The organism is Sporolactobacillus laevolacticus DSM 442, assembly GCF_000497245.1.
GTDB classification, from domain to species: Bacteria; Bacillota; Bacilli; order Bacillales; family Sporolactobacillaceae; genus Sporolactobacillus; species Sporolactobacillus laevolacticus.
In genome coordinates this window covers 1-57159 of sequence record NZ_AWTC01000011.1, presented here as the reverse complement: position 1 = coordinate 57159, position 57159 = coordinate 1, and the positions used below count along the sequence as shown (strand labels likewise).

General features: G+C 41.6%; 62 protein-coding genes (1 of these 62 only partly in view). 22 read left to right on the top strand and 40 right to left on the bottom strand.

What is annotated here, in order from left to right; genetic code table 11:
- The 4 genes from P343_RS30305 to P343_RS30290 form a co-directional block, all read left to right on the top strand.
- Nucleotides 1-969, top strand: partial view of an O-antigen ligase family protein gene (locus P343_RS30305; protein ID WP_023510613.1) — the 3' portion only. The gene continues 321 nt to the left of window position 1, outside the view; only the last 969 of its 1290 coding nucleotides appear in the window; the start codon falls outside the window, past its left edge; its stop codon occupies nucleotides 967-969.
- Between the two features lie 271 nt (nucleotides 970-1240).
- Nucleotides 1241-2062, top strand: a complete 822-nt coding sequence (gene proC, locus P343_RS30300) for a pyrroline-5-carboxylate reductase (protein WP_023510612.1) — start codon at nucleotides 1241-1243, stop codon at nucleotides 2060-2062.
- A 387-nt stretch (nucleotides 2063-2449) separates the two neighbouring features.
- Entirely contained in the window at nucleotides 2450-6106 is a 3657-nt protein-coding gene (locus P343_RS30295) for a GH92 family glycosyl hydrolase (protein WP_023510611.1), read from the top strand.
- Nucleotides 6107-6308: 202 nt separating this feature from the next.
- Entirely contained in the window at nucleotides 6309-6818 is a 510-nt protein-coding gene (locus P343_RS30290) for a GNAT family N-acetyltransferase (protein ID WP_031264045.1), read from the top strand.
- A gap of 160 nt (nucleotides 6819-6978) precedes the next feature.
- On the opposite strand, the gene murB is transcribed toward P343_RS30290, so the two are convergent.
- From murB to P343_RS30250, 8 genes are all read right to left on the bottom strand, one after another.
- Nucleotides 6979-7902, bottom strand: a complete 924-nt coding sequence (gene murB, locus P343_RS30285; protein ID WP_023510609.1) for a UDP-N-acetylmuramate dehydrogenase — start codon at nucleotides 7900-7902, stop codon at nucleotides 6979-6981.
- Nucleotides 7903-8145: 243 nt separating this feature from the next.
- A complete protein-coding gene (locus tag P343_RS30280) occupies nucleotides 8146-9069 on the bottom strand; it encodes a sensor domain-containing diguanylate cyclase (RefSeq protein WP_023510607.1) in 924 nt (307 codons plus the stop codon).
- 6 nt (nucleotides 9070-9075) lie between these two features.
- Nucleotides 9076-9705: a chemotaxis protein CheC gene (locus P343_RS30275; RefSeq protein WP_051384762.1), complete on the bottom strand. Its 630-nt coding sequence runs from the start codon at nucleotides 9703-9705 to the stop codon at nucleotides 9076-9078.
- Nucleotides 9695-10072: a response regulator transcription factor gene (locus P343_RS30270; protein ID WP_023510605.1), complete on the bottom strand. Its 378-nt coding sequence runs from the start codon at nucleotides 10070-10072 to the stop codon at nucleotides 9695-9697. The genes P343_RS30275 and P343_RS30270 overlap by 11 nt, the downstream gene beginning before the upstream one ends.
- A 283-nt stretch (nucleotides 10073-10355) precedes the next feature.
- The gene (locus P343_RS30265) at nucleotides 10356-10712 is read right to left on the bottom strand and encodes an MmcQ/YjbR family DNA-binding protein (protein ID WP_023510604.1); all 357 of its coding nucleotides are present in this window, start codon (nucleotides 10710-10712) and stop codon (nucleotides 10356-10358) included.
- A gap of 49 nt (nucleotides 10713-10761) precedes the next feature.
- Entirely contained in the window at nucleotides 10762-11583 is an 822-nt protein-coding gene (locus P343_RS30260; RefSeq protein WP_023510603.1) for an HAD-IIB family hydrolase, read from the bottom strand.
- Nucleotides 11584-11698: 115 nt separating this feature from the next.
- Nucleotides 11699-12400, bottom strand: coding sequence for a DUF1287 domain-containing protein (locus P343_RS30255; RefSeq protein WP_023510602.1), 702 nt, complete (start codon nucleotides 12398-12400; stop codon nucleotides 11699-11701).
- Between the two features lie 68 nt (nucleotides 12401-12468).
- Nucleotides 12469-12675: a hypothetical protein gene (locus P343_RS30250; protein WP_023510601.1), complete on the bottom strand. Its 207-nt coding sequence runs from the start codon at nucleotides 12673-12675 to the stop codon at nucleotides 12469-12471.
- A 263-nt stretch (nucleotides 12676-12938) separates the two neighbouring features.
- Between P343_RS30250 and P343_RS37200 the strand changes: the two genes are divergently transcribed.
- The 4 genes from P343_RS37200 to P343_RS30235 all read left to right on the top strand — a co-directional run bounded on the left by P343_RS37200 (nucleotide 12939) and on the right by P343_RS30235 (nucleotide 16737).
- A complete protein-coding gene (locus tag P343_RS37200; protein WP_023510600.1) occupies nucleotides 12939-13109 on the top strand; it encodes a hypothetical protein in 171 nt (56 codons plus the stop codon).
- A complete protein-coding gene (locus tag P343_RS30245) occupies nucleotides 13106-14059 on the top strand; it encodes a polyprenyl synthetase family protein (RefSeq protein WP_168371032.1) in 954 nt (317 codons plus the stop codon). Before P343_RS37200 ends, P343_RS30245 begins: the two co-directional genes overlap by 4 nt.
- Nucleotides 14060-14195: 136 nt before the next feature.
- Nucleotides 14196-16145 carry an ATP-binding protein gene (locus tag P343_RS30240; protein ID WP_236620355.1) on the top strand — a complete coding sequence of 650 codons (1950 nt, stop codon included), beginning with the start codon at nucleotides 14196-14198 and terminating at the stop codon, nucleotides 16143-16145.
- A complete protein-coding gene (locus P343_RS30235) occupies nucleotides 16135-16737 on the top strand; it encodes a response regulator transcription factor (protein WP_023510597.1) in 603 nt (200 codons plus the stop codon). Before P343_RS30240 ends, P343_RS30235 begins: the two co-directional genes overlap by 11 nt.
- Nucleotides 16738-16768: 31 nt before the next feature.
- On the opposite strand, the gene P343_RS30230 is transcribed toward P343_RS30235, so the two are convergent.
- The 6 genes from P343_RS30230 to P343_RS30205 form a co-directional block, all read right to left on the bottom strand.
- Nucleotides 16769-17500: an AAA family ATPase gene (locus tag P343_RS30230; RefSeq protein WP_023510596.1), complete on the bottom strand. Its 732-nt coding sequence runs from the start codon at nucleotides 17498-17500 to the stop codon at nucleotides 16769-16771.
- 114 nt (nucleotides 17501-17614) lie between these two features.
- Nucleotides 17615-18493: an N-carbamoylputrescine amidase gene (aguB, locus tag P343_RS30225; RefSeq protein ID WP_023510595.1), complete on the bottom strand. Its 879-nt coding sequence runs from the start codon at nucleotides 18491-18493 to the stop codon at nucleotides 17615-17617.
- The gene (locus P343_RS30220) at nucleotides 18490-19545 is read right to left on the bottom strand and encodes an agmatine deiminase family protein (RefSeq protein WP_023510594.1); all 1056 of its coding nucleotides are present in this window, start codon (nucleotides 19543-19545) and stop codon (nucleotides 18490-18492) included. The genes aguB and P343_RS30220 overlap by 4 nt, the downstream gene beginning before the upstream one ends.
- Before the next feature lie 355 nt (nucleotides 19546-19900).
- The gene (locus tag P343_RS30215; RefSeq protein WP_023510593.1) at nucleotides 19901-20089 is read right to left on the bottom strand and encodes a hypothetical protein; all 189 of its coding nucleotides are present in this window, start codon (nucleotides 20087-20089) and stop codon (nucleotides 19901-19903) included.
- 107 nt (nucleotides 20090-20196) lie between these two features.
- Nucleotides 20197-21381, bottom strand: coding sequence for a GGDEF domain-containing protein (locus tag P343_RS30210; protein WP_023510592.1), 1185 nt, complete (start codon nucleotides 21379-21381; stop codon nucleotides 20197-20199).
- A gap of 429 nt (nucleotides 21382-21810) precedes the next feature.
- Nucleotides 21811-24114, bottom strand: a complete 2304-nt coding sequence (locus tag P343_RS30205) for a tetratricopeptide repeat protein (RefSeq protein WP_023510591.1) — start codon at nucleotides 24112-24114, stop codon at nucleotides 21811-21813.
- Between the two features lie 407 nt (nucleotides 24115-24521).
- Here P343_RS30205 and P343_RS30200 point away from each other — a divergent pair, with 407 nt between their 5' ends.
- Nucleotides 24522-25454 carry a VanW family protein gene (locus P343_RS30200; protein WP_023510590.1) on the top strand — a complete coding sequence of 311 codons (933 nt, stop codon included), beginning with the start codon at nucleotides 24522-24524 and terminating at the stop codon, nucleotides 25452-25454.
- An 18-nt stretch (nucleotides 25455-25472) separates the two neighbouring features.
- On the opposite strand, the gene P343_RS30195 is transcribed toward P343_RS30200, so the two are convergent.
- From P343_RS30195 to P343_RS30175, 5 genes are all read right to left on the bottom strand, one after another.
- Nucleotides 25473-26222 carry a hypothetical protein gene (locus P343_RS30195; RefSeq protein ID WP_201767683.1) on the bottom strand — a complete coding sequence of 250 codons (750 nt, stop codon included), beginning with the start codon at nucleotides 26220-26222 and terminating at the stop codon, nucleotides 25473-25475.
- Between the two features lie 50 nt (nucleotides 26223-26272).
- Nucleotides 26273-26743, bottom strand: coding sequence for a MarR family winged helix-turn-helix transcriptional regulator (locus tag P343_RS30190; protein WP_023510589.1), 471 nt, complete (start codon nucleotides 26741-26743; stop codon nucleotides 26273-26275).
- Nucleotides 26744-26836: 93 nt separating this feature from the next.
- Entirely contained in the window at nucleotides 26837-27919 is a 1083-nt protein-coding gene (locus P343_RS30185; protein ID WP_023510588.1) for a serine hydrolase domain-containing protein, read from the bottom strand.
- Nucleotides 27920-28353: 434 nt separating this feature from the next.
- A complete protein-coding gene (locus P343_RS37805; RefSeq protein WP_370646115.1) occupies nucleotides 28354-28431 on the bottom strand; it encodes a putative holin-like toxin in 78 nt (25 codons plus the stop codon).
- A gap of 120 nt (nucleotides 28432-28551) precedes the next feature.
- The gene (locus P343_RS30175; RefSeq protein ID WP_023510586.1) at nucleotides 28552-29214 is read right to left on the bottom strand and encodes a DUF3885 domain-containing protein; all 663 of its coding nucleotides are present in this window, start codon (nucleotides 29212-29214) and stop codon (nucleotides 28552-28554) included.
- 161 nt (nucleotides 29215-29375) lie between these two features.
- On the opposite strand from P343_RS30175, the gene P343_RS30170 reads away from it, so the two are divergent.
- Nucleotides 29376-29687 carry a hypothetical protein gene (locus P343_RS30170; protein WP_023510585.1) on the top strand — a complete coding sequence of 104 codons (312 nt, stop codon included), beginning with the start codon at nucleotides 29376-29378 and terminating at the stop codon, nucleotides 29685-29687.
- 94 nt (nucleotides 29688-29781) lie between these two features.
- Here P343_RS30170 and P343_RS37625 read toward each other — a convergent pair whose 3' ends face one another.
- Nucleotides 29782-29916, bottom strand: a complete 135-nt coding sequence (locus P343_RS37625; RefSeq protein WP_269077911.1) for a hypothetical protein — start codon at nucleotides 29914-29916, stop codon at nucleotides 29782-29784.
- Between the two features lie 286 nt (nucleotides 29917-30202).
- On the opposite strand from P343_RS37625, the gene P343_RS30165 reads away from it, so the two are divergent.
- A complete protein-coding gene (locus P343_RS30165; RefSeq protein ID WP_023510584.1) occupies nucleotides 30203-31339 on the top strand; it encodes a low temperature requirement protein A in 1137 nt (378 codons plus the stop codon).
- A 219-nt stretch (nucleotides 31340-31558) separates the two neighbouring features.
- On the top strand, nucleotides 31559-33316 hold the full coding sequence (locus P343_RS30160; protein ID WP_023510583.1) for a GGDEF domain-containing protein: 1758 nt from the start codon (nucleotides 31559-31561) through the stop codon (nucleotides 33314-33316).
- A gap of 15 nt (nucleotides 33317-33331) precedes the next feature.
- On the opposite strand, the gene P343_RS30155 is transcribed toward P343_RS30160, so the two are convergent.
- On the bottom strand, nucleotides 33332-34144 hold the full coding sequence (locus tag P343_RS30155) for an alpha/beta fold hydrolase (protein ID WP_023510582.1): 813 nt from the start codon (nucleotides 34142-34144) through the stop codon (nucleotides 33332-33334).
- Nucleotides 34145-34266: 122 nt separating this feature from the next.
- On the bottom strand, nucleotides 34267-34449 hold the full coding sequence (locus tag P343_RS36960; protein ID WP_152525290.1) for a hypothetical protein: 183 nt from the start codon (nucleotides 34447-34449) through the stop codon (nucleotides 34267-34269).
- A 115-nt stretch (nucleotides 34450-34564) separates the two neighbouring features.
- On the opposite strand from P343_RS36960, the gene P343_RS30150 reads away from it, so the two are divergent.
- Nucleotides 34565-35500 carry an aldo/keto reductase gene (locus tag P343_RS30150; RefSeq protein ID WP_023510581.1) on the top strand — a complete coding sequence of 312 codons (936 nt, stop codon included), beginning with the start codon at nucleotides 34565-34567 and terminating at the stop codon, nucleotides 35498-35500.
- Between the two features lie 69 nt (nucleotides 35501-35569).
- On the opposite strand, the gene P343_RS30145 is transcribed toward P343_RS30150, so the two are convergent.
- From P343_RS30145 to P343_RS30135, 3 genes are all read right to left on the bottom strand, one after another.
- Nucleotides 35570-36859 carry a DedA family protein gene (locus P343_RS30145; protein ID WP_023510580.1) on the bottom strand — a complete coding sequence of 430 codons (1290 nt, stop codon included), beginning with the start codon at nucleotides 36857-36859 and terminating at the stop codon, nucleotides 35570-35572.
- 345 nt (nucleotides 36860-37204) lie between these two features.
- Nucleotides 37205-37630, bottom strand: coding sequence for an SRPBCC domain-containing protein (locus tag P343_RS30140; RefSeq protein ID WP_023510579.1), 426 nt, complete (start codon nucleotides 37628-37630; stop codon nucleotides 37205-37207).
- A 78-nt stretch (nucleotides 37631-37708) separates the two neighbouring features.
- A complete protein-coding gene (locus tag P343_RS30135) occupies nucleotides 37709-38608 on the bottom strand; it encodes a DMT family transporter (protein WP_023510578.1) in 900 nt (299 codons plus the stop codon).
- 91 nt (nucleotides 38609-38699) lie between these two features.
- Here P343_RS30135 and P343_RS30130 point away from each other — a divergent pair, with 91 nt between their 5' ends.
- From P343_RS30130 to P343_RS30120, 3 genes are all read left to right on the top strand, one after another.
- Entirely contained in the window at nucleotides 38700-39575 is an 876-nt protein-coding gene (locus tag P343_RS30130) for a LysR family transcriptional regulator (RefSeq protein ID WP_023510577.1), read from the top strand.
- Nucleotides 39576-39599: 24 nt separating this feature from the next.
- The gene (locus tag P343_RS30125; RefSeq protein ID WP_023510576.1) at nucleotides 39600-40595 is read left to right on the top strand and encodes a polyprenyl synthetase family protein; all 996 of its coding nucleotides are present in this window, start codon (nucleotides 39600-39602) and stop codon (nucleotides 40593-40595) included.
- Between the two features lie 61 nt (nucleotides 40596-40656).
- The gene (locus P343_RS30120) at nucleotides 40657-41169 is read left to right on the top strand and encodes an O-acetyl-ADP-ribose deacetylase (RefSeq protein ID WP_023510575.1); all 513 of its coding nucleotides are present in this window, start codon (nucleotides 40657-40659) and stop codon (nucleotides 41167-41169) included.
- A 578-nt stretch (nucleotides 41170-41747) separates the two neighbouring features.
- Here the strand turns inward: P343_RS30120 and P343_RS30115 are convergent.
- Nucleotides 41748-42368, bottom strand: coding sequence for an HD domain-containing protein (locus P343_RS30115; RefSeq protein ID WP_023510574.1), 621 nt, complete (start codon nucleotides 42366-42368; stop codon nucleotides 41748-41750).
- A gap of 185 nt (nucleotides 42369-42553) precedes the next feature.
- On the opposite strand from P343_RS30115, the gene P343_RS30110 reads away from it, so the two are divergent.
- Complete coding sequence (locus tag P343_RS30110; protein ID WP_023510573.1) at nucleotides 42554-42970, top strand: hypothetical protein; 417 nt, start codon at nucleotides 42554-42556, stop codon at nucleotides 42968-42970.
- A gap of 55 nt (nucleotides 42971-43025) precedes the next feature.
- Here the strand turns inward: P343_RS30110 and P343_RS30105 are convergent, their stop codons facing one another.
- Both P343_RS30105 and P343_RS30100 read right to left on the bottom strand, forming a co-directional pair.
- Entirely contained in the window at nucleotides 43026-43493 is a 468-nt protein-coding gene (locus tag P343_RS30105; protein WP_023510572.1) for a GNAT family N-acetyltransferase, read from the bottom strand.
- Nucleotides 43494-43514: 21 nt separating this feature from the next.
- Nucleotides 43515-44729 carry an MFS transporter gene (locus tag P343_RS30100; protein ID WP_023510571.1) on the bottom strand — a complete coding sequence of 405 codons (1215 nt, stop codon included), beginning with the start codon at nucleotides 44727-44729 and terminating at the stop codon, nucleotides 43515-43517.
- A gap of 135 nt (nucleotides 44730-44864) precedes the next feature.
- Here P343_RS30100 and P343_RS30095 point away from each other — a divergent pair, with 135 nt between their 5' ends.
- Complete coding sequence (locus P343_RS30095; RefSeq protein WP_023510570.1) at nucleotides 44865-45746, top strand: AraC family transcriptional regulator; 882 nt, start codon at nucleotides 44865-44867, stop codon at nucleotides 45744-45746.
- A 7-nt stretch (nucleotides 45747-45753) separates the two neighbouring features.
- On the opposite strand, the gene P343_RS30090 is transcribed toward P343_RS30095, so the two are convergent.
- The 4 genes from P343_RS30090 to P343_RS30075 form a co-directional block, all read right to left on the bottom strand.
- Complete coding sequence (locus P343_RS30090; protein WP_023510569.1) at nucleotides 45754-46257, bottom strand: YbhB/YbcL family Raf kinase inhibitor-like protein; 504 nt, start codon at nucleotides 46255-46257, stop codon at nucleotides 45754-45756.
- A 115-nt stretch (nucleotides 46258-46372) separates the two neighbouring features.
- Nucleotides 46373-46735, bottom strand: a complete 363-nt coding sequence (locus tag P343_RS30085) for a winged helix-turn-helix transcriptional regulator (protein ID WP_023510568.1) — start codon at nucleotides 46733-46735, stop codon at nucleotides 46373-46375.
- Nucleotides 46736-46931: 196 nt separating this feature from the next.
- On the bottom strand, nucleotides 46932-47699 hold the full coding sequence (locus P343_RS30080; RefSeq protein ID WP_023510566.1) for a Cof-type HAD-IIB family hydrolase: 768 nt from the start codon (nucleotides 47697-47699) through the stop codon (nucleotides 46932-46934).
- A 26-nt stretch (nucleotides 47700-47725) separates the two neighbouring features.
- Nucleotides 47726-48328, bottom strand: coding sequence for a GNAT family N-acetyltransferase (locus tag P343_RS30075; protein WP_023510565.1), 603 nt, complete (start codon nucleotides 48326-48328; stop codon nucleotides 47726-47728).
- 237 nt (nucleotides 48329-48565) lie between these two features.
- Here P343_RS30075 and P343_RS30070 point away from each other — a divergent pair, with 237 nt between their 5' ends.
- On the top strand, nucleotides 48566-49348 hold the full coding sequence (locus P343_RS30070) for a phosphotransferase family protein (protein WP_023510564.1): 783 nt from the start codon (nucleotides 48566-48568) through the stop codon (nucleotides 49346-49348).
- A 30-nt stretch (nucleotides 49349-49378) separates the two neighbouring features.
- Here the strand turns inward: P343_RS30070 and P343_RS30065 are convergent, their stop codons facing one another.
- Nucleotides 49379-50641, bottom strand: a complete 1263-nt coding sequence (locus P343_RS30065; RefSeq protein ID WP_031264033.1) for an APC family permease — start codon at nucleotides 50639-50641, stop codon at nucleotides 49379-49381.
- A 143-nt stretch (nucleotides 50642-50784) separates the two neighbouring features.
- On the opposite strand from P343_RS30065, the gene P343_RS30060 reads away from it, so the two are divergent.
- The gene (locus tag P343_RS30060) at nucleotides 50785-51225 is read left to right on the top strand and encodes an Lrp/AsnC family transcriptional regulator (RefSeq protein WP_023510562.1); all 441 of its coding nucleotides are present in this window, start codon (nucleotides 50785-50787) and stop codon (nucleotides 51223-51225) included.
- A gap of 28 nt (nucleotides 51226-51253) precedes the next feature.
- Here the strand turns inward: P343_RS30060 and P343_RS30055 are convergent, their stop codons facing one another.
- The 5 genes from P343_RS30055 to P343_RS36435 all read right to left on the bottom strand — a co-directional run bounded on the left by P343_RS30055 (nucleotide 51254) and on the right by P343_RS36435 (nucleotide 53581).
- Entirely contained in the window at nucleotides 51254-52165 is a 912-nt protein-coding gene (locus P343_RS30055; RefSeq protein WP_317134709.1) for a phosphotransferase family protein, read from the bottom strand.
- Between the two features lie 45 nt (nucleotides 52166-52210).
- Complete coding sequence (locus P343_RS30050; protein WP_023510560.1) at nucleotides 52211-52717, bottom strand: GNAT family N-acetyltransferase; 507 nt, start codon at nucleotides 52715-52717, stop codon at nucleotides 52211-52213.
- Nucleotides 52718-52861: 144 nt separating this feature from the next.
- Nucleotides 52862-53137 carry a GNAT family N-acetyltransferase gene (locus tag P343_RS30045; protein WP_023510559.1) on the bottom strand — a complete coding sequence of 92 codons (276 nt, stop codon included), beginning with the start codon at nucleotides 53135-53137 and terminating at the stop codon, nucleotides 52862-52864.
- A gap of 32 nt (nucleotides 53138-53169) precedes the next feature.
- Entirely contained in the window at nucleotides 53170-53313 is a 144-nt protein-coding gene (locus P343_RS37800) for a CDGSH iron-sulfur domain-containing protein (protein ID WP_422784814.1), read from the bottom strand.
- The gene (locus P343_RS36435; RefSeq protein ID WP_084297792.1) at nucleotides 53276-53581 is read right to left on the bottom strand and encodes a (4Fe-4S)-binding protein; all 306 of its coding nucleotides are present in this window, start codon (nucleotides 53579-53581) and stop codon (nucleotides 53276-53278) included. Before P343_RS36435 ends, P343_RS37800 begins: the two co-directional genes overlap by 38 nt.
- Nucleotides 53582-53830: 249 nt before the next feature.
- On the opposite strand from P343_RS36435, the gene P343_RS30035 reads away from it, so the two are divergent.
- Entirely contained in the window at nucleotides 53831-54922 is a 1092-nt protein-coding gene (locus P343_RS30035; RefSeq protein ID WP_023510558.1) for a low temperature requirement protein A, read from the top strand.
- Nucleotides 54923-55186: 264 nt separating this feature from the next.
- The gene (locus tag P343_RS30030; protein WP_023510557.1) at nucleotides 55187-56080 is read left to right on the top strand and encodes an AraC family transcriptional regulator; all 894 of its coding nucleotides are present in this window, start codon (nucleotides 55187-55189) and stop codon (nucleotides 56078-56080) included.
- A 233-nt stretch (nucleotides 56081-56313) separates the two neighbouring features.
- Here P343_RS30030 and P343_RS30025 read toward each other — a convergent pair whose 3' ends face one another.
- Nucleotides 56314-56565: a hypothetical protein gene (locus P343_RS30025; protein ID WP_023510556.1), complete on the bottom strand. Its 252-nt coding sequence runs from the start codon at nucleotides 56563-56565 to the stop codon at nucleotides 56314-56316.
- 225 nt (nucleotides 56566-56790) lie between these two features.
- On the bottom strand, nucleotides 56791-56958 hold the full coding sequence (tnpB, locus tag P343_RS37795; protein WP_084297791.1) for an IS66 family insertion sequence element accessory protein TnpB: 168 nt from the start codon (nucleotides 56956-56958) through the stop codon (nucleotides 56791-56793).
- Between the last annotated feature and the right edge of the window lie 201 nt (nucleotides 56959-57159).

The following is a 57159-nucleotide window of genomic DNA, read 5'->3' as shown; positions in this document are numbered from 1 at the left end:
TGGATTACGATTTGGGGCGGCGTCTATATCTATTTCTCTGAAAAACTGCTTAGCATGATTCCTAAAGAGTCAATTGTCGGTCAAGCAGCTTCTTTTCTGACCGGGCACGTCTTATTTGGTTATAACGGAAAACCACGCTTGTACGGCTCAACATTTAACCCAAACTATGGGTGTTATCTTTTGATTCTCGCGCTCGCTTTCCTTTCTGTGGAATTACTGCGAGCGATTCATATGAAAAATACTCGGCTTATCGCCCTGTCGCTGTTGATCATTCCGGTGCTTGATCTTGGCATTTACGAGACCGGGTCAAGAGCCGGTTTTGTGATTATGCTCCTGCTGCACCTGTTATTTCTTTATAAGCTTAGCTTACGCGTTTTCATTCCGATCGCCGCGATCGTATTGGTAAGTGCTCCCTTCCTTTACCATTGGATGCCCCGCTCAAACGGAACGGAATCCTCGATGGCAAAAAGGCTTGAAATCTGGGGGAATAGTTGGCACATTTTTACGGAAAATCCTTTTTTCGGTGCAACTACATTAGGTTTTCGAAGAGATTATGCAGCACTTAATGGCGAATTGATCCCGCACGCGCATGATTTATTTCTTGCCATCTTCTCGTCATCAGGTGTATTTTGCGGATTGTTCTTTCTCTTTGTTCTTGGCATTAGTGGTTATTCTTTAATCAAAGCACAAAGATTAAGTACGAAAACAAATTACCAGACCTCACTCTTTCTGTTCGCATTACCAACGATTATCGCATACGGCATCATGGATTTTACCTTATCCTCGCCGCAAGTAATGATCATGGTTCTGATCCTGCTTTCCTATTGGACCAGGTATGCCGCACGCATGAATCAATTTATGCGCCTGCAGAAAACATTAAGACGATTTCTAAATGGAAAAGTCCAAATGACAAAAAAAAGCAGCAAGCCGGCAATGCTTCAGACTTCTAAAGGACTCTCTGGAAAGTGAGTCCTTTTTTTTACTATAAAAAAAGTATAAAATTATAAGGATATTAGTAGGATCTTAGCTAAGGATTCGCCTATGACACAGGACTGGCGAAGCCACGTTTTCTAACACAAATAAGAAAGTATAAAGATTTAGAGGAATTTAGTGTAAGTGCAACTAAGGCTTCGCCTATGCCACAGGCTTGACGAAGCCAAGTTTTCTAATGTTAGAATAGCGATATTTACAACGGACATGCCCATATTGGGCATTTGAGATGAGAGGATGAACGTTACTTATGGTAGAAAAATTAGCATTCATTGGTTCCGGCGAACTTGCGGAATCTTTACTAAAAGGCTTTCTTGATAAAAAGTTTATTTCAGCTGATCATGTATGGATGAACAATCGTTCAAATACTGAACGACTAACACATTTAGAAAATGAATTTCACGTGCATACCACACATGATAAGAAAATCGCTTTGCAGGATGCCGACATTGTCATCTTCGCCTTCAGACCCGCTGACACTCAAGCTGCTATTGATGAAATGAAAGCATTTTTGCGTCCTAATCAATTAATCATCTCATTGATGGTCGGCGTACCAACTGCATTCATTCAATCAGCCTCAGGCATCGATCTGTCGGTAGTTCGAGCGATGCCGAACACTTCTGCATCGATTGGCTTGTCAGCGACAGGTATTGCAGCCGGTGCTGCCGTTTCAGATGCGCAGCTTGAACTGGCGAAGCAATTATTCGAAACAGTCGGCACTGTAACTATCGTCAAGGAAAGCGAAATTGACGTAATTGCCGGACTGTCCGGAAGCGGTCCAGCCTACTTATACTATCTCGCTCAGGCTATGCAGGAAGCAGGCGTGCGTGAAGGCATTCCGGAAGAGTCTGCCGCACAGCTTGTCCTTCAAACCTTGCTTGGCGCATCTCATCTTCTCAATCAATCCGGCAAGTCTGCTTCGGACTTATTGAAAGCCGTGGCAACTCCTGGAGGAACGACACAGGCCGGCATAGATACACTTAACAAACAGTCGGTCAATGACGCTGTCATCGATTGTGTACATCAAGCAATTGTCCGAGCTAAAGAAATGAGTGCTCCATTTTCAAAATAAACACTGTCAGATTTATCAACAATTATCTGTTTCTCAATGTTAAGCAACTGTATTGATAAAATAATATGTCAGATTATATGACACAAACTCTTGAACGTCAGCTAAAGGGTGCTATGATGTACCAGTAAGCTTTAACACACCTTCTGTTGCAGTTAACCTTAAGTTAAGATGTTTGATCTTGATTTAGGAAACCATCATTTACTCGTTTTGCGATGAGATGCTGACCGGCATTCTCGTCGCATATTTTTTTTGCGATAAATAACTGATTTTATACACTTCTTTATTGACAGTCTTTGTTCCGCTATAATGATTAAGGAGCAAGACCGAGCTCAAGGTACCATAGTCAAATCGCCGCGGCCGTTACACAAAATGAAGAGGGGCAACAACATGAAGTTCAAGATTTTCACGAAAATTGTCATCAGCTGTATTTGCCTGAGTCTGGCTGCCTCCTCCCTGCCCGGCCCATTCACAAGAAGCGCAGAAGCAAAAACCGGCAAGAGCTCGTTTTTCACATCATTTGAGAAAAACGATCCCGCACTTGCTTGGAAAAATAAAATAGAAACGTCTAAAAACGGCAAGAAGATGGCTAAAGGCATTAAGCCGTTAACCGGAAAAGGGAATACAATGACCACTTTGATCACCAAGGGACCTGGGCAGTTATACAACGCGCCTGCGAAGTCCGGTTGGACAGGCAGTCACGTACTCACTTATTCGGGAACAGTATCCGGAAATTCCGGCAGCTATGCCTATAATAAATTATATGACGTTTACATCCCGGTTTCGTCAGACACCGAATTATCTTATTTTGTCGCACCTGAATTTACAAAGAAAGACAAACGTGCGCATGCAGCAAGCTCTGTCTCTATTGATCTCGCTTTCTCTGACGGTAGTTACCTTCATCAGCTCAAAAGCGCCACAGACCAAGATGGGTTTCGCGCAACACCTGCTGAGCAAGGTAAGTCAGGAACACTGATTATGAATCAATGGAATCAAAAATTAATAGATTTGGGCAAAGTGGCTAAAGGAAAGATTATCACTCGTATTTTGATCGCTTATCAAGCACCGGTCTCAAATACTACCTTTCGAGGAGCGATCGATGACATCAGAATTGGTCCGTCCCTTTCCAAGACAGGCAATCAAACAACACCTGTAGATAAAGTAAATATTCTTCGAGGCACTGCATCAAGCGGTGCATTTCCGCGCGGCAACACGGTTCCTGCAATCGGTGTCCCGAACGGGTTTACCTACTGGGCACCGGCGATAGACAGCAGCGCGAAAGAATTGATTTATCCATACAATAAGAATAATGATCCTGACAATCTTCCGGAAATTCAATCCTTTTCGCTTAGCCAGTCCGCAAATGACCAAAACGGCATTCAGCAGTCTTTTCAGGTGATGCCATCTGGCTTTTCCGGCACTCCGAGCGCAAATCGACTTGGCCGCAGCAAAGCCTTCAAGCGCTCTGATGAAGTCGCAACTCCATATAACTATCAGGTTACGTTTACAGATGGTATGAAAACCGAGCTGGCAGCAACCAGTCATGCCGCAATTATGCGCTACTCATTCGTTGGAGCGAGCGGAAATTTGGTTTTCGATAATCTGGATCGTTTCGGAAGTTTGACGCTTCATCCGGAAACACAATCGCTTGAAGGCTATTCCGATATTAAGGACCAATCAACCGGCAATTCAAATCGGATGTATTTCTTTGCAGAAGTTAATCGGCCGGTCTCTGATTCAGGACATTTATCGGGACAGGGCCGCGATCAGGCAACCGCCTTCTTTAAGTTTGATACATCAAGCAAAAAAACAGTCACCCTGCGTATCGCCAGCTCTTTAATTAGTGTGCAGCAGGCAAAAAAGAATTTATACCAGGAGATTGGAACACATACGTCACTTGCAGATGTTGAAAAGAAGGCAAAAAAAGAATGGAACCAACGGTTAAGCAAAGTCACTCTCCAGAGTGGAGCAGCTCAGCAATCAACGTTCTATTCTAATCTGTATCGACTCTACCTATCGCCAAATGAAGGATTTGAAAATACAGGCACAAAACAAAAACCAAAATATCGGTATGCGGACTTGAGTGTACCTGCAGTATCTGCGAATACTGCTGAACATACCGGAGCACCAATAAAAAAGGGCCGAGTTTATGTTAACAGTGCCTTCTCTTACAGCTCGCAGACCGTGTGGCCAGCTTATGCATTTTTAGAACCGAAACTCACTGGAAGCTTGATCAACGGTTTTCTTACTGCGTACAAAAATGGCGGCAAATTTGATCCGGACGCGGGTCCCGCTTTCGCAGATGCCGTTATTAAAGGGGTTCCAGGCGTCAATACCCGCTTGCTGTATCAGGCAATGCTTGAGTCCAGATCAGTACCAGGAGATGGACAATACTATTCATTTGCAGGATTTGTTCCGTCCAATCAGAAGGATAGTGTAAACCAGACATTAACCCAGAGTATTAATGACTATGCCTTAGGCAGTCTTGGCGCTTATTTAGCTCAAAAGTATCCGAATATGCAGTCTTATGCAGATGACAGCGCCTATTACCTGAGGCAGTCTCAAAACTATCTTCATGTCTTTAATAAATCACTTGATTTCTTTAGTTCGCGAAATGAGGACGGAACATGGAAAACCAGTGACAGTCAAAGTAGTACACTTAACAATAATACGATGGAGAATTGGACATATGCCTTCAATGTTCCTCAGGATGGACAGGGCCTGGCGAATCTTTATGGAGGAAAAGCTGGGCTGACCAGAAAGCTTGATCAATTTTTCAGTACAGAACCTTCGGAGAAGGCCGTGAATAGTCAAGCAAAGGCGCAACTTGCGTCAATTGGTAATCTAGGGATGTTTACTCTAGACAGCCCTTCAGCGCCGTCTCTTGCCTACATGTACCTGTTTGCTTCTGCACCCTGGAAAACACAAAGCACTGTCCGCTCCATCATGAATCGCTTTTACACCGGAGGGGCGATCGGACAAGGTTATCTTGGCTCTGATACAGGATCTATGCTTTCAGGATATTATCTGTTTGGTGCTACTGGTCTTTACCCGCTTCAAAAGGGGTCCGATAATTACGCAATCAGTGCACCCTATTTCAAAAAGATGACCGTACATTTGGAAAACGGACGTACACTCATCATCAGCGCATCAAAGGCAAGTAATAAAAATAAATATGTCCAACGTGTAACCTTTAACGGACAAAATGTAAAAGCAACAACACTTTCAGCAAACCAGCTATCGGGAGGAGGGACTCTGGTCTTTGACATGGGATCTGAACCATCGAGTTGGGGAACCTCTGCAGATGATCTGCCTCATTCGCTCACTGCCCAGTCGACGGATGGCTCTGGCTTCTTCCCTAAGCCTTTAACGGATTTCACTCAACATGCGGCGAACATAGCTATCAGCAAGGCGGATGCACCAAAGAGCTTGACCGACAACAATTCAGAAACAGCGACCAGATTTGATGATGCTCGTCCGGCTATAACTTTCCAATTCGATTCAGAAAGCCGAAGAACGATCATGTACACCTTGACTTCTTCCGGAGGCAGAGATTCAAGTGATCCACAAAATTGGGCGCTCTGGGGATCTAATGACGGAAAGAACTGGGATATGGTCGACCGAAGAACAAATCAAAAATTTAAGTGGCGGTCGATGACTCGCGCATTTTCCATCAAAAATCCAAAGCCTTATTCCTACTACAAGCTGGCCGTCACGCAAAAGAGCAATCATTACCCGCTTGCGATCAGTGAACTGCAATTACTTGGCTACTCAGGAATACGTAACGGTTTTGATGAGATGCGGCGTGAAATCATTCATCAGTTTGAATTGAAGAATCTAACCGAGTCTGAAACAGCATCGTTGTCCAACACCTTGAATCAGGCTCAGATCGCATATTTGAACGGCAATCTTTCATCTTCCGTTTATTACATGCAATCCTATGTTCAGCTGATCAACTCATTCTTATATCAAGCGACTGCTCCCGAGAAAGTAAGAAACAGTCTCTCAGCAGATGCTCATGCCATTGTGAATCTGCTCACCGATTAAATGGATACGAATTTTTACAGTCTCTTCGAAAATGAGGACAAAAAGGACCAAGAAGGTCAAGGAAACGCAGCTTTGAGCACCGGAGCGTATGTTAAGAATACGTGAGGAGCAGAAAAGCAAGTTGACACAGAGATTCGCCGGTAATTTTTCCCGGACTTTTCGAACACCCTCTAAAAAAACATTGAAGGCGCAGGTGATTCTATTGCCAGATTCAATTAAAATTCGTGATGCTCATGAAGAAGACTTAGAAGCAATAGTAGCTATCTATAATTCAACCATCCAAAGCAGGATGGTAACAGCGGATATAGAGGCGGTAACCATTGATGAGCGCAGACCGTGGTTTGACGCACACCAATCGGATCCAAAACGGCCACTTTGGATTGCTGAGTATGAGGGGAAAATTTGCGGTTGGCTTAGCCTCAGTAGCTTCTACGGACGCCCAGCGTATCAAGCAACCACAGAGATCAGCATTTATCTTGATGAACGTTTTCGAGGAAAAGGAATCGGCACTTTTTTTGTCAACTATGCGATTGAACACTGCAATGAACTGGGCATAAAAACAATCCTGGCTTTTATTTTCGGGCATAACGCACCGAGTCTTCATCTATTTGAACGATTTGGATTTGAAAGATGGGGGACTTACCCAGGAATAGCGGAGTTGGACGGCATCGAGCGAGATCTGGTCATCATGGGACGCAGAGTGGCTGAATAAACGTTTTGATCTGTTCTCATTACAGATTAAAGTAAGGGAAAAATTAACCACAGGTTTCTAGTGATAGAGTTCATTCGGATTTTCTATTTTTATATTTTTCTATTCGATCACATCAAATTTTTAAAGCGGCCATTGCTTCATCAGCAATAGCCGCTTTTAATTATGATTCTGGTTCCTCGCCAATGATTCTGACTTCAGTCTCCAGATCTACATTAAATTTCTTTTTTACCGTTTTCTGAACATGCCTGATTAATTGGATATAGTCTGAGGCGGTTCCGTTATCTACATTCACCATGAATCCTGCATGTTTTGTTGACACTTCGACACCGCCTATTCGGGTTCCCTGCAGTCCACTATCCTGTATCAATTTACCTGCGAAATGACCCGGTGGCCGTTTGAAAACACTGCCGCATGACGGAAATTCCAGAGGCTGCTTGAGTTCACGGAGCTCCGTCAGCCGATCCATTTCTGCTTTTATTTTCTGAGGGTCACCCTCGCTTAACGTAAAAGTTCCTTCCAACGCAAGGTAGCCATTTTGCGAAATTGCACTATGGCGATACCCCATCTGAAGTGCATTCTTATCTAAATTTAAAACATTACCGAGTTTGTCAACGACAACCGCGCTGTACAATACATCTGCTGTTTCTCCGCCGTAGGCCCCTGCATTCATAAATAGTGCCCCACCAACAGATCCCGGAATGCCGCAGGCAAACTCAAGCCCGGTCAGGTGTTGGGCCAACGCGAAACGTGAAACATCAATAATTGATGCGCCACTTTGCGCGATAATCGTCTTTCCCTCACACCTGATTTCATTAAGAAGTTCACAGTTAACGACGATGCCTCTAATACCACCATCACGTACGATAAGATTTGATCCCTTACCTAAAATTGTTAATGGCAGATGATGTGTACCTGCATACGCGACAATCTGCCCCACTTCCTCATAGGTTTTCGGCAGAACAAATAAATCTGCCTTTCCTCCTGTTCGGGTGAACGTATATGTACTCAGTTTCTCATCTATTTTCACTTGTTCTTCGCTTGCTACCATCTTCAGCAAATCAAGATACACTTCATTTTTTTCCATGTTTCCTACTCATTCCTTCTGGGCCATTCTCACTCAATGATCTGTCAGCTTCCCGCTTTATTATTTATGCCATTGCTGAGCAGGTATGTCAACCGTATCCTTTGAAATAACAAAAAAAGAACAGGCAGAAAAAAGGACTTCAACAAAAAAAGAAACCTCAACGCTGCTCATTTTCTGTGAACAGCATTGAAGTCGCTTATCTTGCTGCGGAAGTTCTGTTTGATTGTTAATTTACGTGTTAACTTATAAATTTTTCTGCCTTATTTCGTGTTTGTTCACGTACATAAATTCATCTGCTTTAGCGATCAGTTCATCAATGGTTTGTCCGTCATCCGGAAAGAAGCTGATCCCCATGCTTAGAGACAACCAAATATCATAGCCATCCTGAACAATATGTCTTTTCTTATTTGCTTCAATCCGGTCTGCAATTGCCTGGTAATCTCTAAACGTCCGAATATCCGGAAGTAAAACCAGAAATTCATCACCGCCGTAACGGCAGACAATATCATTTTTTCTTGTAGATTCAGTCAGCAGGCTTGCTACCCGAGTCATGACTTTATCACCGGTATTGTGTCCATAAGTATCATTAATCAGCTTAAACTCATTAACATCGACAAACATAAGCCCGAGCATAGTCCCTCGCGCTTTGGCTATATTTAAATACTTATCGGCAAATTTGTCAAAAAGTGCTCGATTTGCAACACCGGTCAGCTTATCATAATAAGCCAGTTTTTCGATAACTTTCTCTTTCTGCTTCAGCTGACTGTTCAGATGAGAAAGTTGGCTGACATAGTCTCTCAACTGACTAATTCTTTGGAACTGATTGGTCACATCAATAAATTCCAACAAAAGTGAAACTTTGTCTTCGACAGTCACTCGATTTATCTTTAAGTTTACACGGTGATCTTGACTGACTAAATTGCGATGCATAGCGGCAGAGAAGAATACAGGATTCCCGCCATTGATAAGCCGCTGAACCGCATTGTGGAAAAACGGACGTTCTAGCGTCGGTAAAACCTTGTCCACGTTCTGTCCAAGAACAGCTTCACTCTTTTTACCCGACAGTTTTTCCATAAAAGGATTCCAGTAGGTAATTTCGAGATCTACTGAAATAATGACAAGTCCCTCATTTATGCAGTTTAGTACACCTGGCAGAATAGAATCCATATACACTCAGCTTCCGTTATACAGTCTGTCAATCGTATTCAGAATGTCATCCAGAGACTTCAAGGTCATATTGATGACAATAGCCCCGGCAATTTCCGTTTCTTCAATGTCAAAGGCCAAGAACATCATCAGCACAAGCCGATACTCCTCTGAGTCGACAAAATGGTCTGCGCTAGCATTATTCAGAACATCAACCTCAGGCAGTGTATACTCTACAGGAATGTTCACAGTGTTGCTAAGCTCTCCGATAATAGAATTGATCACAATGTTACCAATTTCTTTAATGGTATCAAAATCAATATCATTGAACTCCAGAGTATTCTCAGTTTCAACATGCGTTTCATGAAGACATAGATCTATAAAGTGATGCATTTTGTCCGCGGGAAAAAGCAGGCTGACCTTTCCTTCCAATTGACTATCAAAAGAAATTGAAGATACCATTACCGCTCCCTCGGCAACCTGCAACAGGTACTTATTCAACTCAACCTTGGCTTTAGCTGCATCAAGGATTTTCACTTCTGGAATGGTTAATCCGATTTGTTTATCGATAATATCGGACAGTGTGCTGGCTGCTTGTCCTACACCGATATTAAATAATTCGGTTAGGATATCTTCTCTGCTGATTTTATTGGCCACGAGCACCATTCCCTATGATGTCACATATCTTTTTCGCCTTCTTGTCATCAAGCGGCTTGTTGATAAAAGATAAAACACCCATTTTTTCGACAACCTCACGTACCCGATTCTGGACATCAGCAGATAAAACAATAACATTCGCTTCTCGATCAACTTGCTTTGCTTTTTCAATGAGATCTTGTCCGCGCAATTTTGGCATTAACAAATCGACAATCATATAATCAGGTCGATTCTCTGTAAATTTATTCAATCCTTCTTCACCGTCACTGGCGAATTCAAACTCTGCATCTTCTAAATATTGGTTTAAAAAGGAATATGTAATTTTCTGTGAAAACTTTGAATCATCAACGATGAGTACTTTGGTCACCAAATACCACCCTTTCTCATCAAATACTGGACACCGACCATCGTATCGGTATTCATCCATAGATGCAACCAGACGCTAGTTAACAAAAGAATATAGATACAAATTAACTAGGTCTTTGTACCCTGTAAAAGGACAAAAAGAAACCATGCTACTAATAACAATTATAAACTGAAGTAGAGAAAAGACAAGAGAAAATATTTGCATAGATCAGCATGATTTTCATTATATCTCTGTCTAATTATCGAGAAAAAGTAAAAAAAACGCCTCATGCCATTCTCAAATATTAACCGCTAATCTCTTGCTGAACTTTTTTACTCAGTGAATGAAGCACAAGCTCATAACCTTGATCTAACATTGCCATCAAGACCTTTTCAGATACAGCTGATTCAAGATACAGGGAATTCCAATGCAGCTTGTTCATATAGTACCCTGGAACAATTGCTTCATATTCTTCTCTCAAGCGAGCACCAAATTCAGGCAATAATTTTACCGTAATAATCGGCTTACTTTCTTTATCTCCGCCACGCATGGCGAACATTTTTCCTCGAATCATGTATCGATACGCCTGCCATTCTTCTTTATAATCCATTTCCGCCCCCTTCTTCGCTAAACAATAATCATCAATCCAATCGCACTCCATTGAAATTCCCTCCATTAACACTTATTTTTAACAATCTATAAAAAAATTCTTATGGCTTAAAATTAGCCAGCAACCATCTTGCAACACCGTCTTGATCATTTGAAGCAATGACTCCGGTCGCCTGCTTCTTCAATTCAAGAACAGCATTATCAACCGCATAAGCTTCATCTGAAATCTCAAACATTGGCAGGTCATTCAGACCGTCTCCAAAAGCAATCACTTTATCAAACCCAAGCAACTGTTTCAAGCGCACGATTGCTTCCGCTTTAGAAGCTTGTTGAGGCATTACTTCGAACCAGTACTCTTCTCGATTCAATTCTCTCTGAAGGATACATCGATAATTCTGGTCTATGCTGAACTGTTCATTTATCGATTCTAACTGGCTTCGTTCACCGATTGCTGTCAAATAAAAAATTTCACCTTCAAAAAGATCCATAACATGATTTACTGAGCGGAATCTCTTGTCACCGCTTCTTGAATTCATGTAATGCAGCATACCCGCATTCTCGGACCCTTTCAACCAAGTGACGCACTCTTTTCCATCAACAAAAGCGTAAACAAGCGGATATATCTGATTTTCTGTAAAAATTGAGGCAGCTTTTGCTGCTTCTTGTCCTGAAAACATAGTTGAGTTAAGAATCTTACATGTTCCTGGATCAATAATAAAAACACCATTGTAAATGATCACAGGCGTTGTTGTAGCAATACCGTTAGAAACGATGGAAGCTGAAGTCAGCGATCGGGCAGTTGCGTAGGAAAAGCTCATGCCACGTTTAACCAATTGATTTATGGCAACCTTGCTAAAGTCGGACACATGGGCATCTCGACTGAGCAGTGTACCGTCTAAATCAGATACATATAGAGTTTTCATGGTTCCCCCCTTATTCTAGTTAATTCCCTAAAAATAAAAGATCACACCAAAACCTATTGTGACCTTACATTTTTTATTTTCACTTGTTCTATTCATTTTTTCAACTCGTTCTACCCTATTGTTTCAGGAGTCTTGCGACATCTTTTGGCCGCCATTTTTTATGCTTGTGTTCTTGAACAAAAATAAGCTTGGGATGCGCCTCTACCTCATCATAAGTTCCATCGGAATGAACACCGACAACAAGAGTCGCATGATATCTGCTGTAGAAAACAATGTCCCCAACCTTTGGCGTTCCCGCTTTTCTGATCAGCATCTTGTTTGCCTTTGCATAATCATAGACATTACGGACTCGGCGATAGAAATAAGGGGTGGCAGGTGTATTGGTGCCCTTCTGAGTCTGATAATGATCCGGATGTCTCTCATAATCGTCTTTCATCAGCTGATCCAAATAAATCCCTGCATCAGCGTAAGCTATCCTCGGCACATCAATACAAACGATAAAACCCATTCGTCCGCCAATATTTCCATGCCCTCCTTTCAGAGGATCATAGAGCACGCCTGTTAAACGTTTGGCTCCGGACACAATGTCCTGCATATTTGATCTGCCATTATTATTTGCATCATGATCTTTTAAATTGGCAATTCCATCTCCATCTGCATCTGCGTCAAACTGATTGATCATACGATCATGATCTGCATCACCGGTAAATAATTGATTGTCGTGAAAGCCATGGAACAGATAAAGATAGATCATGCTAAGGGAAAAGACCAGAATGACTCCAAAACCAACAATGAGATACTTATATCTTTTTTTCAAAAAATTCTCCTCTCGCATCTATAAAAAAACGGCGGCTTTTGCGCCGCCGCAATACACTGATGCAATTATTAATGTAATTTTATTTTGCACTCCGTAAAAGGCCTAAATGCCCGTCGTTCTTCAAGGATAACGACGCCTTGTTTGCTAACCGCTTCAGCGATCAAATTCAATTCTTGTACCATAGCATTTGATAAGAATCCATTTTCAATGTTCTGTTTTATTGAATGATATAATCCAGTCAAATATGTTGCCGAATAATGTTCATATGCAGACATTGAGATCCCCCCGCTCATATTCAATAACCCGTGTGTTATTATCAATTCTTCTATTAGTGTTCACGACGTATCTGCTCTATTTTATTTACCGAATTCATTCATTATTACTCCCCTAATTGGTAATATACTCTACCCATTCATTTTTGAAATCCGTATTTTCCGCAAAGCGAAAATAAAAAATATTTCTTTTATTTTTTAAAAGGAATTTTGTCTGAATATGTTGAAATAGGTATATTGAATTAAAATTTGAAGGAGGGAAAGAAATGAATCAAAAGTTGTGGGAAATTGTCCAGGAATTTGCAGGCGGTATTCAAATTAATTCAACGGAATTGGCAGTTGCAGGAGCTGGTCTAGACTCGGATGTTTACTCAGTTCTTGAAGAAACGATTGGTAAAGAGAAAAAGGGGAACATTTCAGCTATCCAATGGGCATGACAAAACGTGATCTCGTCAGAGAAAAAATCAGACAATTTATTAAAGCATATTTACATCAGTGTGATCTCAACCATGAAACAATGAAACACATTTCTTCTCTTTTGATGCTAAAAGGGAAGATTTTTAATGATGACGCGGTATTCACATGGGCCGAATTCAACTATTATGTATCCTCGATTTTTGATGATGGATCTGACCGAGAAACTGCACGGATCGCTTGTTCTGCGGCAGTTGAAGGGCTGATTTTGGCGACAGATATTTTGGATGATTTAACGGATCAGGATCCTAATGGTGACATTCTGACAAAGTTATCTCAATCGCAGGCAGTCACTTTATCTAGTGTTCTATTGATGGAAAGCCTTCACTTAATCGACCAGTACAACAAACATGCACTTCCATCGGTAATGAATCAATTGCGTAGGGCCGCTCGTGGCCAAGTGCTGGATTTATCTTTTACGTTTCGTCCGGAACACATGCCAAATGAGGAAGACTATTTCAACCTGATCAGCCTAAAGTCAGTGTCACTGACCAGGCTTGTTTTTCAATTGAATCAACAGGAAGACTACCTCTTTTGGGATCAAGTCGCAACATTGATTGGTAATTCCGGTCAGATTAGAAATGACATAAATGACATTTTTAATGATACAAAGAATGATATAATCGAAAACAAAGCGACACTGCCACTGATTAAAGCGATGGAAGCCAGCCAATCGAAGGATGGGAACTGGCTACTTAATCAAATGAGATCTGTCCATTCAATCAAGGATCAAGGCAAACTCAAGATGATTCGAGAATACATCCAGAAATCAGGCGCAATCGATTACTGCACGATTCTCTCAAAAGTCTATTTAAATAAAGCGATCAAAATGTTAAAAGAGTATCAACAAACAAGCAAAAAGAAGACCGCCTTATTTAACTTGATCAATTTTCTTGGAGATGGTTATCATTAAACCCAGATATTCCACCGCTCTATTTTTTTTATTTTTTCTCTTAATAAATAGTTATTTTGTTTACGAATTTCTCAATCAATCAGATTTCAGCAGTTTTCCAGATCCGGTTCCAAAGCTGCATCAATATTTGATTATTATGGCGATCGGCTTTTGTTTTGTCGGCAACGGTATCTATTGCTATGTCATGCAACCGCGTTCCATCATCACTAGACGCTATTTCTATCTCATGTTTGTTACTGGGATGGCTATCAGCTCTGCCATCCCATCAGGTCTCAACAATGTGCTTGCACGGCCCATTGAAATCATTTCAGTGCTGATCACTCCGTTTTTCCTTTTTCACTTTTTTCTTTACTTTCCGTCAACGACCAAACCCAAGCTATTCCAACAACTTTATATTTATTTAGAATGCGCCACCGTCTTCATTATCGCACTCTACGCCCTATCAATTATGAATTTTCATACAATTAACAATCCCTTTGCCGGATTGTTCCGCTGGATCATGATTCTTTTTATTTTCCTGTCTCTCATTTCCTATATTATGCTCCTTTTCCTATTGCTTCGGTCAAACTCATCGAAAGTTAAAAACCAGTTAACCATATTAATCTTAAGTCTTATTTTTTCATTTTTGCCTGTACTAGCCTTGAGTATGCTTCCCTATATTTTGTTTGGCCTGGCAAATTTTGTTCCTTTTTATTACAGTTTAATCAGCATCATTATCTTTCCAATCTCGCTTAGCTATTTGCTAACACGTCAGGAGATTATTGATGTGAAATTACGTTTGCTTCCGCTTTTAATCAAACTCGGTTCTCTGCTTCTTTCACTGGCATTAGCCAACGGATTGTTTTTTTTGTTTTTCCATCGCGAACTAAGTGCATTTTTCACGATCAATCTGTTGATGATCGCCATTCTTTTTTTTCACTACTTTTCTAGCAAACTGTTTGATTATTTAATTCATCGCCCATTAATCGATAAAACAAGGGAAATCAACCAAGAAAAAGAACATATTCTCCAAAAGGTACTCAATGGGCAGCATCTAACAACCTGCGCGAAGCTGATTGTAGAACTCATTCATCAGACGATCCATATTAACGGAGTCTGCCTGATTTGGAAACAAAATCAAATTCCAAAAATCTATTATCAAACCGGCATCTTTTCAAATAATGATCTGGCACATCAATTTATGAATAATAGCCATTCTGATACAGGAGAAACGCATGAAAAGCTGACCGTTCTAACGTTAGATGATAAAAATACCAATAGAGGATGGATCTTAATCGGTCAGAAAATCAATGGAACAACGTTAGGGAAAGTAGAACATTTATTGCTTGAACGGATTCGGTCTAATGCGCTTGAATTACTGATGAGTTCAGAAAAGTTAGCAACGATGGGCAGGGAATTAAAAGAAACGCGGACCCAATCCTATTCACATGAACAGTTTAATCGTGTCTTAATGAATGCAATTGATGAAAAAAGTCGAAATTTGTCTATCTTCTTGCACGATGAAGTGCTTCAAAATGTTATACTATTGGAAAACAAAATCGATAATCTTCATGAGAATCAACAAATAGATAGCCTTGCCTATCGTGAGATCAAAGAATTTCTGATGAATGGAATCTATGATATCCGTGAAAAATCACGTGAGCTGCATCCATTTATGGTAGAAGACTTAGGACTTGAACAAAGTGTTCAGTCGCTTAAAAGAAGACTTCAGACGAACTATAATGTGATTATCGATACAAACTACCAGCTAAATCTGAAAATGATTTCCAAAACACTTTCAATTGCTGCTTTCCGTATCATCAAAGAACTGCTCCACAATGCCATCAAACATTCGGCGTCTCCTGTAATCACCGTCTCTTTGAAATGCATTGATCACTTTTTAATTATTAAAGTAAGTGATAAGGGGAAGGGATTTGACATTTCAAGCACTCAAAATCAAACGCTTTCCGATCATATCGGCTTAACCACCATTCAAAGACGCGTAGATCAGCTGAGTGGCTTGCTTGAGATTCATTCAGCACTTGGGAGAGGCACAAAGATTCACATCACATTGCCTTTGGATTGGAATGAAGAACGTGACAATTAACATCATTTTAGTGGACGATCACCTACTCATGCTCATGGGGTTAAAAGAATTACTTGAAAAGGAAGCAGATTTCCATGTGATGAACGCATTGTCCGATCCTATAAATCTTGAACAAATCATTCAGTCAGATCCTCCCGATGTTCTCGTTCTGGATGTTCGGCTTAAAAATACCAACGGGATTGATCTGACAAGGCGTATCAAAAAAACACGAGCCTATCTGAAAATCGTCATTCTCTCCGGTTACACTTTTGATGAATATATAGAGGCGGCCAGGCTGGCTGGCGCAGATGCCTATGTCACAAAAGAAGAGTCGAACATGAAACTGGCAAGTGTGATCAGGCAAGTGTGTCAAGGTGAAAAAGTATTTCCAAATCTTCATCCTGACATTCCAAGTGAATCATTAACGCCCAGAGAACGTGACATCCTGAAGTTGATCGCCGCAGACATGACGACCACCGAAATTAGCGAAAAGCTGTCGATCAGCAAAAGAACAGTCGAATACCACATCTCATCCATCATGCAAAAATTAGGCGCCGATTCCAGAGTTGGCGCCGTTGTTAACGCTATCAAAAAGGGACTGCTGAGCGTTTAGCTCCGCAGTCCTTGTTTAACGCTATGAACGATTAATCCAGCAGATAATGCAGCATTTTTTTTGGATCTTCTAGAAAATGGCGTGTCACTATATAATGCTCCGTATCTTCATAGAGCGTCTTCTTTAATGCTCCTTCTGCTAATACATAAATATCCGCATTCGGGTAGGCCATCAGCATGGGAGAATGCGTAGCAATGATAAATTGCGAGTGTTGATTCACCAATTCATGCATTCTCGCCAGCATCGTCATTAATTTAGAAGGGGACAAAGCTGCCTCAGGTTCATCCAAAATATAGAGTCCGTTTCCGCGGAAACGATGCAACATCAATGAAAGAAAGCTCTCGCCATGCGATTGTTCATGAAGAGAACGCCCACCATACTGCTCTAAAAACAATGGATCGCCAATCTCATCAATATTTGATGCAAGATTATAGAAACTTTCCGCTCTCAGAAAAAAAACATCTCTCGGACGGTCAATACCTTTTACAACACGCATCGCTCTATACAAATTCGAATGTGTGTCACTCGTAGCAAAATTGAAATTTTTCGAGCCGCCCTCGGGATTATAGCCGCTACTTACAGCTAATGCCTCCAAGATTGTAGATTTTCCTGTCCCATTCTCTCCAACGAAAAAAGTTACTTTCTTACGAAACTCAAACGTATCCAAATGACGCAATACCGGAATTTTTGACAGATAGCTTTCAGAGTATGCTGGTGCAGCATGGTCGATACGAAATCCCCGGATAAAAAGATTTTTAGCCATTTTAAAATCCCTTCCCCGAACAAAGCGCGATTTCACTCTTCCTGACGTTCTTTGATTTTGCCATGATTATCACCGATCTATAATTAGCATTCCAAATATAGTTCGCCGATCTTATTAGAAGTTCATACGATCCCCGTCATTGGACGTCAGGATACGATAAAGTTCAGGACGACGATCACGGAAAATGCCCCATTCAAAACGTTGCTCCTGAAGCTGATCAAGATCAAATTCTGCAACTAACGTTGTTTCACTTGTTCGATCCGCCTCACAGATCTTGTTCCCCTGCGGGCCGGCGATAAATGAAGATCCGTAAAAGGTAATCTGAGAATCTTCATCCGCTTCGGTGCCGATTCGGTTCGAAGCAATAACTGGGATGAGATTAGATGCTGCATGTCCAAGCATACAGGTCTGCCAGTGCTCTTTTGAATCAATAGTAGCGTCATAGGGCTCTGAACCAATAGCAGTCGGATAGAAAAGCAGTTCCGCTCCCATCAGAGTCATGCATCTAGCCGATTCTGGAAACCATTGATCCCAGCAGATACCGACGCCGAATTTACCATAGCGGGTGTCCCACACTTTAAATCCGGTATCCCCCGGGTTAAAATAAAATTTTTCTTCATAACCCGGACCATCCGGAATATGACTTTTCCTGTATGTGCCCAGCACAGTTCCATCTGCATCAATCATCGCCAAAGCATTGTATAGGGCATTGTTTTTCCGTTCATAAAAACTGAGCGGGAGCACGACGCCAAGCTCACGGGCAATCTTCTTGAAATGTGCGATCGCCTGGTTTTCTTCAACTGATTTTGCCAGAGCGTAATAGTCCGTTTTCTCTTTTTGGCAAAAATACGGTGTTTCGAATAACTCCTGAAGAAGAATCACTTGCGCCCCTTGAGACGCCGCTTTACGAACAAGGGCTTCTGCTTTGCGGAGATTCTCATCGATTACCCATGTACAGCTCATTTGCGTTGCCGCGACTTTAACTTTTCTCATGATGTGATCTCCTTTTCTTTTTCCATAGCCGGCATTTGCTGCGTAGAACAATGCACATTGCCGCCTTCGCGAATAATTGCCATTCCATCAACGGTACGGATCGTCCGATCGGGAAAAATCTCGGCAAGAATAGCTGATGCCTGCTTGTCCGTTTCTTCCGCGTCTCCCCCAAATACAGGCAAGATAATGCCGTGATTCACAAAATAAAAGTTCAAATAGCTCAGCGTCAGCCGATCACCATGATGATCACGTTTTGGAGGTTGAGGAATGCGAATAATCTCAAGCTTTCGTCCTGATGCGTCAACTGCATTTTCTAAACGCCTGATATTTTCCTGAGTGATTTGGGCATTCTCATCATCCGGATCGTCACACACTTGGATGATGACCTTTCCGGGTGCGGCAAAGCATGCGATATTGTCTACATGACCATCCGTCTCATCGCCTGACAATCCTTTCTTCAGCCAAATCACTTTTTCTATATTTAAATACTGCTTAAGTTTCTCTTCAATTTGTACGCGATCCATCTCCGGATTCCGGTTTGGGTTGAGCAAGCATTGCTCCGTTGTGATCAGGCTTCCTTCTCCATCCACATGAAAAGAGCCGCCTTCCATCACTAGAGGCGCATCAAAGCGGCGAATCTGCAGTTTGTCTAGGATAGCTGGTGCTACCGCGTCATCAAGGTCCCAAGGTTCATATTTCTCACCCCAAGCATTAAATCGCCAGTTGATGCCTGCCAAATGGCCTTGAGAATCCTGAAGAAAAGTTGGTCCGTTATCTCGTATCCAAGAATCATTGTGCGGAATGGATATGATTTCAACCGGATGGTTTATCGGATTGATGAATGCTTGAACGGTTGACTGTTCACCTGAATTGACAAGTACCGTCACCGGCTCAAATTCCGTGATGGCATGAACGAAGCTTGCATAGCCACGACAAACACGTTCATAATCCTCCGGAAAACACATAGAATTGCGGATCGGCCATGATATAAATGTACGCTCATGGTTCTGCCATTCCGCAGGCATTTTATAGTTCAATTCTCTAGGATTCATCGGATACCTCACAATCTTTGTCTTACTTGTACAAGTTATGGCTGCTGCACTTATTGAGCGGAAGTCGTGAAGTCCCGTGTTTTTGTGAAAGGTTGTCCACTTCTATCCAGCTGTTTTTTTACGATCTTCTTAATAATTATATTATAAAAACGGTAAAACAAAAAAGGATTCTCTTTGTACCTGAAAGAGGTTGTCCATCTCTTACTCTCCATAGATCTTCGGAATGTACTAAATGGTTGTCGGGTATAGTGTTGAACAGATCGATTCATTCGATTACAAAGTTGTTGGCGAAGGCGTGGAGCGTTCATGCAAGCGTGGATTATGCAGTTTATGGAACAGCATGGGTATGTAGGCATTAAATTGATACAATCATATCCACGATCCACGTGACAGCACAGACCACGCCGAAAGTTGTATAGATCTGTCTCCAGGTTAACTCCCTTTTTTTCATGAACAAGATAAACAGGATCAGAATGACAACAAGAGAGATTGGATACCAAATTCCTTTTGCCCCCAGATCTAACTTTCCTAAGATCAAATACATGAAAAAACTCCTTCTACCATCTTTTTACAAATAGTATCGGGAGTTCAATTACCTTTCATGCATCAAGCCGTCATTTTTTCATTTTGGAGCAAAACATCTAGACACCGTCAATATTCATCCTGATACTGTCCGCGGTAAACACTGTTTTTACCACTTTTTTTTGCGCCATACAGTGCGTTGTCACAGGAAATATACAAATTTTCTATATCTGTATACCGGTCAGGCAAAAGCGTCAGAAGTCCGATACTGATGGTATAGTTCAAAGGTTTGTCTGGAAGATGAATTTCTGCGCCGGCAATTTCCGCCCTGATCCGTTCAGCAGATGCTGTGGATTGCTCCTCATCCAAGCCCGGCATTAATATTGCAAATTCATCGCCACCAAACCGGCTGAACAAATTGTCCGGTCCAATCTGGCGATAGATGCGCTTGGAAAGATCACGGAGTACCCGATCGCCTATATCATGCCCGTGCGTATCATTGATACATTTAAAACGGTCAACATCGAAAAGCAGGAAAGACACCTTTACCTTTTTTTTCGCATACTGATCGAGACATTGCTTCGTTTGTTCAAAAAATGCCCGGCGATTCAATGTCTTTGTTAAATCATCATAATTTGCCAGACGCACAAGTTCCTTGTCTGTCATCTCTTTAAGGAGCAAGATAAAGCCTGTACCACCTAAGATCATCGTAAGATTGATTGTAATAAAAACAAATCCATAGGCAAGTAGCACAGTGATCGGTCCTGGTTCCGATGAATGATTAATCAGTAAAGCGACGAGCGCTCGAATCAATAGAATGAGAATGATGAAAAGATACAGATAGCCCATCAAGCGCATCAGAAGAGACAGGTGTTTTCCGCGAATCATTCGTAATACCGGAACAACAAGCAGCGCGACAATGCCTATTGAAGCGAAGGCAACTCTGTAATTAAACTGATTATTAAAGAAAAGAATGAGATGAAAGCCGAGAATGTTCAAAATTGTAATCCACAGATAAAGAGTTCGAATCGATTTCGTGTAATAACGCAGCAGCTTCAGCAATGCAATGGATTCTATGGAATAGCCAATAAACAGAACACTATTAGCTAGTGATACTGCCGCGAAATCAAATGGCCCGCCGCGAAAGATCGCAATAATCCAAGCGATGGTCTGAATACATTTTGCGTAAAAAAAAGTATTTAATGTATCATCATCTTTGTGGTGCCACAAATAGGCACCAATCAGCATAACCGTGACTAAATTCCCGGTCACAAGGAAAGATAGAAACATTTTCACATCCAGCAGCACATTCACGACTCATCATCCTCATCCGTTAAAAAGCAAGATTGTGCATTCATTTTATCAAAAATCGTCCACTTATTATATAAATTGCAGAATTTTGGTGATAAAAAGCACACACCACATATACATCGGTAAAAATCAGTTGTTTATTAAACAAAGAAAACAGTTCTTTAGTCCTATGTTGTCCTCTCTTTTTGAATGCAAAATGCAGCCGTTTTACTTTTAACAGATGCAAATACGGAATTCGGTCGTTACTCATGATATTCCGGTCGTCGCTCATAACAATTCGGTCGTTAACGTTGATAATCCGATCGTTATTTCAAATATTCCGGTCGTTACTGAAAACAATCCGGTCGTTCCCCACTTTCCAACAATAAAAAACAGGTCCCCCCTGGGAACCCGAATTTTCGATGCTTATTCAATTCATTCGCTTGAATCTTGTTATTTCTCAGCTACTATTGCCGCCTCCATGTCAGATTGTGGTGAACTCTCCATTTTCACCGTTAGACCTGCGTTCACTGCTATATCTACTGTCTGCTTTATCCATGCTTCTGATTCATCGGGTAACAAGCCCTTTGCGAACCATTCACCGATTTGTTTACATGCCGTAGGATAGCCGAGTTCTGCTGACAAGATCAGAGGATGCAGTCCCTCGCTTTCATCCTTGGTGACCTCCACACCGCCAAATGTTCCGCTCATTCGGATTTGTGACAGTTCATAGATCGCTTCTGGATGATGCATCGAGGCGGCTTCTTCAATTAATGACAAGCCACGTTCCGGATTCTTTTCTACTTCAACACCGCTTCCAAAAGCCATTCCAACTCTGTATAGCGCGGGACCGAATTTTTGCGAGGCACTGCGGAACAGATAATCAAGAGCAGCCTGGTCGGTAAGATCCAAATCCGTTTGCTCTTTCTCTTGGCAGAGCAGCCAAATTTCATATTGCGCAGATGGGAGTGTCCCTGCGGCTTTATACAGCCACTGAAGCGCACGCTCCTGGTTAACCCGCTTATTTTTCAATGTTTTGTATCCACTTCGGTAATAATGATACAGGGCAAACTGGGCATCAGGATAACCGTTCACGGCTGCCGAGTTAAGCAAACGCTTCGCTTCGCCAAGATCCTGTGGCAAATAAACACCATCCAGAAGCACATTGGCCAATTGGTACATAGCCTGCGCATATCCATTTTTTGCGGCTACTTTCAGATAGTACACCGCTTGTTTGTGTTCCATGACCATTTCATTTCCATGTTCATATTTGTCCATGATCAGGATACACGCTTTGGGATTTCCGGAGTTTGCGAATGATCTAAGCAAGTGAAATGCCTTTTCTTTGTTTTTCTCGAATAGAATATCCTTGTAACGTCCTTCATAATAGGCTTCATATTGCTTCATTTGAGCATCCCAGTTATTCTTTTCTGCAGCCTTGTTCAAATAGGAAAGACCCTTTTGATTGTTCTTCTCAACATATTTTCCATCGATGTACAGATCTCCAAGACGTGACTCCGCTGCTGCCAAACCTTTGTCCGCCGCAACAATAAGCCATTTCAGTGCGTCTTCCCGCTCCATCAAAAACTCGTTTCCATGTTCATAATAATTCCACAGATCATACGATGCTTCCATACTGCCGTTTTCTGCCGCCGCGAGCAGCATTGAATATGCGATTTTTTTATTTCCCGGGATTGGCTGACCAAGACATGTACCACTATTATAGATCTGGAAAAGCAGGTAGTCCGCGAGCGGCTGCTTTTTCTCTGAAGCCTTCTTCAGAATGGCTATGTATTCTGCCACTTGTTCTTTAGAAATAAAGACAAAACTCTTCTCACATGCATTCGCCAGTGCACGGACCGCTCTTTCCAAGCCGTCTTCCGCCGCTAATCTTAGGTAAGAGAACGCCTGAGTTCTACTGTAGGAGGTCCCTTCCGGAGAACAGCTATATGCGTAGATCAGCCACCTGGCTTCCGCGCTTCCATCCTTTGCTAACTGTTCACATTTTTTTAATGCAGCTTCATTCGTAATTTGTTTCGGCAGATCTTCTTCCGAGGATTCTTTTTGTTCCATTGGGACAGCAGGCCGCTGAGCTACTTTTTGTTCAAGACGTGACGCCCATTTTTCTGCCTCATTTTTGTCCGACACGGAATAGCGTTCATTACCATATATGTCGCAAAGCTTCTTCACCGCATCTTGAGATCCAGCCTCTGCAAGTTCTTTGAGAAACTCGATGCTCATGCTAAGAACCTTGGCATTATCTTCATTCTTATCCATCCAGTATGTCATCTTTTCTAGGCGTACTTCAGCCGGAAGGTCGCTTTTCAAATAGGTAAGCATGTACTGATTAGAGAAGAAATCCAACTTTCCGGTCTGTGTCGCAAAAAAGTTCAGCAACTCATGGCTGAGCACTTCTCCGGTCACGGTGTCTTCCAGACTAACCCTTGCGGAAACTAAATCACCGTACTTAAATTGTGGAAAAACAGTGTAAGGAATAGCAAGCGTCATTTTATCCTTTCGCAGCGGTATGGCATAATCCAGTTCCCCAACTTCATTTTGAAATTCAGTACTTTCTGCATGATCCTGAACACGCAAAGGACGCTTGCCTGGCTCCTGATAGAATTGAACGCTGATCACGCGGTGGCGCCTCAGCTTTCGGTTGGCCAATTCTTCAGCAAACTGCAGATCAAGAATCAGTTTTGAATCATCTTCACCACTTACTAAATCCACTAAAATAGGGCTCACTAAATTCTCCATACTGTCTCTCCCTCATCATAACAATTTAACAGACTTCCGCGAATGATATGGTCTCTCATTTTTGGAGTTAACTTTTTCCTTGCAATACTATGTACCTGGGCATTAACGATTAATCAAGACGAAAAAATTTTCTGAGTTCTTGGATATCTCCATTTTAATTGGTAATTCATGTAAACACTATCCTACTTAAAGCCCCCTCTACATGTCCCATCTTATGATTGATTTCAAATATTAATTGGCCATATTATTGTTAAAAAACAGACCACACGAATGCGGTCTGCTTAAGAGCGGATGATCAATTTTATTTCGTTTGGTTCAAATTATATTTTGCAGAAGTGGTAATTTTATTAAAAGAGTTTAGAGAGGGAAATTCCGCTCATACTAACATCGGGAGGTGCACATAAACGATGCGACTACTGATGTTAGCAGGAATTCTGCTACTGACCCAACCACAAACAGCCACAGTTTCAGACGATCTGACGATCACGCAGCATGGCCAAACCATTGTCGAGGTCAATCGGTCGGATTATACATATCCTTTGGCGCAAATGATGAATCAAGAAAAATATAATCAGTTGATCAATAAGCTTGATCGCCAGGTATTTCAGGCACCGGTTAACGCCAGAATTGATGAACAAGGCGCTATCGTACCCGGAAAGACAGGGCACAAGCTTTATCGGAGCGTGTTTAAAGACCGCTTTTATCGCTATTATTTTGGTCATGGTCCTGCTAAAGTACAGGTGCCTTTAATTGATGTTTATCCTAAAGTTGACGGCGAGCTGCTTGCCAACATCCGCGAACAAAAAATCAGCCAATATGTCACTTTTTTTAATTCAGGAAATAAGAGCCGCGCGCATAACATTGATTTGGCCGCGAAAGCGCTCGACAGTCACGTTGTCTTCCCAAATGAAACTTTTTCTTTTAATCAAACGGTTGGGATGAGAACCAAGGAAAAAGGCTATCGCTCTGCACCAATTATTGTCCGCGGAGAATTTTCCGAAGGTGTAGGCGGTGGCGTCTGCCAAGTATCCTCCACATTATTTAACGCGGCCGATCGTGCAGGACTGAAGATTGTGGAACGTTATTCCCACAGCAGGCGCGTTGCCTATGTCCCTTCCGGGCGCGATGCCACCGTCAGCTGGTACGGACCCGATTTTCGTTTCAAGAACACCTATAACCAGCCAATTCTGATTCGCGCTCATAAATATGGGGGCAGCATCGCTTTCGCCATTTATTCTTCCGATATGATCAACGTCGCGCCGCGTAAAATCCCTAATGCTTCAACCCATTTGCCGAAGGAGATCAAGAAAGATGAAGATATTCGTTCAAGCGTACCGTAAAAGGCGCTCTTTTATTTGTTATCTCAATCTAATAAGCATTCGCCACAAAAAACCAAGGCAAACCAACACTAATATTGAAAAAACTCCGATCATCGGCCATGTATTAGAAGCGAGATACATCATGGAAACAGCCATCAAAGAAATGATGTTGATTACCGTCATGATTGCGAAAACGAGCATCATTGGCGCTAAAAGATAGCCGAGTGATTGTTTTTTCATCAACATGATCGCGGAAAGAACCATCAGCGGCAAATAAAACGAGAAATCCAGCACATGAACCGGATTCGTCAGCAGTCCATCCTTCACAAGGTTCTCAGGAACCGTATTTCTTAATACAGCGGGTAGTGAATCCGACAGCCACAGTAATGCAAACAAGGCGGCGATCACGATTAGTAATATACCTACAGATTTTACGGCCACCTTATCCGTGAACCAGCGTTTGAAATCAATATTTCCATACTGTTTGAAAAAATAGAGGACAGAGTAAATCGACAAACCAAGAATGGCGCAATAAACGTGGAACAAAAAGTTGAAATGAACAGCAAACGTATAAATCACAAAAGAGTAGATGTTGGTGATCATCACGCCGATCCAGATCATAATTCCTGCCCTGCTGCCTCTCGATGCGAAAAAAGCCGACAAAATTAATGCAGGAACCACAACAAACAGATTTGAAAGATCTTGCCCAATCGTTTGAGACAGCCAGTCGGTTGTCTCTTTTAAGTAAAGGCTTGGGTAGAAAATGCCGATGCAACTAGAGATCGTCATCAGTATAACAATTGGAATGGTGAAAAAGATGAATTTTTAATCTGTTTTCGTCATTGTTCTTGCTCCTCCTGATCCATCGCATTCATGTTCGTCATTACCTTTTGCATCACTTTTCTTGCAGTACTCAGGTCCTCTTTACTCACATTTTTGAACAATGCTTGTGTAAATTCACTTCCTTCTTCTCTCAGCTTTCCCCAGAAATCAAAGCTGCGTTCCGTCAGTTTGAGCCTCGTCACACGTGCATCATTTTTATCTTTTTCTAGGATCAATAGTCCCTTCTGCTCCAGCTTCAAAGCAATTTGTTTCACATTTTGATGGGAGCTGCCCATTGCTTTTGCCGCCTCTTTAATTGTCGGGGGCTCATCAAACAAATTGTCGATGACAATGGACAAAAACCATTGCTTCGTGGTCACATCAAATGCTTTGAATTCCCGCTGAAGCAGCGTATCAATTCGGTTTGCTGCGACAAAAATAAAACCAAATAAAAATTGCTGATCAGACATCACATCTAGTTTATTCACACTTATTCCCCACACCATAAAAGTAATGTATTACCTATTTGGATAATACATTACCTATTTAGGTAATGTCAAACTTTATCCTACATTTGCAATTTAATTTAGATAGATCGTGTCATATAAAACAGTTTGCATTTGCCGGTGCATTTCCCAAATATTACAGTCCTGATTGCTCAAAATCACGATCGAGACATCCGTTTCCGGGTAATAAGAGAGCATTGCTGCCACGCCGTCGTTCATACCATCCTTGCGTACACAAAAAATCTTCTGATCAAAGGCGACAAACTCAAAGCCGTATCCCATAGTGATTGTCGCATTCAGTTCAGGCTTCCACCTTGTGAACGGCTTTGCGAATGAACAATGCGGCTGAAACAGCACTTCTGTATATTTTGGAGATAAGAGTTTACCAGCTTTTAGTGAGCGCAAAAATTTATCAAGATCCTCTACCGTGGAATAAATACCACCGTCCGGGGCCCCAATCGGAGGATACGAGTAGATATTCTTTTTCCATCCTGTAATATGGCCATCTTCATCTTCGATGGCTGTGTATCCTTCCGCAGTGTTCCCATTTACTTCGTCCATAGTGCAGAATCGTGTGTTGTTCAGTTCGCAAGGTTTGACAATGTTTTCAATAACGAACTTGCGATAGTCCATGCCGGACAATTTCTCGATTGCTAGCCCCAGCAAAACAAAGGCACAATTGTTGTAGCGCACATTCGTCCCTGCTTTGAATAGAGGCTTTTTATGGACAAATTGAGGAAGCAAATCAGCAGTATTACGAATTGAATAATTAGGCTTGTCTACAAACAAATCCGCATAATTCTCGCCCGCTTCTTCATCGGCGTCATCGGCAATACCGGACGTATGTGTCAACAAATGCTCAATCGTTACATCAGTCGGAATCTCTGTCCCTTCAAGATCGATCACTTCAGTGATTTTATCATCAAGATTCAGCGCCCCTTGCTCCACAAGCATCAAAACGGCAGTCGCCGTAAACACCTTGGTTACCGATGCCGTATCAAATTTCGTATCCAATCGATTGAGCACTTGAAACCCGCGATGCGCAAATCCATAGGCACCCGAAAAAAGAACCTCATCACCTTTTTTCACAAGGCAGGTACCGGAAAAATCATGGTTCTGGTAAAAGTTGTCAGCTATTTTTTGGTATTGTGTGTTCATATTGACTCCTATCGGGATTTATTCCCATTTGCTTTTTACTTTATTTTTTTAATCTAAACCAGTTATTCTTTTGAAGGAGCAGATATCTAAAGTTATCGATAGGGCTCAATCGTCCTGAAATACAGTCTGTAAAAATGTTCTTCTCATAGGTTGTTCCGCCTTCCAGATAACAGGAAACCGCGAAATCAATTACATTGGTGGCAATAATCAACAGCAGATTCATCCTGATGATCGTCAAAAGGCATACCCTATTTTTGTTTTTCCATTCATTGTGTATAATAAAGATAGTAAGAGCGTAAAATAGAACCGCCCGATGTGACGGCAATCATATCGGACGGCTTGAGTCAGGCAATATCCGCATATAGCGAAATCAATGCTTTAACTAAATCATTTTGAAATGATCCGTCTTAGCCTGTACGAGGATATGAGACGGATCACTTTTTGTTTCTTGACAGCATCAGCACCAACATTCCGAAAGATATCATGAGTGTCAGTACTTGAAATGTTGTCATAAGCGCCACCCCCAATCTTCAGGGTGTCACCGATCCGCTCATATACTTCATTTATCACCTATCCAAATTATAACAGATTAGTAGAATCACTTTGTACTTTCGTGGTAAACGCCTGAGTCATCAATCCGGATTCTCATATCCATTTTTAAACACCCGGTCAATTTGAGCTCTATCGTAATCTAATAGCCAATCATTGTATTTGTTATAAACTTCTCTAATGGTCTCTGGAGAGGCAGCGATTATATCACAGCCCCGGTCATCATAGACATGAAGGATCGTTTTTCTGTTGATGTTTATGAAATACACTCGATGAAAAATGCTTGGCCGTATACCCATATTCTGGTTACAGATTGCTTTTAACAATGAAATGTATTTGAAATCAGATGTTTTACATTTTAGAATAAATCTATGTGTTTTATATGTTCCCTCCTCATCATCTTCTGGGAAAATATAAGGGATTGTTTTATGGTTTAACCGATACAAAACGGATTTTTCCTTCACATACCGTGAAAAGACTTTCAATTTACACCCAAGCATTTGTCTTCTTGAATACCTGTCTGCATCAACTATGATATATAGATCATCATTTTTCTCATGCAATGCCTTAAATAAAGTTATTGCTCTACGATAAACTCCTTGTAAATAGCGACTATTCTCATAAGCATCTTCAATGGTATAGTTCACACCTAATTCAAATCGGATACCAACTTTCCATCGATAAAACAAAGGCGGTCTCAGTGTAAAGTTTGGGAAGGTTTCGCGCATATAATCATTAAAGTGCATTTCCGCACCCTCTTCTGTTGTTTTATTTTATCTACATTAATGATACATATGCTCGCAAAAGCTTGAATAAAGAGCTTACGATTTTCCGCAACTTTTTCAAGTATAATATTAGATGCGATTGGAAAGAAATCAAACATACCGACCGTGAGGGAGCAATGTCCATGCACCGAAAATCTTTGTTGAAACTTAATCTGTTCAGCTGTCTCTATGGTTTTCTATTGTTTGTGCTGACATTCATGATCTTTCAGCCTTACAGGGCAGCAACGATTTTGAATATTTCTGTGGACACGGTCTCTAAAGGATTCTTTTTTGTTGCCATTTTGGCCGCTGTGATCTATATGTCTTTCATGTCCCGTTTTGCCAGACAAAGACCCACTGACCGGAAAGCGGCATTAGCAATTGCACTGTATGCGGTGATTTGGTTCCCATATTGGCTGCTGTTTGTGTTGATCGCTTTTTATTTGTTTCGCTGATGTTGATTCACCGTTTGATTACACCTTGATCTACAACAATCTCTTTCTTTCCATTTGACCGAGTGCACTATATAATAGAGTAAAAGGTTGACTGTTAGCGTACACTAATAAAGCCATCAATGCTGGTAACACTGATGGCAAGCATGGCAACATCCGCAATGAGCGGACAACATGCATGATAAGTAAATCGAATTTGAAAAATGATCCACTTCAGCCACTGCGATGGCATATGAGGCGGATCATTTTCTTTCTTTGAACGACAGTATTGCTATAACGAGCCCCGCAAATGAAATTGAGCATTAATGCTTGGTACACTGTCATTGGCAGTACCTCCAATCCGAAGGTGTCACTGCCATCCGCTCATATGCCGGATTGCCATAATAAGAGTATACAAGATCAGATCATATGTTCGCAATGAAATTCATCTTCCCTTTTGCATAGGATAATTAGATTTTATCAATTAAAATTAAAAGAGGTGAACGCTCAAACAATGCAACCGAATTGGAGGTTAAATCGTGACAGAAAAACTCATTGGGAAAAAAGAAGTCAGCACTTTTGAATTGTTTTATGATTTGATCTTCGCCTATGCGATCAGCCGAATGACCGAAGTGCTACATCTGGTCAGCAATCATACCATCCCTATCATTAACTTGGCTGAGTACCTGATGATGATGCTGGTTTTCTGGACCATCTGGACATATCAGACAGTGTATGCCAATCGTTTTATGAAAGAGAATCTCAGCAACGCTTTGTTTTTAATCTTTGATATGTTTTGGGTCGTTGTTCTGTCACAGTCGATTAATGAGGATTTTGAATCCACCCATTTTGCGTTTGCAGGATCAACTTCGGTTCTATTATTAAGTATCGCTTTTCAGTATTTTCTTCAGATGAAACGTTCGAATGCGGCAGAGGTCAGAAAACTTACTTTACACCTCTCTGTATTACTGACATTGGCTGGTTTGCTCGGATTTGTGACTGTATTTCCCGGCTTAGGATCCTATTCGATCCGATTCACCATTTATGCCGTGTCAATCTTTGCCGTCGCTTTTCTGCCGCTGTTCATGAAACAGACACTGACAAATTTTTCAACACAATTTGATCATTTGACCGAACGCTATTCTCTATTCACATTGTTATTATTTGGCGAAGCAGTGATTGCCATTGCACAAACCGTTAACATCCATCATTTAAAGGTAGAGAGTGTACTCTATTTTATAGTCATTGCATTGCTGTTTGCTATTTATATAATTAACTATGAATTCGGAATTAACCGGAGAACAAGTACTGCCGGGCTGGTTCTGATTCATCTACATTATTTTATTTTTGTCGGGATTAACCTGATGACAGCACTACTGGAACTGTTCATTCTACACGAACTAAACACGATTTTCTTTGTCATCATGTTTGATATAAGTGCAATGATCTTCGTTTACTCATTGTTAGCGCTATTGGCTGCTTATCCGAAAAAGAATACACGGCTTACGATTAATGAATTCACTGCAATTTCAGTATTGAATGTGATATGGGTTGTCGTGAGCATTTTGTTTAGAAATCATTCATTGATTTTTTTAGGAACGCTAACGTTTATCTTGGTTTTACTAGCTGTGTACTGGTGGCGAATCGTTCTGCAAGCTTCACAAATAAAAAGATAAACTCGCGAATAAGTGAGCTTATCTTTTTTTAATGCGGTGATTGTTCGAGATGATCCTTTCATTTTCCACAGATCACACACTCGGCACTACCCTCGATGCCACTGCTTCTCTTCAAAAGAAAGAATTTACAAAATCTTTACCTTTATCCTCAACGTATCTGTTTCCCGCTAAGTTATAATTCATTTAGAAAATACTGGGAAAGTTCAGGTACAACAGCCTATGAACAATACAGCAGTCAATGAGTTGGATAAGATTATCGGCGAGCGTCAGATCAAAACCGTATTTCAGCCGATTGTTTCATTGCGTGACGGAGAAATTCATGGTTTTGAAGCTTTGAGCAGGGTCACTTGTCCTTCACTGCTGTCCAATCCGGAGCAACTGTTTCAGACGGCTCTCGCATACAATCGTATTTGGGATCTCGATGATTTATGCCGTTCTACTGCTTTGCACACAATTCGTGAGCAAAGCAGCTTTTCCAAAAATCATCACTTATTTCTGAACATCAATCCTAATATTATGAAAAATGATCAATTCAGTTTTTATTTTACAAGGCAGTACTTGGAACAATTTGGGATTAAACCGAATCAAATCGTCTTTGAAATCACTGAGCGAGATTCCGTTACAGATATGGAACGTTTCAAAAATACAATTCTTCATTTTAAATCGAATGGTTTCCGAATTGCGATCGATGACGCGGGCGCGATGTACTCCGGGTTGAACTTAATTACCGACACGCAACCGCATTATATTAAGCTGGACCGGCGCCTCATTCAGGGAATCGATCTTGGTAAACTGAATTTCGCTTTAGTCAAAGGATTGGCTGAATTCTGCCGTATTTCTAATATTTTTCTGATTGCTGAAGGGGTAGAAACGCAATCGGAATTGCACTGCCTGATGGATCTTGGTGTGCCATTTGCACAAGGCTACTTTCTCCGAAAACCAGCAGAGCAATTACATGAAATCGATGACGGAATCAAGAAAATCATAACCGACTTTCATAAAAGCAAGCATAATGTATTTGGCAATCCAAGTGCGAACAGCTACATAGCAAATATTTGCACGCCGACTGAGACGATATCAATGGGCATGAGGGTGGAGCGTGTCCTCGATAAATTGAAAGCAGATCCGGACTCAATTGGCTTCTGTGTCGTCAAAGATGGCCGCGTTAAGGGCATTGTGACCAAACTGCATGTCACATTGAATATAAGCGGTCGATATGGATTCAGCCTCTATCAGCATCAGCCGATCGCCCAGCTTATGGATTCGGATTTCATCTCGGTAGATTACCGGATGCCTATTAATGAAGTCTCTAAGATCGCGATGTCTCGCGCTCAGGAGAAGTTGTATGATTTCATCGTGGTGACAAAGAATGACAAATATTTGGGTACGGTAACGATTAAAGATCTTCTCCAAAAAACAACTGAAATCGAAGTCATCAAAGCAAAATATGAGAATCCATTGACCGGCCTGCCGGGTAATCTTGTGATTGAACAGAAGATGAAGCAGTATCTTCTAGAAAAAAAGACATTCGGCATCCTCTATTTGGATATTAATCATTTCAAAGAATACAATGATGTCTACGGTTTTGAGAATGGAGATCGGGTTATAAAGCTATTGGCAGACATTCTCGTTTCGTATCTCCCCCTCGGCCAGTTTGTCGGACATGTCGGCGGCGATGATTTTGTCGCCATTTTGAACTCAGAAGATCTGCACTACTACTGTGAGCAAGTCAGCAATGAATTTCAGCGAAAAGTGCTGCATCATTATTCACCGCAAGATTTAGAAAAAGGTTATATTATTGCCGAAAATCGCTTAGGCATCACCGAGAAGTTTTCTATTGTTTCTGTTTCTATTGCCGGTATTTACAGTCAATGCCTTAATGGTACAAATATGATTGAACTGACGGAAAAGCTGGCGAGATTAAAAAAGAAATCAAAACGTCAGAAGGAGAGCAACTATTTATTGATTGAGATGTAAATGATTATTGACTGATCACCCATGTTCCGGATACATTTTCTCAACCTTTTGATCAATCATGGACAAAAAGCGTTGAATGACCTGATTAAACTGTTCATACTGGTGCATTGGAATTTGGTGAAACGCTTTATCGATATAAATGATTTCGGTCTTGGTTAGAGGATCAAAATATTTTTTATGCTTGCTGATAAATTTGTCCCATGTCCCGTAAAGAATCCACATAGGCAGCTGATTCAATTGCGGCAATTGTTTCGAATAGTCCGCTTTAAGCCCTGCTTTGTACAAATCCAACACCGCATGAGCATTTGCTTTCCGGCCATATTGGGATAATGTCAGTTTATCTTCTTTAGTGATATTATGGCTCTTAGCTAGTAGGTTGCTTAAGACATTTTGGCCATTCGTTTTCATCATAAAGATACCCAACTGAAATTCCATGAACAGAATCTGTGAAGCGACACATGGAAACCCTCCTGACAGAATAAGACCGCCAGTTTGATCGGTGAACGATAACGCATAAGCAAGCGCAATAAGGCCAGCACTTGAGTAACCAACAAGAATCGGCTGATTTAGGTGAAGTCCTTGAATGAGGGCTCTTAGATCATCGACATGATCTGTGATTACTTGATCAAGAGAAAGAGAAGGGTGATACCCACTTTTTCCATGCCCCCTTTGGTCGTATAAAATAACCTGGGCATGTTCGGATAAAACCTTTTGATAACGAAAAACCACATGTCCCATTAATGGAGGGTGAATGAAGATGATCGGTCTTCCCGTTCCGTAACTTTCATAATACAATTGGATCCCTTTTGGTGTATTAACGTATGGCATGGCGTCGTAATCCCCCGTGTGATGTTCATGGTTGCAAACCTTTACTTAGATTTCTATTTTGTTCCAAAACCTCTTCTTTATGCACTGTTAAGCCTGTCGCACAGAGCAATCTCTTTCTTTTTTTAGCGTGCTGAGTGGCTAATCCGGTCGTTATTTAGTGTAATTCGGTCGTCGTTAGCTTTAATCCGGTCGTTATTAACGGTAATCCGGTCGTCGATCGAAATAATCCGATCGTCACAGCAAATAATTCGGTCGTCATGATGTTTGCAGTTTCTCTTCAGATTAACGAGAAGTAAGCTACGCATTGATCTCAAAAAATCTTTTTTCTTCAAACTGTATCGCTTAAAAAAACTGTTCATTCGTTCTATGATAAATATGGAAGGGCTTACCACCCGACAATTTTCAATGGAGGGATTCATCTTGAAGCAAATCGCAATTGGTCCAGAGAAGAAATTAGGGTCTGCTGTTGTTCAAGGTTGTATGCGTATCACTGACATGTCTGAGGAAGAGGTAGACCGATTGATCAAAACCGATCTTGAAAATGGGGTCACTTTTTTTGATCATGCAGATGTGTACAGTAATGGAGCTTGTGAAGCATTGTTCGGCAAAGTGCTGGCAAAACAACCTGGGCTTCGTGACAAAATCACGCTGCAGTCAAAATGCGGCATTGTACGCGGAGAAGTTAACGGAAACAAGGCTTTTGATTTCTCAAAGGAGCACCTGCTTGAGACCGTCAATGCCAGCCTGAAACGCCTGCAAACCGATCATCTCGACTACCTGCTTCTTCACAGGCCTGACGCTTTAGTAGAACCTGAAGAAGTAGCAGAAGCATTCGATGAATTGTATTCGGAAGGCAAAGTGCTGCACTTCGGTGTCAGCAACCAGAATCCATATCAAATTGAGCTGCTGAAGAAAACAGTACGCCAACCGCTTGAAATCAACCAGCTGCAATTCAGCATCATGGCAACAGGTATGGTTGATGCAGGAATCAATGTTAATATGACGGTTGACGGTGCAACCGTACGTGACAGCAGCATTCTGGACTATTGCCGTCTCAATGATGTGACAATTCAAGCATGGTCCCCGTTCCAATACGGCTTTTTCGAAGGCGTCTTTCTAGACAATCCGAAGTTTCCTGAACTAAATAAGAAAATCGATGAAATCGCTGCGAAGTACGGCGTAAGCAACAATGCCATTGCTGTGGCTTGGATTCTTCGCCACCCAGCGGAAATGCAAGTCATCCTTGGCACCACGAATGTGTCGCGCGTAGTCGAATCAGCCAAAGGTGCGGATGTTACGCTTACCCGCCAGGAATGGTACGACATCTACCAGGCAGCTGGTAACAAGCTTCCGTGATTAATCTCTAAATAGATAGAAACAAGACCGGATTTGCGATCCGGTCTTGTTTTTTTTCTGTGCACGATTTTAACTACTGTAATTTTCCTTAATTATTGATAGAAAACGAAAGAGTTCAAGTGAGAGAAGTAACCCGCTAACCCAAACCGCCCCAAACACGTACCCTGCAAATAAGTCACTAGGATTAATGTTGAAAATACTGATCCCGCTAATCGAATAACCGAGCAACAGGCTCACGAACACGAGGAACTCAATCATGCTGATCAAATAATTTGTCTGATGGCGTACTAACATCATCACAAAATAGCCATAACAAATAAGAACCATCATCGATTGCTCATCGGGAAAATTAGCACTTACATAGCTGCCGGTCAGCATAAAATGTAACAACCAGCGAACACCGTTTGTAAAAAGAAAACCTCCCGTTAATGTCAGGGCTAAGAACAGCAGTTCAAGCCATTTATTCTTGTTGTTGATCAGAATTGTTACCGCTGTAAAAACAAGAACAACACTCAGCACCGTCCATGAAGACAAACCATAGACATGATTCATCGTTGATTGCCACCGAGAATTGAAAAGAAAGAAAACAATCGATCTGGAAATCTTGTCAAAAGGATCGAATTCATTGCTAACGAAATCCTGTATCATTCCGAACATTAATGTAACGAGTGAAATAAAGGAAGCAAGAATTAAGAAAATAAAAAATTTGATTTTCAAAAAACTTTTGTACCGCTTAAAGATGGACTGGAAAAGGAGCAGAAGTGACTCCTTGATATACCGTCGGTTCGTTTTTATGACAAGATAACACAGTCCAGCAAGAACAAGGAAAATGCTGGCTAAGACGAGCCATTTTTTTATTTCTCCCTGATACTTGTCCCATTCCGGGCCTAATACATAACCAAGCAAGATAAAGGTACTGGTCCAGAGAAATACACCAATATAAGAAAAGATGCAGAAGGAGCGGAATGGCAGACGGATTACCCCGGAAATAATGCTTGCAAGATGCCTGATGCCGGGAATGAAGAACGAGAAGACTAAAAGCACCTTCCCATATTTCCCATACCATCTTGATATTCGCTCCATTTTTTCAGGCCCCATGTGAATATAACGGCCAAACTTATGAAAAAAAGGCGCACCAAGCTTATAGCCGATCCAATAGGAGATTGTGGCGCCTAGAATTCCTCCGGTACCTGCTGTTAACAAAGACAGAACAAGGTTTATCTTCCCATGAAACGCTAAGATTCCCACATAGCTTAAAAGCGCTTCGTTGGGAATAGGGATACAAATCAGTTCAAGCATTAACGCCAAAAAAAGAGTGATGTAACTATAGTCGTGAAGCAATTGAATTAACCCACTCATTTCAGGTTCCTCCGCAATAGCAACAGCTTTTTAATCTTCACGTTATTTCCCAATTGTCGGTTTAGATAAACATCTTCGAAACAATTTCAACGTGACAAAGTAATCTATAAGAGTCTGTTCGAAAAGGAGGACAAAAAGGACCAAGAAGGTCAAGGAAACGCAGCTTTGAGCACCAGAGCGTACTTCTACAGGATGTAGTGACTTCGACGTTACTCACAGGACGTAAGTGTCGTTAGTCGAAGATCCTCTGTAATACGTGAGGAGCGGAAAAGCAAGTTGACACAGAGATTCGCTGGTAATTTTTCCCGGACTTTTCGAACACCCTCTATTATTATTCGTCTGCAATTATTGCGCCCTGTCTTTAATTACATTCAGCATCATTGACCAGCCTTCACTATTCTCCTCAAAGAAACGAATTTGGTCGCTTTCCGGTGCATCGAGATGAGCGAACCCGCTTTCCGTGACCTTCAGCTGAGTCCCTCCATTTTCTGGGGTCAAACTGAATTCTACTAAGGTTGAGTTACCCGCTTTCGGTTCTTCTCCCGGATACGAGCTGGCCCAGCGACAAGCGATACTGCTCGGCGCGTTTGTTGTTTCGATCAATACAGGAAAACGTCCATACTTACACTCAGCCACTACTCGATTGCCATCAATCGTTATATGATCCGGACCGTTCTCGCCTACCCACCAAGCGGGGGCACTGACGAATTCCCAGACTTTCTGCACTGGCGCATCAATGAAGATTTCTTGTTCAATCGTATTGTGTTCCATGGGTCAATTCCCCCTGTGTTCTTATGTTTAAGCATAAGTTATAGCACCAGAAGAATAAGCGCAACTTTAACGCTTTCCTTACTTTGCTCTTTTTAATCGCTTATTAAAACCAAAGCGAAATTTCGTCTCTGTAATCATCATTGTACTGCTTAAAATGATCACGAGTCCCACTAATGTCCCAACAGTTATTTTTTCACTTAATAACAGGATACCCCATAATACGCCATATAATGGAACGAGCAAAGTAACGCTTAACGTCTTTGTTGGTCCGACGGTTCGGATCAGATAAAAATAAATGAGATAGCCAATCGATGTTGATAGAATAGCTAAGCAAAGCACCGAAACCAGAACCGGAACATTCATCATCTGAAAACGATCAATTGATGGCAGGCTAAAAGGAATGAGAACAAGTCCGGCCGCAAGCTGTTGTCCGATCGAAAGCATTAAAGCCGGCTCTCCAGTAAAACGTATTTTCGCGTATACGCCGCCAATTCCGTAGCACAGAGATGCGAGCAGCGAGAAGAAAATGGATAAAATAACGATTGGCGAATGACCGAGGTGGCCCCAGCCGGCAAGGATCGCAACCCCGCAGATACCAAGGCCAATACTGATGATTTTTCCGGCCAACAGCTTTTCTTTAAGCCACACAACACCAGCAATCAGTGCGAAAAGCGGTGTGGTCGCGTTAAGAATGGAAGACACCGAGGCAGTCAGGTGCAGTTCCGCCGTCGCAATCAGTGTAAATGGGATCGCCGCGTTGATCGCACCGAGTAGAATATATTGCTTCCACTTCTGTCTAAAGTCAGGCAGCTGCCGAATGAACCATGCATAAAGCAAGAGGGCAAGTCCTGCTAGGATGACACGCATGTCTATTAATAGAAAAGGTCCCAATACTGGAACAGCGACACGCATAAATAGAAAAGAGCCTCCCCATAGAGCACCGAGAAGATTGAGTAACATAAAATTTTTAAAGCTCATAACTTCACCCCTGTTTTCTTTTCTCAATCATAGAATGAGGGTATAATATGAGTCAAATTAATTTTGATCATATTGATTATGAGGCGATCTCATGAATATTTCTCAGCTTCAAATATTGGCTGCCATTGTTGATACAGGATCTTTTACCCAAGCAGGCACTCTTCTCGATAGAACACAATCCGGCATTAGTCATTCCTTGTCGGCTTTGGAGAAGGAATTAGGTGCTTCTTTGCTCATTCGAGAACAAGGAAAGGTTATACTAACTGAAAGCGGTGAACATGTACTTGCACACGCCCGGGAAATTATTTATCACTTCGACTGTATTCTTAATGAAGCAGAAACATTGGTAAATCTGGAATCAGGAAAAATCCGTCTCGGCTGTTTTCCTAGCGCATCAAGACAGGTATTGCCGAAAATCCTGGCAGCATTCCAGAAAAAACACCCAAAAATAGAAGCTGTCCTTTTCGAGGGCACAGATCAAGAAGTTTTAGAGTGGCTGGACAGCCATGTTGTGGACATCGCGTTTGCCGCCTTGCCGCAGCCTATTTTCGAGACAGTACCATTATGCGCGGATCAATGGCTGGCCGTACTCCCCGCCAACCATCGCTTTTCCAGATGTTCTCAAATCCGAATTCAGGACATTGCACATGAACCTTTTATTATGTCAAAGGGAGGCTGTGAACCGATGATCCTGCAAATATTTAAGGAACAAGAATGCAAACCTGAGGTTAACTACTCTATTGAAGATATGACCACACTAATAGCAATGGTCAAGGAAGAGATCGGATGGACAATTGTACCCGAAAAAGCGCTGCCTGAACAATTAAAGGGAATCGTGACAATCCCGCTCGTTCCCATTGTTCACCGCAGAATTGGTCTGGCTGTTCCATCAATCAAAACTGCCTCACCCGCTGTGCAGGCGTTCATCCGTGAAGCTGAAAAAATTTATCCATTGCCAAATCATTAATGGTCAAAGAAAGGATGAAAAAAGATGAGCGGTAAAAAGACGGACATTCATCAAATGTGGGATGCATATCCCGCACTAAAAGAAGAGCTTAACGATGTTCTTCTGCTCATCGAATCCTATATCCGCGTTCGTGACTCAGCAATAGCGAATAGAATCAAAAAGATGGTTCACTCCGGAGGCAAACTTTTGCGCCCCGCTTATTCTTTATTGTGTTCCCATATTGGACCAGACCAAGATCCTGATCGTTCCAAAGCGGTAGCGGCTGCACTGGAATGCCTGCACATGGCGTCACTTGTTCATGATGATGTGATCGACAAGGCGGACATCCGGCACGGTCAAATTACGATTCACGAAGAGTACGGAAACAAAGTGGCCATCTATACCGGTGATTATTTGCTCAGTTTAGCCTTCTCGATACTCTCGCGATACGCAAACTCCTTACCGCGGATTCATTTTCGCGGTTTTCAAGCGGATAAAATATTGGCCGGTGAATTAGAACAATTACATGGCCGATACCAAGAATCTGTTTCTATTAAAAGATATCTCTCACAGATTTCCGGAAAAACTGCACAACTTTTCGCGATGAGTTGCTGCACTGGGGCAATGGCAAGTCATGCTGAACAGCAAATTGCGGCTCATGCATGGAGAATGGGCCGCTATATTGGCATGGCGTTTCAAATTATAGACGACATTCTGGACTACCGAGGAACGAGCCATGTACTCGGAAAACCGGTCATGAACGACATCCGGCAAGGCGTGTATACCCTACCGCTCATCTATGCGTTGAAGGCTGATGCTCAGACACTGCGTCCATTGTTAAGAAAACGCGAGTCCATCACCGAGGAAGATTTGAACATCATACTTGAGTGCATCAGGCGTCATGATGGTGTGGAAAAAGCCACCCGCCTCGCAGACGGATATACGAAAAAGGCAATCTATGAATTGAAACAGCTTCCAAGCGGCAGTTACAAAGAAACATTAGAGCAACTGACCAAAGCTTTACTGGAACGCAAAATGTGAAGCTGCCCTTTGCAGTTCGCGTATCCCTTTGCATTATAATTTTCGTTATGGAGGCTTGATGATGAAATCACTCACAATCATTCTTGGAGATATCACAGCGGTTAAAGCAGATGCGATTGTCAATGCCGCAAATACTTCATTACTTGGTGGCGGAGGTGTCGACGGGGCGATCCATCGCGCCGCTGGTCCTGAACTATTGGCGGAATGCCGCTTGCTCAATGGATGCTCGACTGGTGAAGCAAAAATCACTAAGGGGTACCGTTTGCCCGCCGATAATGTGATCCATACCCCCGGCCCGATCTGGCAAGGCGGCGACCATAATGAAGCTGACTTACTGCGCAACAGCTACAAAAACAGTCTTGATTTGGCTGAAATCCATGGCTGCCGTACGGTCGCATTTCCATCGATCAGCACCGGAGTTTATCATTTCCCGCTTGATTTAGCAGCGCCGATCGCGGTTCAAACGATTCAGGAATTTCTGAATCATTCAAAGGTCATTGAAGAGGTACAGATGGTTTGCTTCGATGAGATAACGAAACGAAGCTATGAACAAGCGTTGAATAAGTTGAAATAAATGGTTGACGCTTGTTAACATCACAATGTATTTTGATCTTTTATTTTCACAAATGTTCAGGTACAATATGATTAGGATAACAACGTATCGTTAATCAAAATTTCACATACACTAATAAAACCATCGGTGCTGGAACACCGATGGCAAGTATGGTAACTTCCGCATTAAGCGAACAGTAGTGCAGAGTAAATCATTCGAACACAAAAAACGATCCACTTCAGCCACTGCAATGGCATATGAAGCGGATCATTTTCTTTTATTGAATGACAGAATCATAACAATTAAACCCGCAAAAGAGATTGCAAGTGTCAACGCTTGATATACTGTCACCGGCACCACCCCCAATCATAAGGGTGTCACTACCGTCCGCTCATATGCCTCATTACCATAAATATAGTATATTCCATACGATCATATGTTCGCAATAGTCTATTAGTACTTTTATACTTGTAAGAAGCTATTTATCAATCGAGTTGTACTCATCCTATAATAAGACTATTTCAAAGCTGACCCACAATCCAATGAGCCGCCTCAGTAGATCCGTTGCAATTAGTGAATAGACACGCTCACAACCCTTTTTATTTTATTGGCGGATTCCAAACTGGGATATCCATAAATGTAGTGTCTTTGATCTTTGGCAAAACATCATATATGGAACAGCCCATTTGTTTTTCGAAGAACTCTTTGATTTCAAAAATCGCGTTCCAGCGTGGAACAGAAGTCGGACCAACGCCGTATCTCCTCGCCACATCAATAAACCGTTTTTCCAGCATACAGAGCCCATTGGCTAAAGCTAAACTATCGCACAACTGTAAGAGTCGATCATAATCATCATAAGTACAATTTACAATATAGTCTTTAATTATCTTCTCTTCACCCTGCACTTCTTCAGCAAAATCTTTTTCCTTAATGGGATATGAATGAGTCATACAAATCTTTGCAGCTTCGTCCCATCCTTTTTCCATCGTATAAACGTAACCTTCGTACACATGTTTCGGGGCGTTAACAATGCCAACCCTACGGCCAATATCATGGAGAACGCCTAAGATATAAGCCTTATCTGCATCCATATTCGGACATTTCTCTGCAATATATTTTGCCGCTAATCCTACATTGATTGAATGCTCTGTCCAAGGGCCTGGATTTAACTGACCTGCTATCTCTAATTCATTTTCCGCTGTTTCTTTATTTGGTAGCATGAGCAACCTTCCAATCTTATTTGCTGGATAATCATTCCTTTTTAGTTTAGCACGATTGGTTCAACAGAGCGCTACGCAACCATAATTGCAGTCTTATAAGAATCGAACATGTTAAGCATTTTTTAAGAATTAATCTCTATACTGGATGCACTGAAGCAAAACACCAGGAAAAAGGGGCATGCTCAATGGATCGTGTAATCAAAATTAACTTTTGGATTGGCATCGCAGTCGCAGTCGCACTGCTGCTTGAATCAGCATTCGGTATTTACAGCTTTGTTCACAGTAAAGTTCAGGCACAATCGTTTCAAAGAAATTTCTCACAGCGTATGGCGAATTTCAACGGCGCAAATAATTCTGGAAATCAGTCATCCGGGACGAATGCACCACAATTTGGCAATGGCAACTTCCAAAATGGTGGACAACGTTTTGGTGGAATGAGGATGCGTGCAATTGGATCACAAGCGAATCCAATCGAACTGGTGATTCACATCTTTACGCTGATTTTGGCAGGTGCAGCGCTCGTCATGATTGCGATCATCTGCAGATTCAACGCGAAGAAGAAGAAAGAATTGATCAGTAAGGAAAAATTGGCTCAGGAATAATGAATACAGCAAACCCCGCAAACATTTGCGGGGTTGTTTTAAATGATTCTATTCATTATTTTTGGTAGACACTGATATAATAATCGTCTTCGGGAAAGTCTCCCAAATAGTTAAAACCATGGCCGGCATAGAACGCCTTTAATTTATCGTTACCCGCCCAGCAATCAAGATAAAGTGTTTTATTAAGTTTATGTGAGAAGGAACATGCATAGTCTATGATTATTGCTCCTATGTTTTTTCCTTGGTACTCAGGCAGTATAGCTATTTTATTTAAATAATTGCTCTGTGGTGGTACAGCCAGCTCACTTAAACCGTCGATTTCTCTGATGAAAAAGGTGCCGATTGCCTTTTTATCATTAAATAGAATAAACGCCTGATCACTCTTTATTTCTTTCTCAATTTTGTCGCGCTCCCAAGGATAGTCCCACTGATGGATGCCTTTTTCCTGCAGGTTTTGTGCGACCCGATTCAATATGTCCACGACTTCATCAAGATCGATCATTTCAGCTCGACGTATCTTCATTGGCCACCCCGAAATACGATATTATTCTTCTTCGCTCGAACTCAACAAACTTTGTTCGCTTGGAAGCAGCAGCGTTAATAGTGCTGCAATGAAGGGCAGAACAGCGAAAAAGTTAAAAATAGTGTAAACACCATAAACATCAGACAGCCAGCCGATCATTGTCGCGCCGATTCCACCCGCACCGATCCCGAAACCTACCATCAAACCGGAGACAAGACCGATGTTTTTCGGAAACATCATCTGTCCATAGACAACAGTGACAGCAAATGATGAGAGCACAAAGAAACCAAAGATGAACAAGACGACGACCGACAGGACGCCATGAACATGAGGCAGCATATAAGCAAACGGAATCGTGACAGCCATGGAAATGAACAAAAGCCACTTGCGACTGATCAGATCAGAGAAGCGTCCACCGATAAAAGTCCCTAACGCACCAGCCCCTAAGAAAAGAAAGGTGAGCAAATCCCCATGTTTGAGCGAAATTCCTTGATGCAGATAAAGAAATGGCAAGAACCCCGCTACACCAATCTGCGTCCATGAACGAAGAATCACGACAACAGTTAAGATACTGAGTCCGGTCACATGATTTCGTCCTTTAATCATTTTCTGTCGTGTTTTATTTTGTTCCAAACTGCGTTTGTACCAAGGTAAAACCGAAAGAGCAAGAAACAATCCGGCAACCGTTGTCAATGCGAACCAGCCAAGACCGTGCAAACCCGTGGCGATTAAGAAAAGCGGAAGCAGTAATGGACCCACTGACTGGCCAAAATTGCCGCCGACCTGAATAATCGCCTGCGCTGTCCCTCGTGCTGTTCCTGCAGCCATGTATGCCGCGCGCATTGCTTCAGGATGAAAAATTCCCGATCCAATACCTGATAAACCGACAAGAACAAGTAGCATCCAGTATGCCGGTGCATATCCGGACACAGTCAAGCCTATCCCGCTTAGGCAAATACCTACGGGCAAGAACCACGATTTCGGATGTTTATCGGAAATAATGCCAAATAATGGCTGAGAAACCGAGGATGTCATCATCGAAACAAATAAAATGACACCCGCTTGAAAATAGTTGAGATCAAAAGCTTGTTTGTATAAAGGCAGGAGCGCCGGCACTAAACCCGTTGTCATCAAATCATTAATGAAATGGATACCACTGAGACTGAACAGCTCCTTTTTCGCCGCCAGCCTCGGCTTCAGTGCAGGATCCTTCTCTCTACTTAACGCAAGATTCATCTTTTCAAATCCTCCTAGGTGAAACCCGATCATTTACACTTTTGTAGAACACTTCTATACTAACAAGTAATGCGTAATGAATCCCGCAATATTCTGCTTACCTTTAGCACAATTTTGATCGAAAGGGTTTCCCAAATGAAAAATGAATCGAATTATTCACCGAAACGTAATCCTGATCAGCATGCCTGCCTAGATATCCTCAAAAGGGAATCATTAGGCTATGGACCGACGTTTCGAGAAAATTGGCATGAAGAAATGCAATTTTATTATGTTGCAGATGGCGAGGGACGGATCCGCTGCGAATCGGACATCATTGATTTACGTGCAGGAAAAGCGGCATTAATCAATAGCAATGAACTGCATATCATGGAGAGCAAGGTTGAAAAGCTAACCTACTACACAATTCGTATTGATCTTTCCGCATTGTTCCAAGATATACCCGACCTCATCCACTTGAAATATGCTGAACAGCTCATGCAGCAGCGCATCGTCTTCGATCATATCATTGATGAGAAAGAACAGCTTGTCCCCTTGCTGCACGAATTAATCGCTGAACATGAATCGCGTCTGCCAGGCTGCGAGCTGGCACTGAAATCACTTGTGCTTCAGATCTTAGTCATCCTGATCCGCAACCATATTCAAAAAATATACACCAAGAAACGGTTTGATTTGAGGATCAGCAGCCTGAACCAATTAAAATCAGTAATCGCATTTATTCACGAACAGTACACAAAGTCCATTAAGGTTCATGATCTGGCCGAACGCGCACTTATGAGTGAAGCTCATTTCTGCCGCACCTTTAAAAAATTGTATGGCAAAACCGTAGTAGCTTACATCAACACACTCCGAGTGGACCAAGCGGAAAAACTATTGCAAAACAGCCCGTTGACCATCACCGAGATCGCTTTGAACGTCGGGTTTAACGACGCCAACTACTTCAGTCGTGTATTCAAGCAGCAAAAGGGAATCACACCACAAACCGAACGCAATAGAATACGACAAACAATGAACCATTAATTCAGTATCAATTGTCATAGACAGCTTTAAGCGTATATTCTGCTAATACATGCGTCTCCATTTTCTTATACAGCTCATTCATTAGAAATCCGTTTTTAAGATCAAGCAGTGTATCTAATGCATAAACGTGCAGTTCGTACACATGCGGCGCATCAGGCGGCGCCATTCCGCCATAAAAACTAGAGAGCGCTCTACTTTGCTTTCCGACTAGGGGACTCATCCAGCTATTTGCTCCCTGTACAAAGTCTTCAGCATGCTTACTTTCATCATCAAAAATTTCACTTTTCGTAATATTTGCGGCAAGCCAGTGTATCCAGGAGAAACCGCCTGTCACCGGATATGCATCCTTGTCCTCTAATACGATAGAAAAAGAGACTGTATTTAACGGCGCATCCACAATCTTAAACGGGATGGAGTACGAAGGTATTCCGTTTTCATTGAATTCTGTCCCCCGTTTACCATACTTGTCCTGAAATTTTTCATTTGTTATACCTGAACTTGTGACGAACATTCTCTTAACCTCCTTATTTATTCAAGGCGCTTCGCAAATTCTTATCACACATTGATTGTATCGGTATAAGTTAATCCTGTATATTACTTACTTTTTTGTTGGTACGGCATCCTTTTCAAGAAATGATCCCTCTTTTTCTTAACTCCTCTTCTTGATCACGTTCAAGTAAATAGTCTATGCCTATTTGCTGCATTATTTTTAGCGCTTCTAAAATTCGTTCCCCATGCGGCTTGGTTAGAAAATAATCAACATGCAATGGATACCCTTCGTAAGTCTTCTTATCAACAAAGCCAAACTCAATCAGTTCTTTTAAATGTTCCAGTAGCATTTTCTGACTAATACCTTCAATATCCTTCTCTAATTTTGATAAGGAGGTCTTTCCCAGCCTAAGTCTCCATAGAATAATCGGCTTCCATTTTCCTTTAATCATGTCATGAACTAATTCTAAGGGACATGTAAATTGATGACGCAGTTTCATTTGGGCCACCTCCGGATTTCACGAATCAAAAGTGATTAAAACTAATCTCGATTTTATTCGGAGTTAAGGTAACGATTGCCGAAGCAAGTGCAGCTTTTAATGCCGGATAATTTCCATGAATATCGGTTATGATTGCGATTTTCATTGATCGTTCCTCCCCAGAACTACAGAACAACCTTTCGGAACAGAGTTCTTTTTACAGAACTTGAGATTCAATCCATTTCGCCACTCCGTCATCGTCATTACATTCACAGATAAAGTTTGCTGCTCGTCTTGCCGGTTTGATCCCATTGGAAACGGCAACACCTATGCCGCAATTTTCCAGCATCTCCAGATCATTATGATCATCACCAAATGCAAGAACATGCTCAGTGTTTATCTTTAACCTTTGCGCGACAAAGGAAATCCCGTTCATTTTTGTTGCATCCCGGTGCATCACCTGAAACCAGTTTTCTCCGCTATTCTCATAAAAATTTAGACTGGAATACTTTTTTATCATTGGTTTCATTGCTACAGTATCTTTGCATTCTATCGAAAGCTTTGGCGTCTCTTCTTCCACCGTATGTTTGAAGTCAGTATAAACCGCATTCCATTCAGCGCCCCAAGGTTCGCCTCTGTAATTTGTGTACAGACAGTCACCTGCTTCAACGCTGATACATGTAATATTTGTTGAAGAAATCAACTCTGGTATCAATCGATTTTTCAGATCATTTGGAATGACACGATTGCTGATTACCTGATTGTGCGCCACTATCGTTGCTCCATTGTTTGAAATGATATAATCCGGTTGCACTTTTTGTTGGAATTGTCGAGTTGCTCTCTCTGGACGAGCAGTGGCAAAGGCAATGCGAATCCCTTTTTCCTGACATCGATTTAACACGTTTGCCGTATGATCAGAAATCATTTCTTGATTGTTTAATAGTGTATGGTCTAGATCACTGACAATCATTTTAATCGTTTGCATCTTCCTTTGTGTCCCCCCATAGCAGCTCAGTGCTTGTTTACTAGCGTATTTTCAAACCCTTCTGGATGCATGGTTTCCCACTCTTCTCTAAGCACACCATAACCGATTGAATCGTAGTATTTCCCATCGACGATTCTCGCTTTTCTGAAGCAGGCTTCTTTGGTGTAGCCGAGTTTCTCTGCAAGCTTCATCATCCCATGATTTCCCGACCAAGTCCTCAAGTCGACGCGGACGATTTCCGGCATTGCTTGAAAAAGGTAGTCCGTCCACAAACCAAAAGCCTCGAAGCCTCTGCCATTCCCCCAATAATCCGGGTCAAAAATGCCGATACCGGCACATAACCAGTTTGTTTCTTTACTTTCCCAATACCAGCTTACTCTTCCAAGCAGTTTGTCTGAATCCTTGTCCGCAATTGCCAGAACTCTTCTCGGTGTTTCTAATTTGTGTTCTTTAATTTTCAAGCATTGCTCTTCAACGCGTTGAATGACTTCCTCTTTTGACATTCTCGGATAATATGGTCCATCAAACTTTTGCCAATATTGACCAGGCTGCCACCAAAAAATGTAGTCATCCGAATCCTCTAGTTTCCAGTCACGAATGACAACCTTAGTACCTGCCATGTATACCATGAACAAACCGCCTCTTTTATACTTTATGTATCTTTCTGAATAGTTTACCATAGTGAGTTTGCATCGGAGAGGGATTCAGGCAATGTATGAATCAATTTCGCGAAAATTCACTATACAGTTTTGAGATTATATGGAACAATGAAATTCGGTAGATAGAGCAAAAAAGGGGGACTTCATCAATGACACCTTTATTTAGGTAAAAAAATCGGACAAGGGCTAACTGCTGAAATTTTTGATGTGGGCAACCAACAAGTCCTTAAATTATTTTACAAAGACATCCCGCTTTCTTGGGCGAAGCAAGAATTCCGCATCAATCAAACGCTGGTTCAAGAAGGGTTCCCGGTTGCCCGAGTTTACAATTTAATCGAAAAAGACGGCCGTCATGGCATTGTGTATGAAAAAGTTGAAGGTGAGTCCTTTTTGAAAAGACTCACCCAGAAGCCTTGGACTGTGCGCAGGATTGGACGGACGATGGCTGAATTTCACCACAAAATCCAGAGAGACACTGCCTGCGAACTCCCATCAACTAAAGATGATTTGTCGCGCCGAATTCTTGAAGCACATGAACTTGATAAAGAAACCAAACAGTTGTTGCTTGATGAACTGCAGAATCTCCCAAATGGATCGCATTTATCTCATGGTGACTTTCATCCTGACAACCTTATGTTTACGAAGGATCGAGTCGTCATTATTGACTGGATGACCGCGACGAAAGGACATGCTCTGGCAGATGTTGCGCGAACCGTTTTGTTGCTGAAGTTAGCCGATATCCCGAAAGAAATTCCTCTAATCGTCCGGTTGTTAATAAAATTTCTAAGAGTTCAATTGCACAATGCCTATTTGAAACGCTACATTAAATTAGCCAATTGTTCGATTGCGGACATCAGACAATGGGAAGCACCGGTTGCTGCCGCCCGTCTCGTCGAGCGCCTTTCTGCATCTGAGAAACAAGCGATGCTTCGGCTGATCCATGAACATTGCAAATCCATGAAGCAAAAACGGGCAACTGAGACTAGATAATAAAATTTTGCCAATGAGTGTTTCGCTATTTCAAAGCCTTCCACCTATTTTTGTTCTGAAAAGATATACTCCGCCAATAATTGCTAAAGCTAGTGGATACAGAATTGCCCATCCACTGAAGAACAAGATGATGACCGTGATTAAAAGTGAGATAAGCGCCATGAACCAGCCAACCGTCAGTGGTCTAATGATTTTCAGAGCAGCAAGCATTGTAAAAATATAGGACGTAATAAAAACGACGCTTGGTCCTTTTAATAAGGTTTCTAAATTCGGCCGAACTGTGCCGTATATGAATAAAATGAGGGTAAAAATAACGCCAAGAACAAAAAGGACGCTTATTGGCGTTCGATATTTCGGATGAATTTTTGCCAAGATTCTTGGAAAATGACCGTCCCTAGCCTGTGCATACACCATTCTTGAAAAACCTGCGAGGTTCGCATGGACTGTACTAAACGTAATGAATAGAGCCAGCAGTGTTGTAGTTACTGTTCCGATTCTTCCCCACCCTTTTGAAATAAGAAGACTAAGTGAGCTAACGCCTTTATTCGCACCATACGCCTGAGTGCCAACGGTCACAAAGGATATGGACAGGTATAAAACAGAAACGACGATTGCTCCGATTATCAAACTGATGGTTATGTCCCGCTCAGGTCTTTTAAATTCTTCTGCTAGTGGGGGAATCATTTCCCATCCGACAAACGAAAAGAAGATCACCACGGAAGCTGAGCCCACCGAGAACCAACCGTGCGGAACAAATGGCATAAATGAAGAGGATTTGACATGGGGAAAAGCGACAATAACAGCAGTTACCAGCAAAGTGAAGATGACACAGATAACCGCTACGCTTACCTTAGCTGATAGATCAATTCCCCTTACGTGCAGAAGCAAAGACGTGAGCAAGATGAGCGCGGCTATACACACTGTACCCCAGCGATTCGTTGGTAGAAGATTGTTGAGATAATAGGCGCCTGTCAACGCAATCGTCGGCACGCCAACCGGTATGGACCCCAGCATAATCCAGCTTAAAATTGTACTCGTCCTCGTTCCAAAAGCATGTCCGACATATGCCGTAATGCCCCCGGCACTAGGAATTATTTTCGCAAGATACGCGATGGTTAAGACGATCGGAAAAGCAAGTAAAGACATGATCGCCCAGGATAATAGCGAAGCAGGACCGGCATTATTCGCGGTGATTGATGGCAAAACAAGAATGCCGCAGCCCAATACTGCGCCGATGGTTAGTGCGGTTCCCTGCACCCAAGTTATCGATCGTTTTAATGATGGTTCACGCAATTTGATCAATCCCATATGTTTTTTCTTAATTATAGGTAGAAGTTGATAAGAAACACATGGTATACTTTATTAAAAATTGATCTGCATCAATAAAAATCAAGGAATTCATCTACATCTATTTAAATAATTAAGGTGGGGATATTATGGACGAAATCGATTGCAGCATTCTCACACAATTACAGGAAAATTCGCGTCAAACAATGATTGAACTCGGCAAAAAAGTCGGGTTGACCTCTCCTTCTGTGACGGAACGCGTCAGGAGATTGGAGGAACAAGGTGTTATAAAAAAATACGGCGCTATCGTTGCACCGGAAAAATTAAATAAACAGGTCACAGCTTTTATATTAATGGAACCGAAAGACTGCATGAAATACGTTGCGTTCACAACAAAGCAATCCGATGTTGTGGAATGCCATCGAATTGCGGGAATGTATAGCTATTTAACAAAAGTTGTTACCGAATCCGTTCATACCTTAGAAGATCATATCAACGCCTGCCTCGAGTACGGTAAGCCAACAACACTAATTGTTCTGTCTTCACCCGTGGAACAGAAGGCGATTATTCCAACAAATATGGAGAACTAGGGTTCGGCGAATGAATGATTAGCCAAAATTACATCCCATTCTTATACCATCTTGGAATAACGGTTTGGTAGTGATCATAAGCGACCAAGTTTTTTTCTATTTCCTTGATCATTACATTAATTTCATGCTGCCCGTAGGAAATCGACCATGGGATTGAAGAAATCATGTTTGTTGCAATATATAAAGCCATGAGCCCGAAAAAATGTGCTGGCACCTTATCCTCAAAGTAACTGTTAATCCTGCCCGACGCGAAGGCGCCGCTTACGCCAGCACACCAGGTAATCCGGTTGAACTCTTCCCAAGGGTCGCCGTAGTCCAGCCGATCAAAATCAATGATTCTGATTGTTTTCTTGCCTGAGATGACCATATTGCCGCAATGGTAGTCCCCATGCTGGAAAGTCATGGGGCGATCTTTGAGAAGATACCGATTCGTTTCAATAAAATTTATGATCAAATCTGCGCGATCCACGACAATCCCGCAGGTACGATAGTCTGCAAGTTTGCGGTCGATTTTTTCTTGATAAAATTTACTCCATGATTGCTGGTCAGCCGGCGCAGGTACAGAATGAATCTGTTTCAGCATTCGCCCGGCTTGGTAGCCAAGCTTATACTGTTCTTTAGAATTTAGTGTAGGCAGAACCTTCGCGGCCTCTTTTCCATCAACCCAAGTCATGATGGTGTACACCTTTTTGCCATTGTCACAATTCCCAAATCTAATCGGTCGAGACATCTCAATGTCGAGATGGTCCAGCCTTTTTACTGCTTCATATTCTTTTTTTCTTCTCGTATATTGAGTACTGTCCGACACACGGAGCAGGTACCTTTTTTGATCACTTGACTCAAAAGCATATTTTCGATCATGTGACCACCCAGCATCAATTAATTTCACGTTCCTCCACTGATCAGATCCAGGAATACCGAGAAAAAGTGTGTCCATCATGACCACCTCATAACGCTCTATTCATTCGTTTGTTTTAAGTCCTGATCAATCAATGAACAAGCCCATTTGGATCGAGTCATAGAAGACATCATTAATTAAGAAATCTCGTGTGATCACGCCTTCTTCCTTAAATCCAAATGATTTGTAGAGATGAATTGCTCGCGCGTTGTCCGAACGAACACGCAGATTGATTTTCCGGATCACACCGCTTTCCTTGCTCCACTCAATCAACCGTGCAATCAACGCTTTGCCAATGCCCCTCCCCCAGAAATCCTTCCGTACGCTGATGCCAAATTCACCGGCATGCGCTGTTCTTTTTTTCGTCCCACCGGAAAAGATGAGGTTACCGGCGATCTGGCCATCATATTCTGCAATCAAATTCAAACCATTGTCTCTGTTGAAGTAATCTTCAAACAATTTTTCTTCTTTTTCCACCGTCACGTGAAGATCATCCGCAGACCCAAAGGTCAGAAAATCAGTTTCTCCGGCAATCTGATGAAGAAAATTAATCATAGCCGCAGCATCTGTCTTTCTAGCTTTCCTTATAATCATTTTTTCCTCTCCCATTTCCTAGACGTTGTTACTAATGTTGCATAACTTATTAGTTCCATTTCATCGGAATACTCGGATTATGGTTTTTCCTGCCTAGATTCAGATTTTCCTGTTTTGGCAGGTTTCATAGAAAACCTAATCTTATCATTTTGCCAAAATGTCATGATATTCTTCATTTCGTTCAATTTGGCTCTTCGCAAAAGGACACAATGGGATAATTAATTTCCCTTCTTCCCGAGCATACGCTACAATTCTTTTAACCAATGCTTCTCCAATGCCTTGACCTCTAAGACTGTCTGATACAAATGTGTGATCCACAATAATTTTATCTTTTCCAGTTGGAACATAATGTATTTCTGCTTCCTTATTATTCTGTTCTCCTACATAAAAAGTGTTGCCATCTTTTTTTATATCGATCATTTTAATGTTCCCTCCCAAATAATACATGTGCTTTACGGTAACTCACAGTTATGGCTATTGTCGCAAAATGGTTTATTTTTAGAAAGTCCACACCCACATAAGGTAGCACGAGTGCAGTGAATGATTTCTTCCGCTTTCTTAATGGCCAAGTTTCCTTTTAGATAAAATAATTCCATTAGAATCAACCTCAACAGTTGTCCTATCATTTGGCTCTTCTCGTTCACTTCTATCTTTTCTTATATATTCCAATGCACCACTTGGGCATTGTTCGATCACTTTTGCAATTTTGTCCGCTTCTTCTCCATCTGCATTAACCCATGGCCGCTTCTTTACATCAAAAACCTCTGGTAACCCTTTTACACATCTGGCCGCATGAACACATCTTTCACTATGAAAAATAACATCGATAGTTTGTCCTGTATAACGTTTGGATTTATTAGACATAAAATCTCACTCCTAAAAAAATAAGTTTCAAATACAGGGTGGTTACTATAAAAAGCTCTCTTTATCTAAGAAGTAAGGTCTTCCGTTTCATACAAACATTTCTTTAGGGCAATATAGTTTCGTAATACAAATTTTTTCATCACACACACCAAAAATAAGGTCAAAAGGCTTTGGTCTTGCAATTCCTGCTTGTTTGTATTTACCTTTCATGATACTATACCGTATCAGGGATGAGAAGGAGTGCTATAAATGGAAGAAAAAAAAGTTACGTGGTTAGAACTTTTTTATGACTTGCTATTTGTGGCAGCAGTTGCAACGGCTACACATGCTTTACTTCATGTTGAAAAAGGGCATATTCATCCAGAATATTTACTGAAGTTTGCTCTAATGTTTATCCCGATATGGTGGTCTTGGACTGGGCAAACATTATTTATTAATCGGTTTGGACAGGATTTATTGCATCAACGCATCTTTATGATTCTTCAAATGTTGTTTGTCCTTATTATGACATCCAGCTTATCAGTTGATTTTGATCAATACTATCTCTCTTTTCTGATTGGCTATATTGGACTAAGAGCACTTACAGCAATTCAATATCTCGTTGTACAGAACTTTGAAGAAGGCAATAGAAAAAAGGTTGCTCTTTTTTTAGGAACACGTTTTTGGATTGGGGTCATCATCTCATTTCTCTCAATCTTTTTTGATTCATGGATTCGATACGCAGTGTTATATATAGGGATTTTTGTCGATATTTTGGTGCCTGTTCTAGGACGCAAATATTTAGAGAAAGCCCCGACCAATATAGCCCATTTATTAGAACGGTTTGGTTTATTGACATTAATTCTTTTTGGAGAATCGGTTGTCAGCACCCTGTTTGTACTACAGCCGCAAAATGGTAATTGGAATTCGATTTCATTTTCGATTATTTCATTTATCCTTATTATTTCGATGTGGTGGCAGTATTTTGATAACTTAGAAAAGAAGGTAAACAAGTCGATTCAGAGCACAGGTCAAACGATTATTTACGGACATCTATTTATTCTAATGTCTATGAGCATGATTGCAGCATCGATCAAACTGATGTTTTTACATGAGGTCTATTATTTTTTTATCTTATATTTTGTATTTATTTCTGTATTACTTTATTTCATTGCAACTACCCTAGTTTTTCATCAATACAGGTATGAACAACACCGTTTGAAAATTTATCATTTAGGGTTATTTTTGGGGATATTAGCCGCTTTTTTCGTTATTAATTTGATCATGATAGTTCCATACATTGTCATAATGGGGGAATTAACCGTGTTTTTTATCATCTATGCTAAATTAACAACTACGTGAATCAATAGAAATAGGAATGACAGCCGGTTTAATGTTTTTCCAACTGAATAGGTTCAAACAAATGAAGCCGGGCATTGCGCCCGGCTCTTATTAGTTTATCGATCATTTCACTATTTATCAGTCATTGACCTGCTTATTATCACCAGTTCTCCTACCAATTCAGCCTTTACTGCACATTCGTCTCTGAACTTGGCAATTTTGGAACAGCAACTTTCCAAGGCTCTTGTTATACTGGGTTTACCGTACGGTTGGAGGGAATGCTTAATGGACACGACAGCAATTTTACAAGATATTCTGGAATATGTTGACGAACATATAACAGACGATATCAGCCCGAATCTTTTAGCAGCACGCGCCGGATTTTCAACCTGGCATTTCTGCCGGGTATTCCAATGGGGCACCGGATATTCGGTGATGGCCTATGTGCGGAATCGCCGCCTTGCATTTGCCGCATACGAACTCACTTTAGGCCGGCGAATTCTCGATATTTCTTTGGAATATGGTTTTGAAACCCACTCTGGTTTTAGTAAGGCTTTTCGCCGTTATTTCGGCTACTCACCGGGAACCTACCGTTTGCATGCGCATTGCGATCGCCCTTTCCCGCCAAGCCTTCCCCGCACAAACAACTATTTGAATGGAGGAATTATTTTGGAACCAAAATTTGTGACGCGCCCCGCTGTAAAACTTGCGGGCTATGCACTCAAAACGACCTCATCTGATGGAGAAAACAGTAAGGCAATCCCTGCTTTTTGGAGCGACTATATGAGTGATGGGCGGATGGAAAGACTGCACGCCGAAAGCTTTCTCAAAAAACACGATGAGTATGGTGCTTGCTTTCCGGAAGACCCAGAGACCGGCGAATTTGAGTATGTGATCGGTGTTGAACCGAAGGATGGCGCAACAATCCCGGACGGCTATCACGTTTGCGAACTGCCACCTGCAACCTATGCCGTATTTTCGACACCGCCAAGCAATGCCACAAACTTTGTACCTGCCATCCAGGGCACATGGAACTACATCTTTAATGAATGGTTTCCTAAGTCTGGATACGAGTATGCGCCGGATTGTGCCGACTTTGAACTGTACGATGACCGCTGCATGTCAGACGCAGGAAAAATATGCGACATCTATATTCCGGTAGTAAAAAAGGAAAGCTAAAACTACACGGCATTGACTGATGCACAAAAACGGATCCCCTAACCTATGGGTATCCGTTTTTGCGTTTCGTACGCCGCCTTTCAATCGATGAGTTCGGATTCTTCGGACGATACATCCCTCGTGTTGTGTAGAAATGAGGTTCTTTATTCATAAAAAAGTTGTTTACTAGGAAAAAAGTTCTTTGCTGAGAAGGGTGTTGCGCAGTGATATATGGAATGCGAACTAAGGAAATATTATCTTGTATTCTCTTCAACCCATTGTTTCAATTCAAGTTTGAACTTTTCTTTCTTTTCATCATCACGAACTATTTTCTTTAAATTATATCTTTTGATAAACCCTCTGAATTTATTATCATTTAAAAGTTTCCGACCATACATCCGTTTAAACCACTCTTCACCTTCTAGATATTCAAGATTCTCCTGTATTCGATGTTGGCGAAAGAATAACAGATCTAACAAAGCCAAGACAAGATCGAAAAAATCCATAATGAATTTCCCCCTCAAATCCCATCAAGTAATTGCATATTATCCGTCAACTGTGCAACAGTGTATTTTCTTTAATTATAAGGCAGTAAAGAACTTTTTTGTCATGAAATCTATGTATGAATAACAGGACGACAGCATGAGTAAACAACCATTTTCTTTGATCGCTTCTCACTTCAGCGTAAGAATGCAGCTTTGCTCCATTCCGAGTAAAGAACTTTATTGTCACTAATCAATTCTATCCCGCCTGCGGTTGCAGAACACGAACAGGGCCGGGGAAAACGGGCCAAGCGCAAATTGCTCCTGGACGATCGCGGCAAGTCCGTCGATGGATTTGCGCATGTCGGTTGCACCGCAAGCGAGGTAGACTGGTGAATCCGAAGTGAGACTCAGCATAATGGAGATAGCGCTGTGACCACGTCACGAAGCAGCTCCGGTTCAAAACCGGAGCAAACCTTGATTCGCGCAACCCCGATTTGGATGTGAAGCGAATCGGGGGATGTGGATGGATCCTTATTGCACTTTTGGGCAGTTAAGTGATGTAGCAAATTTATCATCGCAGTGTGTGAAAAAACTTTCAGTTAGGGAGTGATGGAT

What these genes read in the sequence shown, in the direction of transcription:
- proC (WP_023510612.1), top strand. Translation starts at nt 1,241, where the DNA reads ATGGTAGAAAAATTAGCATTCATTGGTTCCGGCGAACTTGCGGAATCT.
- P343_RS30295 (WP_023510611.1), top strand. Translation starts at nt 2,450, where the DNA reads ATGAAGTTCAAGATTTTCACGAAAATTGTCATCAGCTGTATTTGCCTG.
- murB (WP_023510609.1), bottom strand. Translation starts at nt 7,902, where the DNA reads ATGGAAAAAAATGAAGTGTATCTTGATTTGCTGAAGATGGTAGCAAGC.
- P343_RS30280 (WP_023510607.1), bottom strand. Translation starts at nt 9,069, where the DNA reads ATGGATTCTATTCTGCCAGGTGTACTAAACTGCATAAATGAGGGACTT.
- P343_RS30265 (WP_023510604.1), bottom strand. Translation starts at nt 10,712, where the DNA reads ATGGAGTGCGATTGGATTGATGATTATTGTTTAGCGAAGAAGGGGGCG.
- P343_RS30260 (WP_023510603.1), bottom strand. Translation starts at nt 11,583, where the DNA reads ATGAAAACTCTATATGTATCTGATTTAGACGGTACACTGCTCAGTCGA.
- P343_RS30250 (WP_023510601.1), bottom strand. Translation starts at nt 12,675, where the DNA reads ATGTCTGCATATGAACATTATTCGGCAACATATTTGACTGGATTATAT.
- P343_RS37200 (WP_023510600.1), top strand. Translation starts at nt 12,939, where the DNA reads ATGAATCAAAAGTTGTGGGAAATTGTCCAGGAATTTGCAGGCGGTATT.
- P343_RS30245 (WP_168371032.1), top strand. Translation starts at nt 13,106, where the DNA reads ATGACAAAACGTGATCTCGTCAGAGAAAAAATCAGACAATTTATTAAA.
- P343_RS30240 (WP_236620355.1), top strand. Translation starts at nt 14,196, where the DNA reads ATGGCGATCGGCTTTTGTTTTGTCGGCAACGGTATCTATTGCTATGTC.
- P343_RS30230 (WP_023510596.1), bottom strand. Translation starts at nt 17,500, where the DNA reads ATGGCTAAAAATCTTTTTATCCGGGGATTTCGTATCGACCATGCTGCA.
- aguB (WP_023510595.1), bottom strand. Translation starts at nt 18,493, where the DNA reads ATGAGAAAAGTTAAAGTCGCGGCAACGCAAATGAGCTGTACATGGGTA.
- P343_RS30220 (WP_023510594.1), bottom strand. Translation starts at nt 19,545, where the DNA reads ATGAATCCTAGAGAATTGAACTATAAAATGCCTGCGGAATGGCAGAAC.
- P343_RS30215 (WP_023510593.1), bottom strand. Translation starts at nt 20,089, where the DNA reads ATGTATTTGATCTTAGGAAAGTTAGATCTGGGGGCAAAAGGAATTTGG.
- P343_RS30205 (WP_023510591.1), bottom strand. Translation starts at nt 24,114, where the DNA reads ATGGAGAATTTAGTGAGCCCTATTTTAGTGGATTTAGTAAGTGGTGAA.
- P343_RS30200 (WP_023510590.1), top strand. Translation starts at nt 24,522, where the DNA reads ATGCGACTACTGATGTTAGCAGGAATTCTGCTACTGACCCAACCACAA.
- P343_RS30195 (WP_201767683.1), bottom strand. Translation starts at nt 26,222, where the DNA reads ATGACGATCTCTAGTTGCATCGGCATTTTCTACCCAAGCCTTTACTTA.
- P343_RS30185 (WP_023510588.1), bottom strand. Translation starts at nt 27,919, where the DNA reads ATGAACACACAATACCAAAAAATAGCTGACAACTTTTACCAGAACCAT.
- P343_RS37805 (WP_370646115.1), bottom strand. Translation starts at nt 28,431, where the DNA reads ATGACAACATTTCAAGTACTGACACTCATGATATCTTTCGGAATGTTG.
- P343_RS30175 (WP_023510586.1), bottom strand. Translation starts at nt 29,214, where the DNA reads ATGCACTTTAATGATTATATGCGCGAAACCTTCCCAAACTTTACACTG.
- P343_RS30170 (WP_023510585.1), top strand. Translation starts at nt 29,376, where the DNA reads ATGCACCGAAAATCTTTGTTGAAACTTAATCTGTTCAGCTGTCTCTAT.
- P343_RS37625 (WP_269077911.1), bottom strand. Translation starts at nt 29,916, where the DNA reads ATGCCATCGCAGTGGCTGAAGTGGATCATTTTTCAAATTCGATTTACT.
- P343_RS30160 (WP_023510583.1), top strand. Translation starts at nt 31,559, where the DNA reads ATGAACAATACAGCAGTCAATGAGTTGGATAAGATTATCGGCGAGCGT.
- P343_RS30155 (WP_023510582.1), bottom strand. Translation starts at nt 34,144, where the DNA reads ATGCCATACGTTAATACACCAAAAGGGATCCAATTGTATTATGAAAGT.
- P343_RS36960 (WP_152525290.1), bottom strand. Translation starts at nt 34,449, where the DNA reads ATGCGTAGCTTACTTCTCGTTAATCTGAAGAGAAACTGCAAACATCAT.
- P343_RS30145 (WP_023510580.1), bottom strand. Translation starts at nt 36,859, where the DNA reads ATGAGTGGGTTAATTCAATTGCTTCACGACTATAGTTACATCACTCTT.
- P343_RS30140 (WP_023510579.1), bottom strand. Translation starts at nt 37,630, where the DNA reads ATGGAACACAATACGATTGAACAAGAAATCTTCATTGATGCGCCAGTG.
- P343_RS30135 (WP_023510578.1), bottom strand. Translation starts at nt 38,608, where the DNA reads ATGAGCTTTAAAAATTTTATGTTACTCAATCTTCTCGGTGCTCTATGG.
- P343_RS30130 (WP_023510577.1), top strand. Translation starts at nt 38,700, where the DNA reads ATGAATATTTCTCAGCTTCAAATATTGGCTGCCATTGTTGATACAGGA.
- P343_RS30125 (WP_023510576.1), top strand. Translation starts at nt 39,600, where the DNA reads ATGAGCGGTAAAAAGACGGACATTCATCAAATGTGGGATGCATATCCC.
- P343_RS30120 (WP_023510575.1), top strand. Translation starts at nt 40,657, where the DNA reads ATGAAATCACTCACAATCATTCTTGGAGATATCACAGCGGTTAAAGCA.
- P343_RS30115 (WP_023510574.1), bottom strand. Translation starts at nt 42,368, where the DNA reads ATGCTACCAAATAAAGAAACAGCGGAAAATGAATTAGAGATAGCAGGT.
- P343_RS30110 (WP_023510573.1), top strand. Translation starts at nt 42,554, where the DNA reads ATGGATCGTGTAATCAAAATTAACTTTTGGATTGGCATCGCAGTCGCA.
- P343_RS30105 (WP_023510572.1), bottom strand. Translation starts at nt 43,493, where the DNA reads ATGAAGATACGTCGAGCTGAAATGATCGATCTTGATGAAGTCGTGGAC.
- P343_RS30100 (WP_023510571.1), bottom strand. Translation starts at nt 44,729, where the DNA reads ATGAATCTTGCGTTAAGTAGAGAGAAGGATCCTGCACTGAAGCCGAGG.
- P343_RS30095 (WP_023510570.1), top strand. Translation starts at nt 44,865, where the DNA reads ATGAAAAATGAATCGAATTATTCACCGAAACGTAATCCTGATCAGCAT.
- P343_RS30090 (WP_023510569.1), bottom strand. Translation starts at nt 46,257, where the DNA reads ATGTTCGTCACAAGTTCAGGTATAACAAATGAAAAATTTCAGGACAAG.
- P343_RS30085 (WP_023510568.1), bottom strand. Translation starts at nt 46,735, where the DNA reads ATGAAACTGCGTCATCAATTTACATGTCCCTTAGAATTAGTTCATGAC.
- P343_RS30080 (WP_023510566.1), bottom strand. Translation starts at nt 47,699, where the DNA reads ATGCAAACGATTAAAATGATTGTCAGTGATCTAGACCATACACTATTA.
- P343_RS30075 (WP_023510565.1), bottom strand. Translation starts at nt 48,328, where the DNA reads ATGGTATACATGGCAGGTACTAAGGTTGTCATTCGTGACTGGAAACTA.
- P343_RS30060 (WP_023510562.1), top strand. Translation starts at nt 50,785, where the DNA reads ATGGACGAAATCGATTGCAGCATTCTCACACAATTACAGGAAAATTCG.
- P343_RS30055 (WP_317134709.1), bottom strand. Translation starts at nt 52,165, where the DNA reads ATGATGGACACACTTTTTCTCGGTATTCCTGGATCTGATCAGTGGAGG.
- P343_RS30050 (WP_023510560.1), bottom strand. Translation starts at nt 52,717, where the DNA reads ATGATTATAAGGAAAGCTAGAAAGACAGATGCTGCGGCTATGATTAAT.
- P343_RS30045 (WP_023510559.1), bottom strand. Translation starts at nt 53,137, where the DNA reads ATGATCGATATAAAAAAAGATGGCAACACTTTTTATGTAGGAGAACAG.
- P343_RS37800 (WP_422784814.1), bottom strand. Translation starts at nt 53,313, where the DNA reads ATGGAATTATTTTATCTAAAAGGAAACTTGGCCATTAAGAAAGCGGAA.
- P343_RS36435 (WP_084297792.1), bottom strand. Translation starts at nt 53,581, where the DNA reads ATGTCTAATAAATCCAAACGTTATACAGGACAAACTATCGATGTTATT.
- P343_RS30035 (WP_023510558.1), top strand. Translation starts at nt 53,831, where the DNA reads ATGGAAGAAAAAAAAGTTACGTGGTTAGAACTTTTTTATGACTTGCTA.
- P343_RS30030 (WP_023510557.1), top strand. Translation starts at nt 55,187, where the DNA reads ATGGACACGACAGCAATTTTACAAGATATTCTGGAATATGTTGACGAA.
- P343_RS30025 (WP_023510556.1), bottom strand. Translation starts at nt 56,565, where the DNA reads ATGGATTTTTTCGATCTTGTCTTGGCTTTGTTAGATCTGTTATTCTTT.
- tnpB (WP_084297791.1), bottom strand. Translation starts at nt 56,958, where the DNA reads ATGCTGAGTCTCACTTCGGATTCACCAGTCTACCTCGCTTGCGGTGCA.